The following is a 41694-nucleotide window of genomic DNA, read 5'->3' as shown; positions in this document are numbered from 1 at the left end:
ATCCATGTGTTTAGGCTAGTAAATAATATGTGTCCAGGAAAATGGGTACATATCAAAATCAAACTGCCTTTTGTTGAAATATATATTATGAGGTACTCTATGGATATAACATTCTCTTCTTTGCCTGTATCAAAAATAAATAAAGATAAAACTTTAGACTTACAAGAAATTCAACAGATATATGATTTCCTTTTAACTAACGACTATTATATATCCTCTGAGTATGCGTTAGTAAATAAGTTATTTCAAAATATGGTTTTAAACAATCGATGGGATCCAAAGATGGCACTTAGATACTTTGAATATTTATGTTTTCTAAGTTGGGAATATGAAGCCATCATTGTTAGAGCGCTTCTATTAGATAATCATGTAACCTTAGTTGGTGAATTTTGTTTAGATACAGAGTTAGTAAAAGATGGACTAAGTTATTTTAGAGATGATGCTATTTGGATGGGGAAAGATTATGGTAGTGACAATGTTCCGGCATCTATGTCAAAATGGGCCATTTATTATGATGAACAAGATCAAAGGTTTTATAAAGTGAAACCGTCAATGATAGAAAATATTATTATTAAGGAAATTGACGTTGAAGAAGGAATTTATATTGTTGAAAAAATATAATAGAAATAGACAAATGTACATTCATAGTTGACTATATAAATATATATTATTTATAATGAAATAATATTTATATTATATGTTTTATGGGAGGTCATTATGCAGCTTTTGGGTAATCTCAAAATCCACTTTTTAGCGCTCGTATTAACCGTAGCCGCTGAATATGTGGGCATCAAGAAACTAGGTCCTGTTGTACTATTACCATTATTGTACACATTGATTCTAGGTTTATTAATTTCTATTCCTAAGTTCAAGATTCTTACAATTGAACAAATGGAAAAATCCGCTGATTATATCGGTATTGCCGTTATGATCTTGATGGTAAAAGTAGGTCTTGGTATCGGTCCAAATCTCGGTATTCTAACAAGTGCTGGTTGGGCATTATTATTACAAGAACTTGGTCACTTCTTCGGTACTATCATCTTCGGTTTACCAGTAGCTTTGTTAGTTGGCATGCGCCGTGAAGCAGTAGGTGCTTGTTACTCTGTAGACCGTGAGCCAAACGTAGCGATCATCATCGATAAATTCGGCTTTAGCTCTCCAGAGGGCCGTGGCGTTATGGGCATGTACATCTGTGGCGTTCTTATCGGTGCTATGTGGTCCTCCGTATTAGCAGGTATGTTGGCACAATCTGGTTGGTTCCATCCTTTAGCACTTGCCATGGGCGCAGGCGTAGGTAGTGCTAGTATGATGGCCGCTGCTACAGCGCCTATCGTTGCAGTATACCCTGAGTTTGAACAACAAATTATGGCTCTCGCTGGGGCCGCAAACTTGTTGACAACAGTATTAGGCGTATACTTCGGTCTATTTATTTCCTTACCAGTAATGGAAAAATCTTATAACTTCTTTACTGGTCGTACACGTGAACAAGATTTAGCAGAGGAGGCAGCACGTCATGAGTAAAAGCGAAAAAATTACACAATTTGTCATCGTTATCTGTATTGCTGCTATCATTACTGCAGTAGGTAACGTAATGGACGGTAAACATCTATTTGGGGATAGCTTAATCGGCGTTGCCGTATTAGCCGGTCTTGCTACAATTGGTGCAATGATTTCTTACTTGCCATATGCGAATAAATTGCCAATGGTATTCTGGGTATCTCTAGTTGGCGTTCTTGCATCCTTACCAGGTATGCCTGGTCAAGAATGGATCATCGCTAAAACTAGCCAAGTAACATTCCTTGCTACTACAACACCTGTACTTGCTTATGCAGGTCTATCCTTAGGTAAAGACCTAGGTGCGTTCCGTCGCTTGTCTTGGCGTATTATTCCAGTTGCATTAGCTGTAACAGCAGGTACTTTCATCTGTGCAACAGCATTAGCACAATTCGTACTTCACTTAGAAGGTTTAATTTAGGAGCTGATTAGCCGTATGACAAAGGAAGAAGTAAAACAAAGGGTTTGTGAGGCTATCGTTGCGGCACAACCACGTTTACGTGAAATAGCTGAGTCTATTATGGCTGAGCCTGAACTCGGTTACAAAGAGGTAAAGACCTCTAAGAAAGTACGAGATATGTTTGATGAACTCGGCATTTCCTATACTACTGAACACGCTCTTACTGGCGTAAAAGGTCGTATGAAAGGCCGTGATAGCAAATATACAGTTGCTATGATCGGTGAACTAGATGCCATTCTTTGTCCGCGCCATCCTCGTGCTGATGATTTAACGGGTGCAGCACATTGCTGTGGTCATAATATTCAAATTACCAATATGTTTGCCGTAGCTATGGGCTTGCAATCTGTTATGGATGAACTCGCTGGCGATGTAGTTTTATTTGCTGTTCCAGCCGAAGAAATGATCGAAGTTGATTACCGCAATAAATTGCGTGAACAAGGCAAGATTAAATACATGGGCGGTAAACAACAGCTTATTTACGAAGGTGCGTTTGACGATATCGACATGGCTATGCAAATGCATGTGGAAACGGCTAAAACTCCGGCAGGGGAAATGGGCCTAGGTAGTACATCTAATGGTTTTGTTGCTAAATTGATCGAATACCATGGTAAAGTAGCACATGCAGCAGCGGCGCCTCACGAAGGGATTAATGCACTTAATGCTGCCTTGATGGGTGTTATGGGGGTGAACTCCATTCGTGAAACTTTCAAAGAAAGTGACTATTTTAGATTCCATCCAATCATCAACCAAGGCGGTACATTGGTTAACTGTGTACCTGACTATGTTCAAGTTGAAAGTTACGTTCGTGCCTCTAATATTGAGGCCATCGTAAATGGTAACCATCGTGTAAATCGCGCGTTAAAGGCTGGTGGTGACGCAGTAGGGGCCACTTGCGTTATTAAGGATTTGCCAGGTTACTTACCGATGAGAAACGATGCTCGTATGAACGAAATGTTACGCCAAAACTCTAATCCATTATTTGGTGAAGAAAATGTATTCCAAGGCGATCACATGACAGCAAGTACAGATATGGGCGACGTATCTCACTTGATGCCTGTTATCCATCCTTGGGTCGGCTGTATCAATGGTGTGCTGCACAGCGCAGAATACGAAATCTCTGTACCTGATGTAGCATACATCAAAACAGCACAAGCATTGGCTATGACAATCGTAGACTTACTATACGATGACGCAGCAGGCGCTAAAGATGTGTTAGATAACTTTACGCCAGCATTAAACAAACAAAGCTATATTGAACTCTTAGACCGTATCGCTAAGGGTGAATAAAATAAACCACCTATTGAAGATGAATTGATTATCTTTTGTAGGTGGTTTTTAGTTTAAACTCTCTATTGACTTTCTAAAAAAAAACAAAATATAATAAATTAGGAGTTTATTTATTATTTGTCTAAAGAGAGGATATATGAAGAAAAGAAAGCTATTTTTCTGTCTAAGTTTAGCTTGTATGCTACCATTACATATTTATGGTGCTAAACCAATTGATACACAAGCACAACTAGATAGAGCAAGAGAACAGCAATTAGCGAGAGAGGCACGGCTTGGAGAGGGACGAATTACAGTACAAACAGGTGGAATAGATATTACATCTGGATCTTTATCATCACAAGGTGGTTATACAGTACCGGCACAACAGCCAGCACATGTAGGACCATCTTTTTTTGTATCTCAAATACGTATTGTTGAAGAGCCTATTAGTCAATCTACACAATTAACATATGATGATATGACAAATTCAACTATGGATCAGACTACATTTGTAGATAATAGTTCTGCAGCAAGTGCACGCTTGATTAAAGGTCCATTGTATTATGAGGCACAGAAAAAGAAACTCCAATTAGATGTACCGAAAGAGTTTGGTTTTCTACGAAAAACGATTAAACCATTCATGAATCGTAAACTTACAGTTGAAGATGTAAATGACTTATCTACTAGATTAAATAGTGCACTTATTGAGCATGGTTATGTTACTTCTAGAATTGGCATTCCATCTCAATCCTTAGCTTCAGGTAGTTTACAATTCAATTTACAACTAGGTCGAGTTGAGTCTGTATTATATAAAACGTATGTACAACCATTGCCATGGGAAAATGCATTTCCTATTCGCGAAGGGGATATCTTAAATATTCGTAATATAGAGCAAGGTATAGAGCAAATGAAGCGTCTAGGCTCTCAAAATGTGTCTGTTGAGCTTGAACCTGGTTCAAAACCATTGGCTACCAATATTGTGCTTGAAACCACAAAAAAGCCACCTATTCATGGAATGGTATCCATAGATGATTCTGGACTAAAAGAAACGGGAAAACTACAGTGGACTGCAGCGGTAGGTATTGATCGAGTCTTTAATGCTAACGATTCTTTAAATTTAAGTGTTAATCGAGATGCAGCTCAAGACGGTGAACATAAAGGTACTAGAAATCATACTATTTCTTATTCCATACCTAGAGGAAAGGATACCTTTAGTATCTCCTATAGTGATATGAAATATCACCAAACGATTAATTCTATGGCTACTCCATTTATTAGTTCTAGCCATGCTAAGACATTTAGAGGTTCCTGGAATCATGTATTCCATCGAGATCGAACGACTAAACGTAGTTGGGATATTATCATTAGCAAGCGTAATGCTAAAAACTATATTAATGATGTAGAGGTTGCTGTACAACGAGCAAATACAGCTTCTGTAGAACTTGGTATATCAGAACGAAGATATATCAAACAAAATACCTTATATTCTAGAGCGGCTATTAAACAAGGTGTTGGTTGGTTTGGTTCACAACCTGAATATGGTAATGGAGCACCAAGTACTCGATTTACACAACTTTTAGTAGATGTAGATTATCAAATGCCTCGTACATGGGGACATAGACCAGCAAGTATTACTACATCATTCCATGGACAATGGACATTAGGGGATAAACGTTTATTCTCTAGAGATATGATTAGCCTTGGTAATCGATATACAGTACAAGGGTTTGATGGTGAGAATACATTGATGTCTGAAAGCGGTTGGTATATGCGTAATGAAGTTGCTAGCTACATTCCTAAATGGAAATCAAGTATTTATGCCAATGTAGATTTTGGCGCTGTATATGGTCCAAGTATAGATGTATTAACAGGTAAATTTATCGCTGGTACTAGTTTAGGGATGAAAGGGCAGTTTAAATCTGGATTGTTCTATGATGTATTTGTTGGCGTTCCTTTATATAAACCAAATGGTTATAGAACAGACTCTGTCACTACAGGTTTCCAAGCTGGTATACGATTCTAAATAGTTTGAGTATAAGTATTAATAGAGAGAGTAACTATGAAACAAAAACGATTACAATATAAAATTGCCGTATGGCTTACAATGGGCTTAATGATTGTAGACCCATTAGTAGTACCGTTTGCCTATGCAGCAAATCCTATCGAAGTTGACACAAATGCACCACATGAAAGACAAGCTACGGTTGGACAAGCTGGTAATGGTATTACATTAGTCAATGTTGCAGGCCCTAGTGCTGCTGGAGTATCTAGAAATGATTACACTAATTTTAATGTACCGCAAAATGGTGTAATTCTAAATAACTCTTACCAAATGTCTAATACAAAATTAGGTGGCTATGTACCTGGTAATGCCAATATGATGCGAGGTTCTGCTAATGTTATTGTTAATGAGGTTACATCCCATAATCCAACTGATATGAAAGGGTTTATTGAGGTAGCAGGTCGTAAAGCTTCAGTAGTTGTAGCTAATCCAAATGGTATTACTGTAGATGGTGGTGGCTTTATCAATACAGATCGAGCAGTATTAACTACAGGTAAAACAGAATATGATTCAAATTGAAATTTAAACTCGTATCGTTTATATCGAGGTCGTATTTCTATTAAAGGAAATGGTCTTAATGCTAAAGATGCTAATGCTCTACAAATTTTAACAGAAGCAACAAATGTAAATGCTGGAGTGTGGGCTAATACAATTGAAACACGTACTGGCAAAAATACCATAGATGCTAATACATTAAACACTCAAAAAATTGGTGATTCTAGCAATGTTGGCTTAGATGTCTCTGCTATTGGTGGTATGTATGCAAATTCTATCACTATGAAAGGTACCAATACTGGTATTGGTGTAAATGTGAAAGGTGTAGTCAGCTCTACACAAGCATCTAGTATTACTAGTGATGGCAAAATCATAGTTGATGGTGGTGTTACGAGTAATGGAAATACTACGTTAGCTGGACAAGGCGTTACCATTAATAATAATGGTGTGGTTCAAGGTGATGTATCTACTACTGTAAATAGCCAAGAAACAGTAAATAATAGTGGTCTTATTAACTCAGGAAAAACTACGGCTATAAAAGCTAAATCCGTAGATAACCATGAAGGTGGACGTATTTATGGTGATACTGTAGCTATTGATGCAAATACAGTTAAAAACCATACAAATTCTGAAATAGAGCAGCGTTACCATAAGGCTGGTAAAGATTTAGAAAAGGCTAAAAATGATCTTGATGCTGAATGGAATGCTGATATCACAAAATATAAAACTAAAACGGAGTTAGAAGCACATCGTCAACGTATTAAAGAGTTAACGAAGGCTTATGATGAGGCACAAGAGAATGTTACTACTATAAAAAAAGAATTAGATACGCATAAGTCTGGTGTCATTGCAGGGCGTAATCACGTTGATATAAATACAGATACTATAAATAATACGGGTAAAGGTTTCATCTATAGTGGTGGCACTATGGATCTTACAGCTAAACAAGGTATAAATAATACGGGAGCGACTATTAAAGCCGTTAAGTCTATTGAACTAGATACACCTGTAGTAAATAATAAAAATGTTGCATTAGGTGTAAAGCGTGTTTCAGATGGTATTACTAAAAATCCTGATAAGTTAAAAGTTACTGACCCACACCATAAATTAGAAGGCCAAGTCTTTGATAAGTCTGAATTCCCTTATGCTGATGACAAAAGTGGCTATGGTACACCACATGTAAAACCTGTTAAAACTGCTGAAGATGAAGCTTATAATAAAGAAATGGATAAGCGTGAAAATCGTGTTAATGAATTTACTATTATCCGTACCGAAACAGAGCATACTCATAAAGAGGTTACTAATGATGATCCAGGTGTTATTAGTAGTGGCGGTGATGTTGTAACAACAGGTATTCTCCATAATGATAATAGTAAAGTGATTTCTGGGGGGACGGTTCAAACTAAGGGTCGAATAGAAAATATATCTGACTCTATGAGTGACAAGACCTTTATAACAGGTACTACACAAGAAAGTTATACAAAAAAAGTTGATAAAAGCCATCACATAGGGCGTAAAAAGAAACGTAGAAAGTGGAGACCTGAAGTCTATATGACCCCAACCATTACTGAAACAAATGTAAAGCCAATTGGTACAGTTCAAGAGCATGCTGAAGATACATTGTCTAAAGCTACTATTGCAAAGGTTAATGATAGTTTAGATCCCTATGGTTTAGGTGGTGGCAAAGGTAAAGAAAGTCATACTATAGATGGTTTATCCTTACCAACAGAGGCACTATATCAAATTCATCCAGATATTACAGCTAATGCTTTGATAGAGACTGATTCTGCGTTTACCAATAGAAAGAATTTTCTATCCTCTCAATATATGATTGATGCATTAGCGAATGATCCGGAAAGAAGATTAAAACGTTTAGGTGATGGATTCTATGAGCAGCAGCTTATTAATGAGCAAATTGTATCAGCTACAGGCAAACAATATTTAGAAGGGTATACAGATAATGAGGCTGAATATAAAGCGTTATTAGAGGCCGGTATAGCCTTTGGTAAAGCGTTTAAATTAGCTCCAGGAATTGCCTTATCCAAAGAGCAAATGGAAGCTATAACGACTGATATGGTATGGTTAGAAACCAAAACAGTTGTAGTAGACGGTAAAGCTCAACAAGTTCTATATCCTAAAGTATATTTAGCTAAACAACCTGCAAAATCTGTTGATGCAATGGGTGGAATCATAAGTGGTAAAGCCAGTGTTAGTAATACTAATGCAGATATTCTAAATCAAGGTATAATGACTGCGGATACAATTGTATTAGGCGCTCATGATGTACAAAATACAGGCCGTATAGATGGACGTAAAGTGACTATTAAGGCATCACAAGATGTAATGAATACAGGCAATATTCATGGTAATAAACAGGTTACTATTAATGCTGGTCGTGATATTAATGTGGGTGCTCATGTAGATAGACTAGAACATCACGATATTGTTAGTCGTCAAGGTACTATTGGTGTAGCAAAAGATGGTGATTTAGGTTTATCTGCTAAACGAGATGTTAACCTTAAAGGTGCTATTGTTCATACTGGAGATCATTCTAAAGCAACGATTGATGCTGGGCATAATATTAATGTAACAACAGAGGCATTATCTTCTAAAAAGGATATGACTGTTAATAGTGATAATTATAATCGCACTGATCGTCGTACTGAATTAGGTACAGCTATTTTAAGTGATAGTCATGTTAATTTACATGCAGGAAATGATGTAAATATCCGCAATGGTATTGTTAATAGTGAACATGGTGTCACATCTGTTGAAGCCGGAAATGATGTTACTATCACTAATGGGAAAAGCTATAGTCGTGATGAATATGGTCTAAAATACAAAGAAAAAAGTTTATTATCTCGTACAACTAATATCATACGTACAGATCACGAACATACAGGTGTTTTATCTTCAACAATTGGTGGAGATACGATTAATGTGAAAGCTAATCGTAATGTTTCTGTAACCGGTTCTAATATTTTAGGAACAAAAGATGTATCCGTATCTGCAGGTAATGACGTGCGTACAGATTCTGGTGAAGAAACTCAACGTGATGATGTATATCAATATAGTAAAAAGTCTGGCTTAATAGGTGCTGGTATAGGATTTACTATTGGTAGTAAAAAAGTGACTGATACAACAGATGGCAGATATAAAACTCAAGTTGCAAGTAACATTGCTTCTTCAGATGGAGAGATTAAGGTTAAGGCTGGTAATGAAATCCATAGTACTACGACAAACTATTTTAGTAATCAACCTGCAGACCTTTCTGCTCAAAATGTAATTGTTGATGGGAAGCATAATACTGCACATGTAGTGCAAAGTCACGAGGAGAAGCGTTCCGGTCTTACTGTAAGTGTTGGTGGTCAGATTGTTAATGAATTAAATAATGTTCAACAACTGGGTAAACGTGCTAACTCTAGAAAAAATAGAAACTTATCCACATTAGAGTATCTTGAAGCTGCAAATACGTTAAAACACGCTTATAATGATGGGGCTACTTATAATAATGCTAAGATAGAAAAACTTGTAGAAAAAGAAAAAGCTATACTTACTAAGGCGGATGAACTCAATACAGCATATCAGGCAGAACATCCTGAACAGAAAAATGCTATGCATCCAGATGTTAAAGCTGCGATAAATAATGTAAATAATAGAGCAAAAAAAGATAGTTTACTCAATATACATGTTGGTGTTGGTTCGAGCAAATTTAAACAGGTTAGTGAACTTAATCAAGAGAATTATGTAGGTAGCTCTATAGGAAGCAAAAATAAAGTAAATATTACTGCAGACAGTGATAATAGTGCCAAAGGTAATATTCATATTACAGGTAGTGTTATAGAGGCTCCTGAGGTTAATTTAAATGCATCTAATAACTTAACCATAGATGCAGGAACAAACTCTTCGGTACAACGTGATACATATACAAGTTCAGGATGGTCTGTTGGTGCTACAGTTAGTCCTCATGGTAATGGTGTTATTGGTTTAGATGCTAATGTGTATAAAGGTAAAGAAAATGCATTAGAGAAAACTAAGACACATACTGGAACTATTATTCGTGGTAAACAAGTCAATACTGTCTCTGGAAATGATACAGAAATTATAGGTTCTAAGGTCATCGGTGACAGTGTGACGACAAAAGTTGGACATGATTTGAAAATTGAAAGTTTACAAGATACGAATGACTACCATAAAATAAGTAAAAATAAAGGTATATCTGTATCCTATGGTATGAGTGGCTCTGCAAGAGTTGGGTTTGATAATTCGAGAGGGTCTACAGACAGTCACTATGCAAGTGTTACAGAGCAGGCTGGCATATATGCAGGTGATGGTGGATATAATGTACAGGTAAATAATGCAACTACACTTACAGGTGGTATAATTAAAGGTAGTACTGATAAATCTAAGAATAAATTATCCTCTAACTCTTTAACAATGAATGATATTCAAAATGAAGCATCTTATTCTGCAAAGACTTCTGGATATAGTTTATCTACGACTAAACGCTCTAAAAATAATCCAATAGGTATTACTGGTAGTCCTAAAATGGGAATTCCTGTAAAAGGTAATTCTAAATCAACTACTCATTCTGCTATAAGTGAAGGTATCATTGAAATTGCAGAGAAAGAATCTTTAGAAAAGATTAATCATGATACAGAACAAGCACTTAATAAATTAGCACCAATTTTTGACAAGAAAACAGTAGAAGAAAAACAAATTCTTTTATCTAAAATTTCTGACCATGGATATAAATTAATTGGTGATATTGCACTTCATGAGCAAAATATACTAATTAAGAAAATTGAACATGCTGAAGAAATAGGTGATAAAGAAGAAGTAGCAAAACTGCGAAAGAAGGCTCAGATGTGGGGTGAGGGTGGTATGTATAAAGTAGCCTTACATGGAGCATTTGGAGCTGTTATTTCAGATTTATCTGGTTATAATAGATTAAAAGGATTTAAAACGAGTGCGATTAATGAAGCTAGTCAACCTATTTTAGAAAAAGTTGGTAATCCTGATCTTCGAAAAATTATTAGTATAGTTATTGCTAAAAGTATTAATAGTGAAAATATAGCTCCATCTTTAGTAAATTCAGCAATTGAGAATAATTGGCTTACACATCATGATCAAATGAGTTTAAATAATGATTATGAAAACTATAAAAAAGGAGTAATTAGTCTGGATGAATGGGTTAGAAAATTAGCTTACTATGATACTTTAATGTGGTATGAATACAATCATTTAAACATATATAATACAAATAACGAGATTTCTAAGGAGTTATATGGTAATCTAAGTTCTGATATAATTGGATCAGGATCATTTCAGGATGTTATGAATAATTTAGTATATAAATATGTTACTTTAAATGGCTTGGAGGATTCATTTTACATTTATAAGCAAGAAGCTAGTGAGAAAATAATACGATCTCGTGAATCTAGTAATAAATATAAACTTAATACTCCAAATATTTGGAATCCTGTTTCAAATTCTAATTGGGGGCAATCTTTAAATTCCACTCAAACCACCAATAACAATGAAAGTTATATAATGCCATACCAAAATGGTATCCAAGATCCTGATAAACGTAGTAACTTTAGATTGGTTGGTGATGATACATCTAATATCACTGGTTTTCATGCTAAAGGAGATAAGGGACACTTAACCTTTACTAATGGTATAAATGTCGGAGCTAATGGTGAAATAAGTATTTTTAGGGTACATCATGAGGTTGAAAAAAATGCTGCTAAAATTGAACTAAATGGTGACATATTCTATTTGGCTGGGGATGTAGATGGAAAACTTGGTCAAGGTAATATATATGTTAAAGGAGGCGCTGTGGCCGCACTAGCTCATGGTAATGCAAGCTATTCATTAGATTTTGGTAATTTTCTTATTGTCGCCGAAGGAAATGTATATGGCGGTGGCCTTGGTGCAAGCTTTGAGGGAGGTATTGACAGAGAAAAAGGAAAAGGTAAAATTAAATTTGATATAGTAGATGGTGTTGGTGCAGGTGGGAGTATTACTGTACAATTTAAAAATTAAAAGGAGATAATATTATGAAACGATTTTTTTTCTATGCATTTGCATTATTTATCTTAATTTCAATAATATATAGTATTGCTTATGACTTTATGACTGGTGCCGAAATTCACTATGATTTTTATGGAGCATTCTTTGTTTGTTGGTTAATATTCTTTGGTATACTAAAACTTGCTCTAAGAGTATAAATATATTTCTTGATTTAAAGTTAAATTTTATATTATAACTAGTTTATTGAGAGGAAAATATAATGCGACGATTAATAGTTTATGGATTTGCAGTATTAGCTATACTAAATATCTTATATGGAATAGTAGATGATCTATTAACAGGTAGTCCAATTCATTATGATTTTTATATAACTTCTTTTATTTGCTTCTCAATATTTTTTATCGTATTAAAATTAGCTTTACGTGTATAAAAGAATAGTTTGACATCTATCCCTCTGTATTGCTACAATATTGTGTATAATATATGCGATGAAGCAGAGTAGTAAACCTCTCTAGCGAGTGAGGATGGTGTAAGCTCACATTTGGTTGAAGGCGCTGTAGAGCATTGGCAGGAACGCAGGTATCTGTTAGTAAAGGCCAACATAGAAAAAAGAGGGCGCAAGCCAAATAGGGTGGAACCGCGGGTATACTCGTCCCTGTAACGTTTTTCGTTACAGGGACTTTTTTGTTTGTAACGAAATTGTTGATTTTATGTCGGTTGTGTAAAGTGGAGGCAGCAATGACATTTCAAGAGATTATTTTAAATCTACAAAAATTCTGGAGCGATCAAGGTTGTATCGTTCAAAATCCATATGACATCGAAAAGGGTGCAGGTACAATGAATCCTGCTACATTCTTGCATGCAATTGGTCCTGAACCATGGTCTGTATGTTATGTAGAGCCTTCTCGTCGTCCAGCAGACGGTCGTTATGGTGATAACCCTAACCGTTTGTTCCAACATCATCAATTCCAAGTTATCGTGAAGCCATCTCCAGATAATATTCAAGAATTGTACTTACAATCTTTGGCTGCATTAGGCATTCACGCTGAAGATCATGATATCCGCTTTGTTGAGGATAACTGGGAGTCTCCAACATTGGGCGCTTGGGGCCTTGGTTGGGAAGTATGGCTCGACGGCATGGAAGTAACTCAATTTACATATTTCCAACAAGTTGGTTCTATTGACTGTAAACCCGTGTCCGTTGAAATTACATACGGTTTAGAACGTTTGGCTATGTACATTCAAGGCGTAGAAAACGTATATGATCTTAAATGGAATGAAAACGTTACATACGGCGACGTTTGGCATGCCAACGAAGTAGAACAATCCGTGTATAACTTTGAATTAGCAGATACAGATATGCTTTTCAAATTGTTTGATATGTACGAAGCAGAAGCAAAACGCGTTTGCGAAGCGGGCTATGTATTACCAGCTTACGACTATGTATTGAAATGTTCCCACACATTTAACTTGCTTGATTCCCGTGGCGCTATTTCCATTAGTGAACGTACAGCTTTCATCGGCCGCGTACGTGCATTAGCTCGTATTTGTGCACAACAATACCTCGCTAAACGCGAAGAATTAGGTTTCCCACTTTTGAAAGGAGATAAATAAGATGGCAAAAGATTTATTATTTGAAATCGGTGCAGAAGAAATTCCTGCCGGCTTTATGCCAAATATCTTAGGTCAATTGAAACAATTGGCTGAAACAAAATTAAATGATGCCCATCTTCCTTTTGAAAGCATCGAAACATACGGTACACCACGTCGGTTGGCTCTTATCGTGAAAGGTATTGCTGATGCATCTGCTGAAATCAGCGAACGTCATAAAGGTCCTTCTGCGTCCATTGCATACGATGCTGACGGTAATGCAACAAAAGCGGCTATCGGCTTTGCTCGTGGTAAAGGTCTTGATGTAGCTGATCTCGTTGTAGAAGACGGCTATATTTACGCAGAAACTAAAACTGCAGGCGTACCTGCAAAAGATATCGTAAGTGAAATGTTGCCTCAATTGATTACAGGCCTTAATTTCCCTAAATCCATGCATTGGGGCGATTTAGACGCTAAGTTTGTACGTCCAGTGCGTTGGCTTGTAGCATTACTTGATGAAGAAGTAATTCCTGTAGAGTTTGCTACTGTAAAATCTGGTAATGTAACACGTGGTCATCGTTTCTTAGGTGCTGATGAAATCACTATTAAGAATGCAGCATCCTATGTAGACACATTAAAAGAAAACTTTGTTATGGTTGATCAAGATGCTCGACGTGAGTTGATCTCCAAACAATTACATGATATAGCAGCTTCTAAAAATGCATCCATCGTTTGGGATGATGATTTGTTAGAAGAAATCAACTACCTTGTTGAATGGCCTACAGCATTGTGCGGTGGCTTTGAAGAGTCCTACTTGGCACTTCCTGATGCAGCTATCATTACACCTATGAAAGACCATCAACGTTACTTCCCATTGGTTGGTCAAGATGGTAAATTGTTGCCAATGTTCTTAACAGTGCGCAATGGTTCTGACCATTCCATCGAAGTAGTTCAAGCTGGTAATGAACGCGTATTGCGTGCTCGCCTTGATGATGCTAAATTCTTCTTTAACGAAGACCGCAAGCAACCTCTTATCGACCGTCAAGATGGTTTGACTAAAATCGTATTCCAAGAAGGTCTTGGCAACTTAGCAGATAAAACTGAACGTTTACTTAAATTGGGCCGTGTATTTGGCGAAGAATGTGGCTTACACGAAGATGCAGCTGTTGTATTGGAACGCGCTACAGAGCTTGCTAAAACTGACCTTACTACAGGTATGGTTACAGAGTTCACTGAATTACAAGGTGTAATGGGTAAAGAGTACGCTTTACTTGATGGTGAATCTCCTGAGGTAGCAGAAGCTATTTTCGAACAATATTTACCACGCTTTGCAGGTGATGTATTGCCTCAAACAGAAGCAGGTAAAGTATTGTCCATCATCGATAAAGTAGATAACATCGTAGCTACTTTCAGCCGTGGCTTAATTCCTACAGGTTCTCAAGATCCATATGCATTGCGTCGTCAAACAATTGGTATTTTGAACATCTTGCTTGGTAGCGACTGGAATATCAGCTTGCGTCCAATTTTCAAAGCATCTATGGAATTATTGAATGTAGCTGCTGATAAACAAGAGGAATTGCTTAACAAAGTAGAAGAGTTCTTCACACTTCGTTTGAAAAACATCTTCCTTGATCGCGAAGTGCCTCATCATGTCATCGACTTGTTGTTGTCCAACAACGAATTGTCCGTTGCTGATGCAGAAGGTCTTGTAAACGCATTGTTAGCAAACCGCATCGATGAAAATGTTGAGCTTGTTCAAGCCTATACTCGTATGTACAATCTTGTAAAAGATGTAGAATATACAGGTGTTAATAGCGACTTGTTGAAAGAAGATGCTGAAAAAGCATTGTTCGAAGCCGCTTCTAAAGCATCTGAAGCTAGCCTTGCAGCATGGGAGGCTGGCGACTATGCAGCTGTAGTAGCAGTTCCTGCAACTCTTGTGCCAACAATTAACCAATTCTTTGAAGATGTAATGGTTATGGACAAAGATGAAGCTATTAAAGCTAACCGTTTGCAACTTGTTCGCTTAGCGTACAGTGTAATGGCTATTATTGGCGATATTAGCGCATTAAAATAATATATTAGTAAAAGAACGATTCGACTTTTACCATGATATATAAGAGAAGAGGTACCTTACGGTGCCTCTTTTTTGCTTTTACGAATAATATACAAATTTTATGCAGGATTTTTGATTATTATGGCGAATACCTTATAATATACAAAGTTGTATGAGGAGAATACTGATCATGAATCATGATGAATTATATAAAGCCTTATGTAAGGTGCCAAGTGGCAAAGAAAAGTCTCGTGATAGAATTATTATTGAATTATATATGCGGTCACAAGGAGCATCACAGAAACAGCTAGTAGATGCTCTTAATATGCGTCCTGCAACGGTATCTGAGCAGACGGATATTCTCATTCAATTAGGGTATGTAACAAAACATATCGACTTTATGGATAAACGCATATCTGTGGTAGGCTTAACAGATGAGGGAAAACGGTTAGGCAAATCACTGTTACATTCGTATGACCAATTTTTGAATGTCTTGTTCTCCGACTTATCTGAAGAGGAACAAGAGGAGTTATATCGTTTATTAGGCAAGCTAAAACGGCCTATTTTACGAAAATAATTTTATTCTCAAAATTATATAGAAAATACTTGCTAATAGTACGTGATTTATGGTAATATATTTCTGTTAATTTGAGACAGTCCGCTGCCTATAAGGTGTAGGTATTGAATGTCTGCAAACAGGAGGAAACAATGAACATTATTAACGTACTTGAACAAGAACAACTTCGTACAGACATCCCTACTTTCCGCGCTGGTGACACAGTTCGCGTACACGTAAAAGTAGTGGAAGGTTCTCGTGAACGTATCCAAGTATTCGAAGGTTTGGTAATTAAACGTCAAAACGGTGGCGTACGTGAAACTTTCACAGTTCGTCGTATTGCATCCGGTGTAGGTGTAGAACGTACATTCCCACTTCACAGCCCACGCTTAGCTAAAATCGAAGTTATGCGTCGTGGTGTTGTTCGTCGTGCTAAATTGTACTACTTACGTAACCTTACTGGTAAAGCTGCTCGTATTCGCGAAAAACGCTAATGTTCATAAAAGGCTGCCGTTGGCAGCCTTTTATTTTTGCTAAAATTTAGATATGAAAGGAAATACTATGGCAGATTCACCTATCGTACATTGGTTCCCTGGACATATGGCGAAAGCCACACGTATGATTACGGAGTATATCAAAAAGGTAGACGTAGTTATCGAGTTATTAGACGCTCGTATTCCACGTTCTAGTGCGAACCCTGTAATCACTGAACTCGTTGGTCAGAAACCTCATATCGTACTGTTAAATAAAGTAGATTTAGCAGATCCTAAAGCTACAAAGGAATGGACTGAGTTCTTTACTAAACAAGGTATTACAGTACTAGCTATCGATTCTAAATCTGGCAAGGGTAATAAGAAGTTAATATCTACTGTAGAGCGTTTGAGCAAGCCTATCATCGACCGTTGGGTTGCTAAAGGTATTCGCAGTCGTTCTGTACGTACCATCATCTTAGGGATTCCTAATGTTGGTAAATCTACGTTGATTAACTCCTTAGCTGGCTCTGCAGCAACGCGTACAGCTAACAAAGCTGGTCACACCCGTGGTCAACAATGGGTTAAAATCGGTAAAAACCTTGAATTGCTCGATACACCAGGTGTATTGTGGCCTAAACTAGAGGACCAACGCGCTGCGGCTCGACTTGCTATGACGGGTGCTGTTTCTGATGATGTGTATGACTTAGAGCATGTTATGAAACAGTTATTAAATCATTTATTGACGAATACGCCAAATATTTTGGTAGAACGTTATAAATTAAAAGAAGAAGAGATGACAGATGTGGATACTATTCTTGAAAGTATCGGTCGTCGTCGCGGCTGTCTCGTTAGTGGTGGCGTAGTAGACTTTGATAAAGCGCGCCGCATTATCTTGCAAGACTACCGCAATACTAAACTTGGTACAATTACTCTCGATAAAGTTGATGAAGAACCATACTATCTTGAAAACGGTGAGGACACACAAAATGGATAAGGATACATTTAGTAAATTGAAAGTAGCAGATATAAAAGCTCTTTTTGAAACTGAACAAGCCTTAGAGATTTTGCCGTTAGCCCGAGAGGACGATCGTAGTTCTGTACAAAAGTTGGCTGCTTCTTACATTAAGCGTCAAGAAAAAGAGCTAAAAGAACAGCAACGCCTCATGAGCATGTATGACTATGAAGGCATGTTCTACGATCAAGGTATGTATCACGTAGCTGGTGTTGATGAGGTAGGTCGTGGCCCTATTGCAGGACCTGTAACGGTAGCGGCCGTTATATTGCCGCCTATGACATTAATTCTAGGTTTGAATGACTCTAAAAAGCTGACCGAAGAAAAGCGTGAAGCCCTCTACGATATCATCATGAAAGAGGCCGTAGCCGTGAGCTGTATTTCCTACGGTCCAGATAAGATTGATGAACTCAACATCTACGAAGCTACGCGTCAAGCTATGTATGAGGCGATTCGCACGCTCAGCGTACCAGCGGAAGCAGTAGTGGCGGATGCTATGAAATTGCCTGATTTAACGATTCCTGTGGAGTCTATTGTAAAAGGGGATAGCAAAAGTGCTAATATTGCAGCTGCATCCATCATTGCAAAGGTTACGCGAGATCGTTATATGAAACAGCTCGATGAGGAATACCCTGGTTATGGTTTTGGTATCCACAAGGGATACTATACTGAGCTTCATAAAGAAGCGGTAGAACAACAAGGGGTAACACCACTTCATCGTAAGAGCTTTGAACCTATTAAATCTATCGTTCGTTGGGTTAAGCCAGAGTAATTCGTAATACATTTATTTTATGATTCGACTAGTAAATTAAGTTCTATATTTGTATTAATTGTATTAATTGTATTAGTTGTATTAGTTGTATCATTACAAGTTGCATATAGTTCGTAACCGTAAAGAGGTTCCTATTGGTCACCTATGTGACTATTAGGAACCTCTTTTGTATTTACTTTTACAGCATTCATAATCTACGCTACAAGTAAGTATTACCTGTTGAAAGTTTAGAGATACTTTGAATAGTACAATTCAGAAGGTTATTGTTGCTAACACATCTAAATAGGAGGTATATATGAAGACCATTAGTACAGGTAAAGCATTTAATGAACTAGATTCTAAAGAGCTTGGTAAATGGGGTGAACGGGTTGCCACCCAGTATATTGAAAAGATGGGGCTCACCGTAGTAGATACAAATTATCGAACTAGGTTAGGGGAAATCGATATCATTGCTAAACGTGATTTAGTGTATCACTTTATTGAAATTAAAGCTCGTCGTGGCATGCAACATGGATTGGCCCGTGAGGCGGTTACTAAAAAGAAACAAAAGCATATTAAACGGGCGGCCATGTTATTTTTATATGATCTACATCAAAAGAAACGGCACTGGAAAGAAATATCCTTTGATGTTATAGAGGTGTATCTTCACGAGGACTTTCAAAGTTCTATCCATTATTTGCCGCAGTGCTTTTAGTGAGGTTTCTTATGTATGCAAAACTTTATGGAGCCACCTTACATGGTATAGACGGATGCATTATTACGGTAGAGGTCGATATATCACAAGGTTTACCTGTATTTGATATCGTAGGTCTGCCTAATCAGTCCGTAAAGGAAGCTCGTGAACGTGTGAGGGCGGCTATTAAAAATAGTGGCTATGACTTCCCTATGAGACGTATCGTAGTAAACCTAGCACCTGCTACAATTCGTAAAAGTAGCGCAGGACTCGATTTAGCGATTGCTTTAGGGGTCCTCATTGCATCAGGGCAGATAAAGGGGCGTAAAGCTAATATTTCAGCTTTATTGAATAGATGTCTATTTATGGGTGAGCTAGCCTTAGATGGCTCATTGCTACCGACCTTTGGCACCTTGGCGATGTCATTGGCAGGGTTAGAAGCTAATTACAACACTATATATACAAGCGTAGAAAATGGAAATAATCTAAAAGCTATTCCAAATCTTACTATCTATGGCGAGTCTTCATTACAAGATATTATTACCATCTTAGAAGACCAAGGTAAATCTATTTCAACATCCAAAAAGGTAAAAATCGGGAAAAATCAAGATGAGATATTAACAGATACGATGGATTATAAAAACCATAATACTACGTATGATGTAGATTTTGGTGATGTACAAGGTCAAGAGCTCGGTAAACGCGCCATGCTCATTAGCGCTGCAGGACATCATCATTGTATTATGATAGGTCCACCTGGTGGTGGTAAAACGATGATGGCTGAACGATTACCGACTATATTGCCACCGATGACTTGGAATGAAATGGTTGAGGTAAGTCGTATCCAAGATGTGATCGGTTTACTCGGTGATAAGGGACTCGTTAAAAGTAGGCCTTTTAGGCATCCACATCATACAGCGACTTTAGCGAGTATGGTGGGCGGAGGTATACAGGGACGCCCTGGGGAAGTCACACTTGCTCACGGAGGTGTTTTATTTATGGATGAAGCACCAGAGTTTCAGCGCCAAGTTATTGATGCTCTAAGGCAGCCCTTAGAGTCTCGTACAATTACTATCAACAGGTCTCAAGGCAATTATATGTATCCCGCCAATTTTATTTGTATATTGGCCGCAAATCCCTGTCCCTGTGGTTATTATCATGACCCACATAGGGAATGCATATGTTCTGAAACGATGGTTAAAAACTATCAGCAACGGTTGTCAGGGCCTATTATGGACCGCATTGATTTACATATTCCCGTTGAAAGACCTACACTAGAACAATTATTAGATAATTCGACGTCTACTATGACAAGTGAAAGCATGAGACAACAAGTTATTTTAGCAACTACTTTGCAACAGAAACGTTATGAACACTTGGAGTTTAATTCTAATGGAGCCGTACCTCATAAGGCCATAAGTGAGCTATGTCATATTACTGATAAGGCATGGAGTGTATTGGGCAATATATTTGATCACTTTCATTTAAGTGGACGTGCCTTTGATCGCATATTAAAGGTGGCTCGTACTATAGCAGACCTTGAGGGAAATCCACAAGTGGAGCCTCATCACATTTCCGAGGCTATGTTGTTTAGAACAGGTAAATAGGTGTAAAGATGACTAGATACGATGATACTATTTATATTGCAGGCTTGCAAAGTTTATATAATGTGGGAGCCACACATGTACGGCGTTTCATAGAGGATTTTGGATCGCCCTATGATGCTTGGCAAGCCGTTAAGAAGGTGGAAAATTTAAAGCCTTATACACATATTTCTACTGCTGATAAACGTGCTATAGCATCATCGGCTAAGGATGAAAAGTTAGATTATATAATTCATAAAATTGACGAATATAAGATGGATGTTACTACCTTTTTAGATAAAGATTTTCCATCTATTTTGAACCATATTTATAATCCACCGGCTATATTGTTTATGCGAGGTAATAGAGCCCTTTTAGATAAACGGCTAAATCGGATTGCCCTTGTAGGGGCACGGCGCTGCTCATTATACGGACGGAATGTGGCGAGAATGCTTGGTAAAGAGCTCGGCAAATATAGCACTATTATCGTCAGTGGCGGCGCACGAGGTATTGATGCACATGGTCACGAAGGGCTATTAGCTAGTCAGGGGTATGGGATTGTGGTCATGGGTTGTGGCTTAGATATAGTATATCCACGAGAGAATACAAAATTATTTGACAGAATCTTACAAAACAATGGTTTGCTTGTATCTGAATACCCACCTGGTACGCCACCATCTGCTAAACATTTCCCCGCTCGAAATCGTATCATTAGCGGCCTTAGTAGAGGTGTAATCGTAGTAGAGGCAAAAGCAAGTAGTGGATCATTGATTACAGCTGATATGGCTGTTAGCGAAGGGCGAGATGTATTTGTAGTGCCTTGTAATTTATTAGACCATACGGCAGATGGCAATAAATTTCTCATGCGTAATGGAGCCTTTGTATTAACTGGTTATGAGGACATCGTCAAGGAATATCATTTAACCTTGCGAGATATGTTTAGTACTAAAGAAAAACTTTTACCACTAAATAAAAGAGACACTATGGGTGTAAAAGATAGTAATCAAATGGCGAATAATGGTCAGGGTGTTGATACACAAGGGCTCTCTATGTTAAGCTTTAATGTGGATAGGAGTCTAATCTTGAGCGAAATACCTCATGATCGTTGTATCACCGTTAGTGATATTTTGAAAGCGACCTCTATTCCATTACAACAACTGCAGCCCTTATTACTAGAGTTAGAAATGGAAGGGGCTATAGAGAATCATCCGCCGAGAGGCTATATTAATATGACTAGGAGTGATATACTTGTCCATTAAACGATCAATCGTTATTGGCGAGCCAAAAGCAGCTAGTACTAGTAAAGATACTAAAAAGAAAAGTACTAAAAAAGAGAGTACTACGATAAAGCGTAAGGTTGCTAAAGAAGCCCTTACTCCAATGGGAATTGTACGGGATAAATCTGTAGTACAAACCTCCGTGCCACCAGAGCAACGGGAACCACGCGTATATAATCCTGATGGCAAAGTATTGGTTATCGTAGAGTCTCCTGCTAAATCTAAAACAATTGAAAAATTCTTAGGTCCTAACTATGTTGTAAAGGCGAGTATGGGCCACTTACGAGATTTGCCAAAGTCTCAAATGGGCATCGATATCGAACATGATTTCACGCCCCGTTATAGTAATTTGGTAACTCGTAAAAAGGTTATCGATGAACTCGTTTCCTATGCCGATGAAAGCAGCGCCGTATTGCTCGCAACTGACCCTGACCGCGAAGGGGAAGCTATTTCTTGGCATTTAGCGTACATATTAAATGTAGATCCTACATCTACATGTCGTATTACGTTTAATGAGATTACTAAAAATGCCGTAGCAGAGGCCTTAGAATCTCCACGTACTATCGATATGAACATGGTTGATGCTCAACAAGCACGCCGTGTATTAGACCGTATCGTAGGCTATAAATTGAGTCCTTTGTTATGGAAAAAGGTTTGTAAAGGCCTCAGTGCAGGTCGTGTGCAATCCGTTGCAGTTCGACTTATCTGTGAAAGAGAGCGAGAAATTCAAGCTTTTGTGCCACAAGAGTACTGGACTATTGAAGGCAATTTTGAAACGCCTAAAAAAGAGGCTTTCACAGCAGAATTGACTCATATTAAAGGTAAAAAAATCGATATTACTACTGAAAGTGAAGCACAAGCCGTAGTAGATGCTATTGGCGGAGCCGATGCAGTAGTGAGAAATATTGAGAAACGCAAGCGTTCTCGTAAAGCAGCACCTCCGTTTACAACGTCTACGTTGCAACAAGATGGTGTGCGTAAATTGAACTTTGGTGCGAAGCGTACCATGATGATTGCACAACATCTTTACGAAGGTCTTGAAATTGGTTCCTATGGTCACGTAGGTTTGATTACGTATATGCGTACAGACTCTACGCGTATCTCTAAAGAGATGCAAGAAACGGCTAAGGACTTTATCCTTCGCAATTATGGGGAAGACTATTATCCGTCTAAACCAAATGTGTACGGTTCTAAGGGTTCTGCTCAAGATGCGCACGAAGCAATTCGTCCCACATCTCTCGAGTTAACGCCTAAGATGGTTGAGCCATTCTTGAGTCGTGATGAACTTAAGCTGTATACGTTGATTTGGAATCGTTTTATGGCGAGCCAAATGGCACCACAACAAAATGAATCTACAACCATTGAGTTGGTAGTTCAAAATGATTATACATTTAAAGCAACGGGCTCTCGTGTTATCTTCCCTGGCTTTAGCGCCGTTTATGAAGATGTGAAAAAAGAGGATGCTCCTCAATTGCCTGCCCTTAAAAAGAATGATGCAGCCCATACAGTAGAGGTATTGCCTGAACAACATTTCACGCAACCACCTCCTCGTTACTCTGAGGCGAGTCTTATCAAAACACTAGAAGAACTCGGTATTGGTCGTCCTAGTACGTATGCACCAATTTTAGATACAATCGTTAGCCGTAACTATGTAGAGAATACAAATAAACAATTCGTTCCAACCGAGCTAGGCTTTGTGGTGGTAGACTTCTTGATCGCGTACTTCGAAAAGATCATCAATACTGGCTTTACGCGAGACCTTGAAGAAGAGCTTGATGCAATTGCATCTGGCAAGGATACGTATGTAAAAGTATTATCTGACTTCTACGAGGTATTTGCGCAAGAACTAGAAGATGCGAGCGATGTAGATCGCATTGAAATTGCATCTATGGAAAGTGATGAAACTTGTGAACTTTGCAATAGTCCAATGGTATATAAATTTGGTCGCTATGGTAAGTTCCTAGCATGTTCTAACTTCCCAGAATGTAAAAATACTAAACCTATTACAGTAGGTACAGGTGTAACTTGCCCTAAATGTAAGGAAGGGGAAATCGTAGAGCGTAAGTCTCGTCGTGGTCGTCTATTCTACGGCTGTAATCGATATCCACAATGTGACTTTACATTATGGGATAAACCAACCCATGATTTCTGTGAAACATGTGGTTCTATTATGGTTGAAAAGACATATAAAAATGGTACAACTAAAAAGTTCTGTTCCAATGAAACATGTCCAACTAGACCACCAAAGAAAACAAGAAAGAAAAAAAGCGAAGCTAGTGAAGAAACTGTAAAAGAATCTAAAGGATCTAAAGAATCTAAAAAATCTAAAAAGTCTAGCAAAGCTAAAAAAGAGGAAACAACAGTTGAATAATAAAAATGTTATTGTTATTGGTGCGGGCCTAGCCGGTTCTGAGGCGGCTTGGCAACTCGCCAATCGAGGCATTCATGTAGACTTATATGAAATGCGCCCCCTGAAGAGTTCTCCTGCGCACCAAACAGATCAATTTGCAGAGCTCGTATGTAGTAACTCCTTGCGAGCTGGCAATATTGAAAATGCAGTAGGTCTTTTAAAAGAAGAAATGCGTCGTTTAGGTTCCCTTATTATGGAATGTGCTGATGCAACTGCTGTACCTGCCGGTGGTGCCTTGGCCGTTGATCGTCATTTGTTTAGTGAAATGGTGACGAAGAAGGTAAAGGGACATCCTAATATTACAGTTCACAATGAAGAGGTAACTGAGATTCCTGCTGAAGGCACTGTTATTTTTGCTTCTGGGCCACTTACGTCTGAAGCATTAGGCGATAAGATTAAAGCCTTAACAGGTGAAACAGGTTTTTATTTCTACGATGCAGCAGCTCCTATTGTTACGGCAGAATCTTTAAATTACGACAAAGTATTTGCCGCTTCTCGCTACGACAAGGGTGATGCAGATTACCTTAACTGTCCTATGACAGAAGAGGAATATAAAGCATTCTGGCATGAACTCACTACAGCTGAAGCTGTGCAACCGAAGGATTTTGAAAAGGAAATCTACTTTGAAGGTTGCATGCCCGTAGAAATCATGGCCAGCCGTGGGGAAGACACATTGCGCTATGGTCCACTTAAACCAGTTGGTTTAGTAGATAAACGGACTAATGAGGAATCTTATGCAGTAGTACAATTGCGTAAGGAGAATAAAGAAGGCACCATGTTTAACTTGGTAGGCTTCCAAACTCATTTAAAGTGGGGCGAACAAAAGCGTGTATTTGGTATGATTCCAGGTCTTGAAAATGCTGAATTTATCCGTTATGGTGTCATGCACCGCAATACATATATTAACTCTCCTGAGTTATTGAATCATGCGTTCCAACTTAAAAAGGAACCACGCCTATTCTTCGCTGGTCAAATGACAGGCGTAGAAGGGTATTTAGAATCTGCTGCTAGTGGTCTCATGGTAGGTATTCAAGTAGAACGGTATTTAGAGGAACGCTCATTTATTGATTTCCCTAAAACTACGGCAATCGGCTCTCTCAGCCACTATATTTCTAACTACGAAGGCTCTAACTTCCAACCAATGAATGTCAACTTTGGCATCATGGATCCATGGCCTCAAAAAGTGCGTAAGAAAAAAGAGAAAAATGCATTGATTGCTAATCGAGCATTAGAAGAGCTGGATGTATTAAAAGCTAAAGAAAATTTATAAGATAAAGTTTTTGTGTATTAATCTAGCTTGTTAGATCAATCGTAAATTATAACTTACATAAAAAAATCCTTCATTCACATACCTAGGAATGAAGGATTTTTATTATTTACTGTTTTATTTACGCTTTTTGGCTTTAACTGTTGGCTCTGTAGCAACAATTACTTTTTGATTTTTCTTTTCTAGATAGCCTAGATAGATAAATACACAGATGCCCACAATGATTGCTACAAGGCTAGTCATTTGAGCAGATTTTAAACCTAATGTTAGATTAACATAATCGCCACGCAAGAACTCTAAGAAGAAACGAGCTGTAGAGTAGAGAATAGCGTATAGGACAAATACTTGACCTTTAGCATGTTTGAAGGAACCAAATAATAAAAGGGCAACAAAGATAAGAATATCGATCTGACCTTCCCATACTTCCGCAGGCCATAGTGGTTGATTGCCGTAGGTGCGGTACGCAAGGGTACTTTCAGGATAGATAATACCATAATTACCACCCGTAGGATGACCGAAAGCATCGCCGTTTAAAAGATTTGCCATACGGCCTACAGATTGTGCCAAAATCAATGCTGGCGCAAATAGATCGGCAAAGGCCCAGAAGTCGATATTGTTTTTACGAAGATACCAGTAGCCCGCAATTGTACCAAGTACAACACCACCTTGGATAGCCATACCACCTTGCCAAACGAAGGGGATTTCTAATAAATGATTGCCATAATAATCCCAGTCAAAGAAGAATACGTCCCATAGGCGAGCACCGATGAGGCCCGCTACAGCAACTGTAATGGAGAAATCAATGATGTGCTCATGCCAACCACGACCATCTTTCTTTAACAGTACATACGCCACTGAGGCGCCGCAGATGATAGCCAAGGCCAACATAACGCCGTAGGCTCTAATAGGGAAGTCCCCTATAAAAAATAAATATTGATGCATATAAAACTCCTTATGTGATAATTTTTATTAGTACATAAATTAAATTATAAATTACATACACTCTTCATGCAAGAAAAGAGATGAACTCTATATAATATGGTATAATATAGAGATTGATATTGTATCCCAGTATGGGAACTAGAGTTAGGAGAGTACATGATTCGCAAATCTACTATTTTAAAATCATTAACAGCTTTAGTAATGTCTGCATTATCTACGACTGCCGTACAGGCAGAGGTATTGGTACCGTTAGAACAATTTCTAGCGACAACAACGCGTCATTACGAAGCAAATCAATATAAAACAGCATATACGGTGTATGTGCCTCAAACAGAATTACAAGGTAATATGGTTGTATTAAATCCATCAGCCGTTGGTGAACCTGTTAAATTGCCTATTACTAAACAAAATGGTATTACCTATGTTGATATCGAGTCTGATCCAGCAATGCTTGGTGTTAGTTATACAAAAATTAATGGACAATTAACATTAGGTCCTGCACCGCAAGCTTCAACGGTAAAAGCCCCTTATACATTGCAAACTCCATTGTCTTGGGCATTTGACCCATGGCCGACAGAGGGGGCACCATACCAAACTAAACTTAATACGAGTGGGGATAACATCATTTCTCCTAGCTGGTTTAAATTACATAGTTTAGGTCTTGAGGCTAGCCCAAATGTAAACATTGATTATGTGAATGCCTATAAAGGTAAGGGTTACCATGTATGGCCATTGATTACGAATCGTTTTGATCCAGACTTTACAAGTGGCATTTTAGCAGACCAATCAGTATGGAAAAAATATGCTCATAACCTTGTTCAATATGCTTATATTTATGGCTTTGATGGTTATAACTTCGACTTTGAAAATATCGACTATGCTGACCGCGATCGTTTAACAGCGTTTGTAGCGTATTTATCTAACCATTTACACCAATATAATATTAAAACATCTATCGATGTAACGGGGTATTCTGATAGTCCTGAATGGTCTTTGGTGTATAACCGCAGTGCATTTTCTAATTCCGTAGACTATGTGGTTCTTATGGCGTATGACGAAACATGGGCTAAGAGTACTACAGCTGGTCCTGTAGCAAGTTATCCTTGGGTTCGTAACCATACTGAAAGAATGCTTTCAGAGGTTCCATCTCATAAGTTAGTGCTTGGTGTACCTTTCTACATGCGTTTGTGGCATGATACAAATGGCTATGCTAAGGGCGAAACATTGGCTATGAAGAATACTGGTACCTACTTTGCAAACCACAAAGATAAAATGACTTGGGATGATCGCTTGAAACTATATTATCTATCTATTCCAACAAGTTCTGGCTCTGATCGTATTTGGTTTGAAGATAACACGTCTTTAGGCTTAAAATTAGACCTTGTAAAAGAATTAAAACTCGGTGGTTTTGCTGCATGGCGTAAAGGTTTTGAAGACGAATCTACCATCGCTATGATTCAAGGTAAAGACTTAGGTCGTGGTATTCCTAAATCCACTACCGTAGATGTTCCTGAACCTGTAGTAGAGGAAACAAAACCATTAACTAAGCTTGAACAATACAAATTGCGCTTAGAGGAAAAAGAAAAGGCTAAAGCTGCTAAAGCAGAAGCGAAACGCAAGGCTAAAGAAGAAAAAGAAGCAGCAAAACGCAAAGCTAAAGAAGAAGCTGAACGAGCAAAAGCTGAGAAAAAACGTCAAGCTGAAGAAGCTAAGGCAGAGAAAAAACGCTTATCAAAATCTGTACAAGTAGTAAAACGCTAGTGTTTGACTGCTTTTACTTGAAGTAGTAAAATAAAAATATTGATTATAAAACGGCAACTAATGAAGTTGTCCATATGAGGAGGCTCCTACATGAACGAAAAATATGTAGCCCAAGATCTTGAGAAAAAGTGGCAACAGTATTGGGAAGATAACCATACATTTAAAACAGAATACGATGAATCTAAAGAAAAATACTATGTACTAGAAATGTTTCCGTACCCATCCGGTAATTTACACATGGGTCACGTGCGTAACTACTCCATCGGTGACGTAGTAGCTCGCTTCAAAAAAATGAAGGGCTTCAACGTGTTGCATCCAATGGGGTGGGACTCCTTTGGTATGCCTGCAGAAAATGCGGCTATCAAACATGGCATTGCACCTAAAACATGGACTCTTGATAACATCGAGAACATGAAATTGCAACAAAAAGCACTTGGTTTGTCCTACGACTGGGACCGCGAAGTAGCAACTTGCAAAGAAGATTACTATAAATGGACGCAATGGTTCTTCCAACAGTTTTATAAAAAAGGCTTAGCATACAAAAAAGAAGCTAAAGTAAACTGGTGTGAAACGTGCCATACTGTATTGGCAAATGAACAAGTAATCGACGGCGCTTGCTGGCGTTGTGACAATACTGTTGAGAAAAAAGATTTGTCTCAATGGTTCTTGCGCATCACTGAATATGCGGATCGCTTGTTAACTGATTTGGATACTCTTGATCACTGGCCACAACGCGTTAAATTGATGCAAAAAAACTGGATTGGCCGCTCTGAAGGTACAGAATTCTCCTTCGAAGTACCATCCATTAATGAACGCGTAGCTGTATATACAACTCGTGTGGATACGATTTATGGCGTAAGCTATGTTGTATTGGCTCCTGAACATCCATATGTAGAACGCATTATTGAAAATGCCCCTAATAAAGCTGAATTAGAAGCTTTCATTACGCGTATGCGCAATATGAGCGACATCGATCGTACATCTACAGATACACCTAAAGAAGGTATGTTTACTGGTTCCTATGCAGTAAATCCTATGTCTGGTGAACAAGTTCCAGTTTGGATTGCAAACTATGTATTAGTAGACTATGGTACTGGTGCTGTAATGGGTTCCCCTGCACATGATGAACGGGACTGGGAATTTGCTCATAAATATGATTTGCCTATTAAACAAGTTGTTGCTCGTGAAGGTGAAGAATATAGTCTTGAAAAATGGCAAGAATGGTACCATGAAGATGGTATCCTAGTTAACTCTGGTGAATTTAATGACCAAACATCTGAAGAGGCTCGTAAAAATATTACAGCTGCACTTAATGAGCGAGGCATTGGTGAAGGTAAAGTAAACTTCCGTCTTCGTGACTGGTTGATTTCTCGTCAACGTTACTGGGGCGTGCCAATTCCTGTAGTATACTGTGAAAAATGTGGTGAACAACTCGTTCCTGAAGAAGAGTTGCCAGTACGATTGCCAGAGGATGTTAAATTCGAATCTGGTGCCGTATCTCCATTGGCTACATCTGAAAGTTTCTTGCATACTACATGCCCTAAATGTGGTGGTCCAGCACATCGTGAGACAGATACAATGGACACATTTATCGATTCCTCTTGGTACTTCTTGCGCTATACAGATGCGAAAAATGACCAAGCTCCATTCGATAAAAAAATTGCTAATTACTGGATGAATGTAGACCAATATATCGGTGGCATTGAACATGCTATCTTGCACTTGCTGTACTCTCGATTCTTTGTGAAAGTTATTCACGATTTAGGCCTTATCGAAGCTAACGAACCATTCCGTGGCTTGTTGACACAAGGTATGGTACTTAAAGAAGGCAGCAAAATGTCTAAATCCAAAGGTAATGTAGTTTCTCCTGAAGAAATTATCAATACATATGGTGCAGATACAGCACGCTTGTTCATTCTATTTGCGGCTCCTGTAGATCGTGACCTTGATTGGTCCGACCAAGGTGTTGAAGGCTCTTATCGTTTCTTAGGTCGTGTATGGCGTATTGTTGATGCGTACAACGAAGAAGGTAAGAAAAATGTAACTGGTGAACTTACAAAAGACGAATTCGCATTGCGTCGTGAGTTACACCGCGTTATCAAAAAAGTTACAGAAGATCTCGATAACAACTTTAACTTCAATACAGCTATTTCTGCTATCATGGAACTTGTAAATGCTATGTATGCTCATAAGGACAAAGCTGAAACAATCAATAGCGCTTTGGCTAATGAATTGACTCGTTCCTTATTACTTCTTTTAGCACCATTCGTTCCTCATATTACAGAAGAGTTGTGGCATGAATTAGGTGAAACTACATCCATCCATACTGAAAACTGGCCTGTATACGAAGAATCTGCTCTTGTAGTAGACGAAGTAGAAGTAGTATTGCAAGTAAATGGTAAAGTTCGCGATAAACTTACTGTTTCCGTAAATATTACGAAAGAAGAATTAGAAACAATGGCTAAAGAATCTAGCCGTGTTCAAGAGTTTACAGAAGGTAAAAATATCGTAAAAGTTATTTATGTTCCTGGTAAACTTGTAAATATCGTTGTTAAATAACGATATTCTATTCGTTTAATACTGTAAGCCCCCAACTACATAGGTAGAAGGGGGCTTATTTTTAAGTGAGGTAATTATGGCAAAACGTAGCGATTATATTTCTTGGGATGAATACTTCATGGGCGTTGCCATTTTGGCAGCACAACGTTCTAAAGATCCTAATACACAAGTAGGTGCCTGCATCGTAAGCAATGACAATAAAATTTTATCTATTGGTTACAATGGTATGCCTTTAAATTGTAGTGATGATGATTTCACATGGGAACGCGATACAGCAGATGATAATAAATATTTCTATACTGTACATAGCGAACTCAATGCCATCCTAAATTATCGGGGCGGTTCTTTAGAAGGTTCTAAAATATATGTAACACTATTCCCTTGTAATGAATGTGCAAAAGCCATCATTCAAAGTGGCATTAAAGCTGTTATCTACCGCGATGATCTTTACAAAGATACAAAAGAGGTTAAGGCATCTAAACGAATGCTAAAAACAGCAGGTGTAGAAATTATTGAATATAAACCTACAGGACGGACTTTACATATTACCGTATGATAAACTATAAAAGCATATTATTATAAGAAAAGCTCTTATCTATTAATTAATGGATAAGAGCTTTTGCTATATTTTTACTATGTTAGATTGTATACCTAAATTATACTTGTAAACGACCGTCAATCATAATATCAACGGCTTGACCATCACGAGTATATCCCTTAATATTCATGTGTTCATGACCAATCATAAAGTCCACATGTGTTAAGGAGTGGTTAAGGCCGCGTTCCTTTAATTCCTCTTCAGATAAACCATCGCTGTTTTTAAGGCATGTAGGATAAGATGCACCAATTGCTAAATGGCAGGACGCATTTTCATCAAATAATGTTTCGTAGAATATTTGGTTAGATTGGCTAATTGGGCTGAAGTGATCCACTAATGCTACTTCGCCAAGGTAGTGGGAGCCTTCATCAGTTTCTACTAATTCTTTTAGAACTTCATAACCTTCTTTTGCAGTGTATTCTACGATTTTACCATCTTTAAAGGTGAAGGAGAAATCAGAAATTGTATTGCCATGGTAAATTAATGGTTTTGTGCTGTACACAACGCCATTTACACCATTATATTGAGGAGCAGAGAAAACTTCCTCTGTAGGTATATTAGCGTTGAAAATAGTACCATCTTTAGAGGATTCTTCACCACCTAGCCAGATATGACCTTCTGGCAATTCTAATAAAAGGTCGGTGCCGTTTTCACAAGTGTAACGCAATGATTTTAAGTCTAATTTATTCAATGCTTCACAGCGATGACGCAATTTTGCCATGTGATGACGATATGTATCTTTTGGTTCAATACCTTCAATGCGACAAAGTTTTAATAATGTTGCCCACAATTGATCGATTTTTTCTTCGTCAGTACCTTCATAGCCAAGTAAATTTGCCCATAGAACGGTCGGTACTGATGCTACACACCATGTAACAGAAGAGTTCATGATAGCTGTGTGATAGAAGGATAATGCTTTATTTAAATTGCGAGACTGTAAGGAAATACGATCTGTTGGGATACCTTCTAATGCTTTAGGATTAGCACTGATCAAAGATAAAAATGCTGCCTTATCATCGATGTATTGCTTGTAGAATTCAGGAATCCAGTTAGCCGGTTTTTCTAAGACAGATTCTTTAGCATGTAATAAGCGTTGACGAGCGATAGGGGAACATCTCCAGTTAAGAACTACCTCTTTTGCGCCTAGCTCATAGGCTTCTTCAGTAACAATTACTGCAAAATCTTTATTTTCTACATCAACAGAAATAACTAATGTTTGGTCTTGTTGTAAATTTACGCCGTACTTTAGTAATGTATGGGCGTATTTTTTTAATGTTTCTTGATTCATAAATTCTCCTTTTATTCGACATCAATTGTTAAACTCCTGCTAGTGTGACTAATAGAGTCAGTGGTAGGAGTTTTATTTTTCATAGGGAAATCCTTCAGTAGGAGGTGCACTATGAAATATAAATTGAAGCCGTATATGATAATTATATTAATCCTATGTATTTTAGTAGGAATTTATTTCCTATGGCCTATTATAACAGATGAAAGCGATTCTGTCCTTGTTGAAGGGGGAGTAGATGAAAGTTCTTCTATATCAAATGTAGCAGAAATATCTAATAAACCGATTGCTTATATTACAGGTGCCGTAGTTTCACCTGGTCTATATGAGCTTGAAAGCTCAGCAACAGTAGGAGATGTTATCAAGCTAGCAGGAGGACTGTTACCGTATGCAGATGTTGAGTCTATTAATATGGCTAAATCAGTTACTGGAGGAGATCATATTCATGTAGTATTTAACTTTCACGGAAATCCTGAAGCGTTATTACGTGGTAATAAGATAAATATTAATACAGCTACTGCTAAAGAACTAGATGCGTTGCCCGGCATTGGTCCTGCTATGGCTAAAAGAATAGAAGAATATCGCTCACAAAAAGGTCCCTTTACATCTGTTGAAGGTATCAAGGGGGTGAAGGGCATTGGTGACGGCGTATTTAAGAAGATTAAAGATAAAATTACAATTTAGTCATCGAGATAGCAACAATGATGGCTTCTTCAATGATGTAAATGATGTTAATAGGAACAACAATCTTTTAACCCATAGCCAATGGGCACATATTATATTAGGTTCTATAATTATGGGTACAATATTAGGCTATGGTCAGTATTATCCAGTACTTAATCAGATGCGCTACATCTTTGCTATAGGGTTAGCTATTATAGTTGTAGGTATTTTCAAAGCATTACAATCGTCTGATAGATGGCATTCACTTAGCAAGTTAATGGTCTTAGTATTTGTTTTAGTTGGTTTATCTTATTATCAAACAGATTTACGGATTATACATTTTAATAGCTATACATCATATTATTTACAGCAAGAAGGGGAATACCTTTGTACGGTTGTTGCTGCTCCTGAAACCGTAAATTTAAATGGACAGGAGTATTATAAATATACTATTGAAATTCATGGCCTACATCCCTATAAAAATACTGCAAAAAATGACTATATTAAAGCACAAGGGCGTTTACAAGTATACTCAAAGGTATCTGCTACGAACTATCCCGTACGACTAGGAGAATATGCAATTGTTGAAGGCACACCAAAGCCCTTATTTCTCATTGAAGAGGAAGGTCGTATTAATCTTAGAGGTCGATATATTAGCTCTAATACTAGAGGTCGTATCTATGATGGTATATATCGCGCTGCTAGTAACATAGATTTGCAAATGTATCACTATAAAGATACATTTTATGCCGAACTATATAGGAAAGGCCTAATAATTTCTGGTGCATTACGCGAATCTATAGATAAAAATATTGGTCACAATCTAGAAGGACCGCAAAAAGTATTAGCACAAGCGTTAGCTTTAGGTGGTCATTATAGTGAACTCGGAGAGGACCAAATGAAGGCTTTCTCCTATACAGGCCTAATCCATATTTTATCCATATCAGGATCGCATATTGCTTTGTTGTTAGCCCTTGTGTACGGATTTGGACGATTTATTAAATTAAAGAAGCGTACATGTTTAATCTTTGGTATTATAGTTGCTTGTATATATTGTGGTATTGTAGGCGGCGATGGACCTGTTCTACGTGCTACGATGATGAGCATACTCATGTGTATCGCTTTTATAAAGGGACGGCTATATCAGGCCAAACAAGCGTTATGTATATGCGCTATTTTATGTGTCATATATGATCCGTTCTCCTTATTTGATGTAAGCTTTCAACTATCCTTTGGGGCGACTTATGGTTTACTCATATGGGGAAAGGTATTATATGAACGAATACAGTGGCTACCTAGATGGATAAAAACACCGTTAGTATTATGTGTGTCGGCCCAGTTGTTGATTTTACCGTTACAGCTCTATTACTTTCACTATATTAGCATTGCTAGTTTGTTAGCAGCCTGTATAGTAGCGCCCTTATTAGATATATCCATAGTTTTAATATTTGTAAGTACTTTAGTCAGTTACGTACTCCCTATATCGTTAATGTGGTCTTTAGTAGATGTACTATTGCGAATATCCTTATATTTAAATCATGTACTAGGGCGTAGTGGTAATCTACTTTGGCTTGGTATGATGCATCCTTATTGTGCGTATATATATTATGTGCTATTAGGCTTGTTTACGTATTTTTTGACGCATAGAAAAAGGTATACTGTACATGTACTATTATCATTATCTTTAATGGTTTTAACCTTTGGCACTTCCTATTATGTTACGCATCATCACAAGGAGACATTAGTTCATTATATTCCAATGAAGCAATGCAATGTTTTACTTTGTATAGAACCAAATCATGAAGGGGCACATCTATTAATCGATGCGCCAGATCATATTAAGACGGCACCTAATGAAAGGCTTATTAATCAAGCCATTAGAGCCTATGGCGTACATCCTAAAAGCGTAACAGTTGAGTACTTTTACAGTAACGGTTCTGCAAAGGTGGTATATAAAAATAGTATGAATCAAATCGTAGTATATAATGGACAAAGTAGAGAAAAAAATCTAAAATTAAATGATAAGACTAATTCATTATATATAACGAGTCGATCTCGTGTAATGGCTGAAATTGGACGTATTTCACCTACTAGTACGGTTCTATTTGGAAGTCCCCACGGTGCGTTACGCGATGTGGATCCTTCATCAGAACACATGTATATAATGGGGTACAGCTATATTGAGGATATGTATCTGTGAAAGGAGGAACTATGGCATATATTCAGCTTATTTATGGTGATGAGCCACAATTAATTGAAGAAGAAAAACGCAAATTTTTAAGTGCCTATCCAGACCTTCCAGTGACCGTATTAGATGATGAAGCTGGCCCACAGAAGATTAGTGAAAAGCTATGTGAAGATTCACTATTTGGGGATCAAAAGGTATTCTGTTTAGTTAACTTGCCTATCATTCGTAAAAGCGGCAAAAATAGCGATTCTTGGATTCCATTGTATGATCTCATCATGGAATATAATGGGGATAATCCTATTCTTTTGATTTATCATGATATGATTGACAAACGGATTAAACAGAATAAAGAGATTCTAGATAAAATACCAAATCATCAATGCAAGCGCCTTGAAGGGGCAGACCTTGTGATGTGGATACGTCAGTACTGTACATCTAATGGGTTTAAAATGACACCGGATGCACAGGAATATGTAGCGCATCTCATCGATTTGTGGCAAGATGTACCAGTTTCTTTCATGAGAACCGAATTTGACCGTTATTTCTTGCAAATTACAGGGGAAAAAGTCATTACCAAAGAATTCCTAGAAGAAAATGGCAGTAACTATGGTGCTAAAAATATTTTCACCTTTAAAGAGGCTCTGTTAAAGCGAGATATTGATACATTGCTTGAACTATTTCCGTTTATGTTTGGCTATAAAGAATTAGACCGTGCTATGAGCTATATTGAGGGGCAATTACGTTTACAGCTACTGGTTAATGAATGTCGACAAGCGGGAATGTCTGTTCAAGCCATACAAAACTTATGTAAGGATCATGATTCGTCATTTAAACCGTATCCGATCAAACTTGCTTATGAAGCGAGCTCTCGGATTTCTACGAAAGCATTACGAGCTTTATTAAAAGGTTTGTATGAGATTATCCTAGATAGTCGTAGCAGTAAGGGCGATATTTGGAGATTTAGAGATTTATGTATTACCTATTGTGGGTATAAGGGATAAAAATGAAAGTACGTTATCGTGTTGTACCAAAACAGAATAAGAAATCATCCTTCTATGTGAACTGTCATAGCCAACATGTGACGATACAAGCTGCAGACTCTGCATTTTCTACTCTGCTGAGCCTACGTGACAGATTATCTGCATGGTATAAGGAGAAGAATATATCTTTTGATGATATTCCAACAAATACTGATACAGCATGCTGTTTTGCTTGGAAAGTAGATACTGAAACTGGGGAAGGGTTAGATACCTATTATTATGGTGGTGGCTGTGGTGCTGGAGAATGGATCGAGGCTGCAGAGGCGCAACGGGAGGCTGAAGAGGCTAAAAACCAAGCTCCTAGAGGTAAATCCTTTGCTGGCTATGATTATGAAGATGACTATGCCGAGTTTGATGATTTTGCACCGTTCGTAGAAGCTGTGGAACTTGGTTATTTCAATAATAGTCCAGTCGTCCTTTCTCGACCTCATCAAACAGCTGCAGCATCTAGTGGTAATGATACCGTAGCATCTGTTAGTAGCGCACCTAAAACAAGTAAAGGTTTTGCTCCTAAGAGCACTACCAAATCTACAGCTAAAGGCAGTGATGGAGATGGAAAATATCCTCGTCGTGCACCGAAGGATGCTCCTACAGATGAGGGTATGATTGTAGGCCCTAAAATTGAAGGGGTCACTTCTAAAATTATGGGGACCTTAGATACACCTAGTGTCATCTTTGAAGGCGTATTAGTAGGCTTAGATAAACGTGATACTAAGACTGGTAAAAGTATCGTTAACGGCAGCATTGTTGATGATACGAATAGTATTAAGTTCATCAAGTTTGCGAATAGTCCTGAAGAAGGAGATGCACTACTTAAACAGTTAAAAGGTTTGCAACGCGTTCGCGTACAAGGCAGCGTAAACTTTGATGATCGCTTTGATAAAGACTATATCCTATCTATTCGCAGTATTGAAGCTTTGGAAACGACTAGTGTAGAACGCACTGAAAACCGTCCAGATTCTCGTGTAGAGCTTCATTTACACACTAAGATGAGCGATAAGGATGCCCTTGTATCTGTTAAAGATTTATTCAAAACAATAAAAAAATGGGGTCATCCAGCAGTAGCTATTACTGACCATGGCGTTGTTCAAGCCTTTCCAGAGGCGCAAGCTCTTGGTAAGGAGTTGGGCGTTAAGGTTATTTATGGTGTAGAAGGTTATCTCATTGATGATGAAATTGTTGCTCGTGATGAAGAGCCTGTAGTAGATAAGAAGAAGAAAAAAGAAAAAGATAAACGTTACCATATTATCTTATTAGCTAAAAATATGGTAGGTTTGCGCAATCTGTACAAGATGATATCTATTTCTCACCTAGAACATTACAAGGTTCGCCCACGCTTACCACGTTCCGTTATTGAAGAACATCGTGAAGGCATTATTATCGGTTCTGCTTGTGAAGCTGGTGAACTTATGCAATCTATTGTTCGTGGCGCTACAAAGGAAGAACTATTAGAGGTTGCATCCTTCTATGATTATTTAGAAGTTCAGCCACATACGAATAATATGTTCTTAGTTCGTAAAGGCCTTATGCCAGATGAGCAAGCCCTTATCGATATGAACAAAACAGTAATCGAATTAGGTGAGGCCTTAAACAAACCTGTTTGTGCAACGTGTGACGTTCACTATTTAACGCCAGAAGAAAAGATTTATCGTGAAATCATGTTGACTGCCTGTGGCTATCCAGATGCAGATGAACAACCAGATTTACATTTACGTACCACCGATGAAATGTTGGCATCCTTCCCTTACTTAAGTGAAGAAAAAGCTTATGAAATAGTTGTTACTAATACTCGTGCAATTAATGATAGTATTGAAGATATTAAGCCAGTTCCTGATGGTACCTATTCCCCTAAGATTGAAGGCGCCGATGAAGCTTTCACAGAAATGTGTTATAGAAATGCAAAAGCCATTTATGGTGATCCATTACCTCGCGTAGTACAAGAGCGACTCGATTATGAACTAGATTGTATTATCTCCAATGGTTATGGTGTATTGTATTACATCGCGCATAAACTAGTAAAAAAATCTCTTGATGATGGGTATCTTGTTGGTTCTCGTGGTTCTGTAGGTTCTTCCTTTGCAGCAACCATGTCTGAAATTACAGAGGTAAATCCATTACCGCCACATTATGTATGCCCTAATTGTAAGCATTCTGAATTCTTTGAAAAGGGCGAATACGCAGGTGGCTTTGACTTACCACGTAAAGATTGTCCAGAGTGTGGTCATGCGCTACAAACAAATGGCCATGATATTCCGTTTGCGATCTTCCTTGGTTTCGAAGGTGATAAGGTTCCAGATATCGACCTTAACTTCTCCGGTGACTATCAAGCAAAGGCACACAAGTATACGGAAGAACTATTTGGACGTGACAATGTATTTAAAGCGGGAACAATCGGTACTATTGCGGATAAAACAGCCTTTGGCTATGTTAAAAAATACGCCGAAGTTCGAGATATTCAAGCTCGCAGTGGTTTCTTTGAACATTTAGCAAAAGGCTTTACAAATGTAAAGAATACTACTGGCCAACATCCAGGCGGTATCATGGTATGTCCTCGCGATATGGATGTGCATCACTTTACGCCTATACAGCATCCTGCGAATAAAAAGGAAAGTGGTGTATTAACAACACACTTTGACTATCACTCCATCGAAGGCCGTATGACTAAGCTCGATATTCTGGGCCATGATGATCCGACTATCATTCGTATGCTAGAGGATTTGACAGGTATAGATGCTAAAACTATACCGTTCGATGATCCTCGTACTTTAAGTCTATTCTCCTCTACAGAGGGTATTGGCTTAACACCTGAGCAATTACAAGGTGATCAAGTAGCTAGTTTGGCTGTGCCAGAATGTGGTACGAAGTTCGTACGGGGCATGCTTGAAGACTCTCGTCCTCAAACGTTCTCCGACTTAGTACGTATCTCTGGTTTCTCTCATGGTACTAACGTATGGCTCGATAATGCGCAAGATCTCATTAAAAATGGTACTTGTAAATTGAACGAAGCCATTTCTACCCGTGATGACGTAATGAACTTCTTGATTCATCGTGGCATGGATCGAAAGCATAGCTTCTTCGTTATGGAGAACGTACGTAAAGGGAAGGGCATTGAAAAACGCAATAAACAAGGTCAAGCGACGACTGAGTTTGAAGCAGAAATGCGGGAAAACAATATTCCTGAATGGTTTATTGAATCTTGTAAGAAGATTTCCTATCTGTTCCCACGGGCCCATGCGGTAGCTTATGTAATGATGGCATTCCGTATAGCCTGGTTTAAGGTATACCATCCATTGGCATTCTATGCAGCATACTTCTCCATTCGGGCCAAGGCCTTTGATTTGCGCATTATGACGGGAGACCTTAAAACGCAAATGACTGAGTTCAATCGTATTAAAGCTCTTGATCGTGGTGCTAGTCCTAAAGATAAGGACCTTATGAGTGCCTTAGAAGTATCTATGGAAATGTACCAACGGGGTTATCGTTTTGTTAATGTAGATATTCAACACTCTGAAGCTAGACGCTTTAGTATTAAAGATGGTGCTTTATTACCGCCATTCCTAGCTATTGACTCCTTAGGTGAAACAGTAGCAGATGCGATCGTAGCTGAACGAGAAGAACGTCCGTTTACATCTCTAAAAGACTTGCAACGTCGTTGTAAGGTATCTAACACCATCATTGATCTTATGAAAGAACTCAAATGCTGTGGTGAACTACCTGAAGACGAACAAATGTCACTCTTTGGAGCATAATAAAATACAAGATTAGGATTAAATACAAAGTAGGCACTATATCCAAAGTGGGATATAGTGCTTATTTTTCTATATTTTGCTAAAATACAATTAATAATTAATAATGTTACCTACTATAACTATACTACGAGGAGAAAATGATTTTTCTTTTTTTAACATTAATGGCTGTTATTACAGTAGTAGTTCTAGCTAAATCAAAAGAAATATATTTTGTATCTGCTTCTTTTAAAAGAAGTAAATCTTTTTTACTTATACAAATCTTCCAAGTTTTAGTAATTTATTTAGGTTTAATTTTTGCTGATTATAGTAATAAAATATTTGCTATAGTTCTATTCTTAGTATCTATATCCGAAATGCTTAAATTGGTTTATTTGAAGAAGATTGTAAATAAAGAGATTAATAAAGAAACCAATATGCCTTATAAATTAACTGATGTTATTAGTAGATTAAACATCTATAGTCGAATTATCTTTATTATTGTATTCAACACTTTTGTTAATTTTCTTGTATTTAAGTAGATTTTTCTGATAAAGGGAGTGTTCGGACATGATAAATAAGCATAAAAGTCAATCTGTAGAAATAGAATTTTGGGACATTGAGCCAGAGGATGTACCTGAGTTAGAAGAATCAGATATTCCAGGTGTATACTTTAACGAATTCCGAGAATATGTTGATGAAGAAGGAAATGTGCTATCACCATCAGATCTCGATGCAATACGATATAAAGATGATTACGAGGACGATTATTATAGATAGAAATTATTAGAGTGTCATATTTATATTGTTTTTATTTTGTAACGAGTTGGTTAATTATGAGAGTTCCAATATATGAAGCTGTAGCTCATTATAAAAAGAATAATGAATTACCTTATACAGAGTATTTTGGCCTAGGCTTTTTTTCTAAATTATCATTAGCAGAAAAGGCATTAACTGAGTCAAAAAATTTGATAGGTTTTTCTGATTTGGCTGATGATTCATTTTCGATAACAACTCATTATTTAAATGATTGTGCGCATATAGGTGATGATATTAGTTTTGAAATCATAAACAACAAAATTTATGGTGTTTGGTATGATTATGATATAGATGATTATTATACATGTTCAGGATACATAGGTTTATTTAGTACTTTAAAATATGCAGAGAAAGCAATAGAGTGGTATAAAACTTGGGATATATTTAAAGTACACGGTATAGAGTGTTTAGGAATAGCTACTATCACTCTTAATTTAAGGGGATGGACTGAAGGTTTTATAACAATATATGATTAAATTAAGAAAAAAAAGAGGTGTCATCATCTGATGACATCTCTTTTTTTTGAAAGTTTTGCAGTTTATTTATTTTGACAGGGTTTGAATATTTGGCAG

31 protein-coding genes are annotated in these 41694 nt (G+C 37.7%); 29 read left to right on the top strand and 2 right to left on the bottom strand.

Going from position 1 to position 41694, the window contains the following annotated elements; genetic code table 11:
* The 19 genes from RYM16_RS04375 to trmFO all read left to right on the top strand — a co-directional run.
* The coding region (locus tag RYM16_RS04375) for a hypothetical protein (RefSeq protein ID WP_314982539.1) at positions 1–621 on the top strand (621 nt) is incomplete at its 5' end.
* A 96-nt stretch (positions 622–717) separates the two neighbouring features.
* Positions 718–1521, top strand: coding sequence for a DUF3100 domain-containing protein (locus RYM16_RS04370; RefSeq protein WP_009351322.1), 804 nt, complete (start codon positions 718–720; stop codon positions 1519–1521).
* A complete protein-coding gene (locus tag RYM16_RS04365) occupies positions 1514–1975 on the top strand; it encodes a hypothetical protein (RefSeq protein WP_009351388.1) in 462 nt (153 codons plus the stop codon). The genes RYM16_RS04370 and RYM16_RS04365 overlap by 8 nt, the downstream gene beginning before the upstream one ends.
* 6 nt (positions 1976–1981) lie before the next feature.
* Positions 1982–3301: an amidohydrolase gene (locus RYM16_RS04360; RefSeq protein ID WP_314982543.1), complete on the top strand. Its 1320-nt coding sequence runs from the start codon at positions 1982–1984 to the stop codon at positions 3299–3301.
* A gap of 136 nt (positions 3302–3437) precedes the next feature.
* Positions 3438–5303, top strand: a complete 1866-nt coding sequence (locus RYM16_RS04355) for a ShlB/FhaC/HecB family hemolysin secretion/activation protein (protein ID WP_314982537.1) — start codon at positions 3438–3440, stop codon at positions 5301–5303.
* Positions 5304–5339: 36 nt separating this feature from the next.
* Positions 5340–5861, top strand: coding sequence for a filamentous hemagglutinin N-terminal domain-containing protein (locus tag RYM16_RS04350; RefSeq protein WP_314982535.1), 522 nt, complete (start codon positions 5340–5342; stop codon positions 5859–5861).
* Positions 5862–5978: 117 nt separating this feature from the next.
* Positions 5979–11885, top strand: coding sequence for a hemagglutinin repeat-containing protein (locus RYM16_RS04345; RefSeq protein ID WP_314982534.1), 5907 nt, complete (start codon positions 5979–5981; stop codon positions 11883–11885).
* A 14-nt stretch (positions 11886–11899) separates the two neighbouring features.
* Complete coding sequence (locus RYM16_RS04340; RefSeq protein WP_314982532.1) at positions 11900–12070, top strand: hypothetical protein; 171 nt, start codon at positions 11900–11902, stop codon at positions 12068–12070.
* 541 nt (positions 12071–12611) lie between these two features.
* The gene (gene glyQ / locus RYM16_RS04335; protein ID WP_287292451.1) at positions 12612–13487 is read left to right on the top strand and encodes a glycine--tRNA ligase subunit alpha; all 876 of its coding nucleotides are present in this window, start codon (positions 12612–12614) and stop codon (positions 13485–13487) included.
* Position 13488: 1 nt separating this feature from the next.
* On the top strand, positions 13489–15540 hold the full coding sequence (gene glyS, locus RYM16_RS04330; protein ID WP_314982530.1) for a glycine--tRNA ligase subunit beta: 2052 nt from the start codon (positions 13489–13491) through the stop codon (positions 15538–15540).
* 169 nt (positions 15541–15709) lie between these two features.
* Positions 15710–16096, top strand: coding sequence for a MarR family winged helix-turn-helix transcriptional regulator (locus RYM16_RS04325; RefSeq protein ID WP_314982528.1), 387 nt, complete (start codon positions 15710–15712; stop codon positions 16094–16096).
* Positions 16097–16227: 131 nt separating this feature from the next.
* Complete coding sequence (gene rplS, locus RYM16_RS04320; protein WP_005377523.1) at positions 16228–16569, top strand: 50S ribosomal protein L19; 342 nt, start codon at positions 16228–16230, stop codon at positions 16567–16569.
* A gap of 67 nt (positions 16570–16636) precedes the next feature.
* Positions 16637–17542, top strand: a complete 906-nt coding sequence (ylqF, locus tag RYM16_RS04315; RefSeq protein WP_314982541.1) for a ribosome biogenesis GTPase YlqF — start codon at positions 16637–16639, stop codon at positions 17540–17542.
* A complete protein-coding gene (locus RYM16_RS04310; RefSeq protein WP_314982526.1) occupies positions 17535–18332 on the top strand; it encodes a ribonuclease HII in 798 nt (265 codons plus the stop codon). The genes ylqF and RYM16_RS04310 overlap by 8 nt, the downstream gene beginning before the upstream one ends.
* Before the next feature lie 295 nt (positions 18333–18627).
* A complete protein-coding gene (locus RYM16_RS04305) occupies positions 18628–19026 on the top strand; it encodes a YraN family protein (RefSeq protein WP_314982524.1) in 399 nt (132 codons plus the stop codon).
* A gap of 11 nt (positions 19027–19037) precedes the next feature.
* Positions 19038–20612: a YifB family Mg chelatase-like AAA ATPase gene (locus RYM16_RS04300; RefSeq protein ID WP_314982522.1), complete on the top strand. Its 1575-nt coding sequence runs from the start codon at positions 19038–19040 to the stop codon at positions 20610–20612.
* An 8-nt stretch (positions 20613–20620) separates the two neighbouring features.
* Complete coding sequence (gene dprA, locus RYM16_RS04295; protein ID WP_314982520.1) at positions 20621–21847, top strand: DNA-processing protein DprA; 1227 nt, start codon at positions 20621–20623, stop codon at positions 21845–21847.
* Positions 21837–24236: a type I DNA topoisomerase gene (gene topA / locus RYM16_RS04290; RefSeq protein WP_314982518.1), complete on the top strand. Its 2400-nt coding sequence runs from the start codon at positions 21837–21839 to the stop codon at positions 24234–24236. The genes dprA and topA overlap by 11 nt, the downstream gene beginning before the upstream one ends.
* Positions 24229–25545, top strand: a complete 1317-nt coding sequence (gene trmFO / locus RYM16_RS04285) for a methylenetetrahydrofolate--tRNA-(uracil(54)-C(5))-methyltransferase (FADH(2)-oxidizing) TrmFO (protein ID WP_314982516.1) — start codon at positions 24229–24231, stop codon at positions 25543–25545. The genes topA and trmFO overlap by 8 nt, the downstream gene beginning before the upstream one ends.
* 114 nt (positions 25546–25659) lie before the next feature.
* On the opposite strand, the gene lgt is transcribed toward trmFO, so the two are convergent.
* Complete coding sequence (lgt, locus tag RYM16_RS04280) at positions 25660–26484, bottom strand: prolipoprotein diacylglyceryl transferase (RefSeq protein WP_287292433.1); 825 nt, start codon at positions 26482–26484, stop codon at positions 25660–25662.
* Between the two features lie 156 nt (positions 26485–26640).
* Here lgt and RYM16_RS04275 point away from each other — a divergent pair, with 156 nt between their 5' ends.
* The 3 genes from RYM16_RS04275 to RYM16_RS04265 all read left to right on the top strand — a co-directional run bounded on the left by RYM16_RS04275 (position 26641) and on the right by RYM16_RS04265 (position 31360).
* The gene (locus RYM16_RS04275; RefSeq protein WP_314982514.1) at positions 26641–28245 is read left to right on the top strand and encodes a glycosyl hydrolase family 18 protein; all 1605 of its coding nucleotides are present in this window, start codon (positions 26641–26643) and stop codon (positions 28243–28245) included.
* A gap of 90 nt (positions 28246–28335) precedes the next feature.
* Positions 28336–30804, top strand: a complete 2469-nt coding sequence (leuS, locus tag RYM16_RS04270; protein WP_314982513.1) for a leucine--tRNA ligase — start codon at positions 28336–28338, stop codon at positions 30802–30804.
* A 76-nt stretch (positions 30805–30880) separates the two neighbouring features.
* A complete protein-coding gene (locus RYM16_RS04265) occupies positions 30881–31360 on the top strand; it encodes a dCMP deaminase family protein (protein ID WP_009352594.1) in 480 nt (159 codons plus the stop codon).
* A gap of 100 nt (positions 31361–31460) precedes the next feature.
* On the opposite strand, the gene RYM16_RS04260 is transcribed toward RYM16_RS04265, so the two are convergent.
* Positions 31461–32690: an aminopeptidase gene (locus RYM16_RS04260; protein WP_273298572.1), complete on the bottom strand. Its 1230-nt coding sequence runs from the start codon at positions 32688–32690 to the stop codon at positions 31461–31463.
* Between the two features lie 111 nt (positions 32691–32801).
* Here RYM16_RS04260 and RYM16_RS04255 point away from each other — a divergent pair, with 111 nt between their 5' ends.
* The 7 genes from RYM16_RS04255 (at position 32802) to RYM16_RS04225 (ending at position 41598) form a co-directional block, all read left to right on the top strand.
* A complete protein-coding gene (locus RYM16_RS04255; RefSeq protein ID WP_314982512.1) occupies positions 32802–33371 on the top strand; it encodes a ComEA family DNA-binding protein in 570 nt (189 codons plus the stop codon).
* Complete coding sequence (locus RYM16_RS04250; RefSeq protein ID WP_314982510.1) at positions 33328–35550, top strand: ComEC/Rec2 family competence protein; 2223 nt, start codon at positions 33328–33330, stop codon at positions 35548–35550. Before RYM16_RS04255 ends, RYM16_RS04250 begins: the two co-directional genes overlap by 44 nt.
* An 11-nt stretch (positions 35551–35561) precedes the next feature.
* A complete protein-coding gene (holA, locus tag RYM16_RS04245; RefSeq protein WP_314982508.1) occupies positions 35562–36539 on the top strand; it encodes a DNA polymerase III subunit delta in 978 nt (325 codons plus the stop codon).
* 2 nt (positions 36540–36541) lie between these two features.
* Positions 36542–40327, top strand: coding sequence for a PolC-type DNA polymerase III (locus RYM16_RS04240; protein ID WP_314982505.1), 3786 nt, complete (start codon positions 36542–36544; stop codon positions 40325–40327).
* A 161-nt stretch (positions 40328–40488) separates the two neighbouring features.
* Positions 40489–40845, top strand: coding sequence for a hypothetical protein (locus tag RYM16_RS04235; protein ID WP_314982503.1), 357 nt, complete (start codon positions 40489–40491; stop codon positions 40843–40845).
* A gap of 28 nt (positions 40846–40873) precedes the next feature.
* Complete coding sequence (locus RYM16_RS04230; RefSeq protein ID WP_265139050.1) at positions 40874–41083, top strand: hypothetical protein; 210 nt, start codon at positions 40874–40876, stop codon at positions 41081–41083.
* Positions 41084–41139: 56 nt separating this feature from the next.
* The gene (locus tag RYM16_RS04225; RefSeq protein ID WP_265139051.1) at positions 41140–41598 is read left to right on the top strand and encodes a hypothetical protein; all 459 of its coding nucleotides are present in this window, start codon (positions 41140–41142) and stop codon (positions 41596–41598) included.
* Positions 41599–41694 lie beyond the last annotated feature (96 nt).

This window comes from uncultured Veillonella sp., from assembly GCF_963524655.1.
GTDB lineage: Bacteria > Bacillota > Negativicutes > Veillonellales > Veillonellaceae > Veillonella.
The sequence above is the reverse complement of the archived record's forward strand: the minus strand, read 5'-3'. Positions and strand labels throughout refer to the sequence as shown.

Bases quoted from the DNA above. Each gene is read 5' to 3' on its own strand.
- RYM16_RS04300 (WP_314982522.1), top strand. From the start codon at position 19,038: ATGTATGCAAAACTTTATGGAGCCACCTTACATGGTATAGACGGATGC.
- RYM16_RS04265 (WP_009352594.1), top strand. From the start codon at position 30,881: ATGGCAAAACGTAGCGATTATATTTCTTGGGATGAATACTTCATGGGC.
- RYM16_RS04240 (WP_314982505.1), top strand. From the start codon at position 36,542: ATGAAAGTACGTTATCGTGTTGTACCAAAACAGAATAAGAAATCATCC.
- RYM16_RS04235 (WP_314982503.1), top strand. From the start codon at position 40,489: ATGGCTGTTATTACAGTAGTAGTTCTAGCTAAATCAAAAGAAATATAT.
- glyS (WP_314982530.1), top strand. From the start codon at position 13,489: ATGGCAAAAGATTTATTATTTGAAATCGGTGCAGAAGAAATTCCTGCC.
- lgt (WP_287292433.1), bottom strand. From the start codon at position 26,484: ATGCATCAATATTTATTTTTTATAGGGGACTTCCCTATTAGAGCCTAC.
- glyQ (WP_287292451.1), top strand. From the start codon at position 12,612: ATGACATTTCAAGAGATTATTTTAAATCTACAAAAATTCTGGAGCGAT.
- rplS (WP_005377523.1), top strand. From the start codon at position 16,228: ATGAACATTATTAACGTACTTGAACAAGAACAACTTCGTACAGACATC.
- RYM16_RS04370 (WP_009351322.1), top strand. From the start codon at position 718: ATGCAGCTTTTGGGTAATCTCAAAATCCACTTTTTAGCGCTCGTATTA.
- RYM16_RS04230 (WP_265139050.1), top strand. From the start codon at position 40,874: ATGATAAATAAGCATAAAAGTCAATCTGTAGAAATAGAATTTTGGGAC.
- RYM16_RS04325 (WP_314982528.1), top strand. From the start codon at position 15,710: ATGAATCATGATGAATTATATAAAGCCTTATGTAAGGTGCCAAGTGGC.
- RYM16_RS04355 (WP_314982537.1), top strand. From the start codon at position 3,438: ATGAAGAAAAGAAAGCTATTTTTCTGTCTAAGTTTAGCTTGTATGCTA.
- RYM16_RS04225 (WP_265139051.1), top strand. From the start codon at position 41,140: ATGAGAGTTCCAATATATGAAGCTGTAGCTCATTATAAAAAGAATAAT.
- holA (WP_314982508.1), top strand. From the start codon at position 35,562: ATGGCATATATTCAGCTTATTTATGGTGATGAGCCACAATTAATTGAA.
- RYM16_RS04260 (WP_273298572.1), bottom strand. From the start codon at position 32,690: ATGAATCAAGAAACATTAAAAAAATACGCCCATACATTACTAAAGTAC.
- RYM16_RS04310 (WP_314982526.1), top strand. From the start codon at position 17,535: ATGGATAAGGATACATTTAGTAAATTGAAAGTAGCAGATATAAAAGCT.
- RYM16_RS04350 (WP_314982535.1), top strand. From the start codon at position 5,340: ATGAAACAAAAACGATTACAATATAAAATTGCCGTATGGCTTACAATG.
- dprA (WP_314982520.1), top strand. From the start codon at position 20,621: ATGACTAGATACGATGATACTATTTATATTGCAGGCTTGCAAAGTTTA.
- leuS (WP_314982513.1), top strand. From the start codon at position 28,336: ATGAACGAAAAATATGTAGCCCAAGATCTTGAGAAAAAGTGGCAACAG.
- RYM16_RS04365 (WP_009351388.1), top strand. From the start codon at position 1,514: ATGAGTAAAAGCGAAAAAATTACACAATTTGTCATCGTTATCTGTATT.
- ylqF (WP_314982541.1), top strand. From the start codon at position 16,637: ATGGCAGATTCACCTATCGTACATTGGTTCCCTGGACATATGGCGAAA.
- RYM16_RS04255 (WP_314982512.1), top strand. From the start codon at position 32,802: ATGAAATATAAATTGAAGCCGTATATGATAATTATATTAATCCTATGT.
- RYM16_RS04340 (WP_314982532.1), top strand. From the start codon at position 11,900: ATGAAACGATTTTTTTTCTATGCATTTGCATTATTTATCTTAATTTCA.
- RYM16_RS04275 (WP_314982514.1), top strand. From the start codon at position 26,641: ATGATTCGCAAATCTACTATTTTAAAATCATTAACAGCTTTAGTAATG.
- RYM16_RS04305 (WP_314982524.1), top strand. From the start codon at position 18,628: ATGAAGACCATTAGTACAGGTAAAGCATTTAATGAACTAGATTCTAAA.